47 protein-coding genes (2 of these 47 cut by a window edge) are annotated in these 57671 nt (G+C 44.8%); 15 read left to right on the forward strand and 32 right to left on the reverse strand.

Annotated features, from left to right (window positions below):
• The 13 genes from ACE1OE_RS16340 to pilM all read right to left on the reverse strand — a co-directional run.
• Nucleotides 1–714: the 5' end (the start) of an ExeM/NucH family extracellular endonuclease gene (locus ACE1OE_RS16340; protein ID WP_449211655.1), read on the reverse strand. 1899 nt of this gene lie to the left of the window's left edge; the window shows 714 of its 2613 coding nt (coding positions 1–714); it begins with the start codon at nt 712–714; the stop codon falls past the left edge of the window.
• Between the two features lie 272 nt (nt 715–986).
• The gene (trpS, locus tag ACE1OE_RS16345) at nt 987–2003 is read right to left on the reverse strand and encodes a tryptophan--tRNA ligase (protein WP_449211656.1); all 1017 of its coding nucleotides are present in this window, start codon (nt 2001–2003) and stop codon (nt 987–989) included.
• Nucleotides 2004–2168: 165 nt separating this feature from the next.
• Nucleotides 2169–2864: a phosphoglycolate phosphatase gene (locus tag ACE1OE_RS16350; protein WP_449211657.1), complete on the reverse strand. Its 696-nt coding sequence runs from the start codon at nt 2862–2864 to the stop codon at nt 2169–2171.
• Nucleotides 2865–2880: 16 nt separating this feature from the next.
• A complete protein-coding gene (rpe, locus tag ACE1OE_RS16355) occupies nt 2881–3555 on the reverse strand; it encodes a ribulose-phosphate 3-epimerase (RefSeq protein WP_102469721.1) in 675 nt (224 codons plus the stop codon).
• 70 nt (nt 3556–3625) lie between these two features.
• Entirely contained in the window at nt 3626–4486 is an 861-nt protein-coding gene (locus tag ACE1OE_RS16360; protein ID WP_102469720.1) for a Dam family site-specific DNA-(adenine-N6)-methyltransferase, read from the reverse strand.
• A gap of 99 nt (nt 4487–4585) precedes the next feature.
• Nucleotides 4586–6043, reverse strand: a complete 1458-nt coding sequence (locus tag ACE1OE_RS16365; RefSeq protein ID WP_449211658.1) for an AAA family ATPase — start codon at nt 6041–6043, stop codon at nt 4586–4588.
• Nucleotides 6044–6339: 296 nt separating this feature from the next.
• Nucleotides 6340–7425: a 3-dehydroquinate synthase gene (aroB, locus tag ACE1OE_RS16370; RefSeq protein WP_372059767.1), complete on the reverse strand. Its 1086-nt coding sequence runs from the start codon at nt 7423–7425 to the stop codon at nt 6340–6342.
• 29 nt (nt 7426–7454) lie between these two features.
• Nucleotides 7455–7973, reverse strand: coding sequence for a shikimate kinase AroK (gene aroK / locus ACE1OE_RS16375; protein WP_102469717.1), 519 nt, complete (start codon nt 7971–7973; stop codon nt 7455–7457).
• Nucleotides 7974–8167: 194 nt separating this feature from the next.
• On the reverse strand, nt 8168–9802 hold the full coding sequence (locus tag ACE1OE_RS16380) for a type IV pilus secretin PilQ (protein WP_449211727.1): 1635 nt from the start codon (nt 9800–9802) through the stop codon (nt 8168–8170).
• 76 nt (nt 9803–9878) lie between these two features.
• Complete coding sequence (locus tag ACE1OE_RS16385; protein WP_449211659.1) at nt 9879–10382, reverse strand: pilus assembly protein PilP; 504 nt, start codon at nt 10380–10382, stop codon at nt 9879–9881.
• The gene (locus ACE1OE_RS16390) at nt 10372–10989 is read right to left on the reverse strand and encodes a type 4a pilus biogenesis protein PilO (protein ID WP_449211660.1); all 618 of its coding nucleotides are present in this window, start codon (nt 10987–10989) and stop codon (nt 10372–10374) included. The genes ACE1OE_RS16385 and ACE1OE_RS16390 overlap by 11 nt, the downstream gene beginning before the upstream one ends.
• 1 nt (nt 10990) lies before the next feature.
• On the reverse strand, nt 10991–11584 hold the full coding sequence (locus ACE1OE_RS16395; RefSeq protein ID WP_449211661.1) for a PilN domain-containing protein: 594 nt from the start codon (nt 11582–11584) through the stop codon (nt 10991–10993).
• A complete protein-coding gene (pilM, locus tag ACE1OE_RS16400; RefSeq protein WP_449211662.1) occupies nt 11585–12565 on the reverse strand; it encodes a pilus assembly protein PilM in 981 nt (326 codons plus the stop codon).
• A 145-nt stretch (nt 12566–12710) separates the two neighbouring features.
• Here pilM and ACE1OE_RS16405 point away from each other — a divergent pair, with 145 nt between their 5' ends.
• Nucleotides 12711–15350 (forward strand): penicillin-binding protein 1A, encoded by a 2640-nt coding sequence (locus ACE1OE_RS16405; protein ID WP_372059761.1) that lies wholly within the window; start codon nt 12711–12713, stop codon nt 15348–15350.
• A 194-nt stretch (nt 15351–15544) separates the two neighbouring features.
• Here the strand turns inward: ACE1OE_RS16405 and oxyR are convergent, their stop codons facing one another.
• Nucleotides 15545–16432 (reverse strand): DNA-binding transcriptional regulator OxyR, encoded by an 888-nt coding sequence (oxyR, locus tag ACE1OE_RS16410; protein ID WP_372077410.1) that lies wholly within the window; start codon nt 16430–16432, stop codon nt 15545–15547.
• A gap of 161 nt (nt 16433–16593) precedes the next feature.
• On the opposite strand from oxyR, the gene ACE1OE_RS16415 reads away from it, so the two are divergent.
• Together ACE1OE_RS16415 and ACE1OE_RS16420 are read left to right on the forward strand one after the other, a co-directional pair.
• The gene (locus ACE1OE_RS16415) at nt 16594–17322 is read left to right on the forward strand and encodes a redoxin family protein (RefSeq protein ID WP_449211663.1); all 729 of its coding nucleotides are present in this window, start codon (nt 16594–16596) and stop codon (nt 17320–17322) included.
• 110 nt (nt 17323–17432) lie between these two features.
• Entirely contained in the window at nt 17433–18887 is a 1455-nt protein-coding gene (locus ACE1OE_RS16420; protein ID WP_449211664.1) for a dihydrolipoyl dehydrogenase, read from the forward strand.
• A 404-nt stretch (nt 18888–19291) separates the two neighbouring features.
• Here ACE1OE_RS16420 and argH read toward each other — a convergent pair whose 3' ends face one another.
• The 4 genes from argH to argC form a co-directional block, all read right to left on the reverse strand.
• On the reverse strand, nt 19292–21166 hold the full coding sequence (argH, locus tag ACE1OE_RS16425) for an argininosuccinate lyase (RefSeq protein ID WP_102469708.1): 1875 nt from the start codon (nt 21164–21166) through the stop codon (nt 19292–19294).
• Nucleotides 21167–21406: 240 nt separating this feature from the next.
• On the reverse strand, nt 21407–22627 hold the full coding sequence (locus ACE1OE_RS16430) for an argininosuccinate synthase (RefSeq protein WP_372059756.1): 1221 nt from the start codon (nt 22625–22627) through the stop codon (nt 21407–21409).
• A 123-nt stretch (nt 22628–22750) separates the two neighbouring features.
• On the reverse strand, nt 22751–23563 hold the full coding sequence (argB, locus tag ACE1OE_RS16435; RefSeq protein ID WP_372059755.1) for an acetylglutamate kinase: 813 nt from the start codon (nt 23561–23563) through the stop codon (nt 22751–22753).
• 14 nt (nt 23564–23577) lie between these two features.
• Complete coding sequence (argC, locus tag ACE1OE_RS16440) at nt 23578–24582, reverse strand: N-acetyl-gamma-glutamyl-phosphate reductase (protein ID WP_449211665.1); 1005 nt, start codon at nt 24580–24582, stop codon at nt 23578–23580.
• A 155-nt stretch (nt 24583–24737) separates the two neighbouring features.
• Here argC and argE point away from each other — a divergent pair, with 155 nt between their 5' ends.
• The 3 genes from argE (at nt 24738) to ACE1OE_RS16455 (ending at nt 29739) form a co-directional block, all read left to right on the forward strand.
• Entirely contained in the window at nt 24738–25877 is a 1140-nt protein-coding gene (argE, locus tag ACE1OE_RS16445) for an acetylornithine deacetylase (protein ID WP_449211666.1), read from the forward strand.
• A 303-nt stretch (nt 25878–26180) separates the two neighbouring features.
• Nucleotides 26181–28814, forward strand: coding sequence for a phosphoenolpyruvate carboxylase (gene ppc / locus ACE1OE_RS16450; RefSeq protein ID WP_449211667.1), 2634 nt, complete (start codon nt 26181–26183; stop codon nt 28812–28814).
• A gap of 385 nt (nt 28815–29199) precedes the next feature.
• The gene (locus ACE1OE_RS16455) at nt 29200–29739 is read left to right on the forward strand and encodes a PadR family transcriptional regulator (RefSeq protein WP_102469757.1); all 540 of its coding nucleotides are present in this window, start codon (nt 29200–29202) and stop codon (nt 29737–29739) included.
• Between the two features lie 208 nt (nt 29740–29947).
• Here ACE1OE_RS16455 and metF read toward each other — a convergent pair whose 3' ends face one another.
• The 3 genes from metF to ACE1OE_RS16470 form a co-directional block, all read right to left on the reverse strand.
• Nucleotides 29948–30832: a methylenetetrahydrofolate reductase gene (metF, locus tag ACE1OE_RS16460; protein WP_102469703.1), complete on the reverse strand. Its 885-nt coding sequence runs from the start codon at nt 30830–30832 to the stop codon at nt 29948–29950.
• A 449-nt stretch (nt 30833–31281) separates the two neighbouring features.
• The gene (locus ACE1OE_RS16465) at nt 31282–33708 is read right to left on the reverse strand and encodes a bifunctional aspartate kinase/homoserine dehydrogenase II (RefSeq protein ID WP_449211668.1); all 2427 of its coding nucleotides are present in this window, start codon (nt 33706–33708) and stop codon (nt 31282–31284) included.
• 8 nt (nt 33709–33716) lie between these two features.
• Nucleotides 33717–34886 carry an O-succinylhomoserine (thiol)-lyase gene (locus ACE1OE_RS16470; protein WP_449211669.1) on the reverse strand — a complete coding sequence of 390 codons (1170 nt, stop codon included), beginning with the start codon at nt 34884–34886 and terminating at the stop codon, nt 33717–33719.
• Between the two features lie 280 nt (nt 34887–35166).
• On the opposite strand from ACE1OE_RS16470, the gene metJ reads away from it, so the two are divergent.
• Entirely contained in the window at nt 35167–35487 is a 321-nt protein-coding gene (gene metJ / locus ACE1OE_RS16475) for a met regulon transcriptional regulator MetJ (protein ID WP_102469700.1), read from the forward strand.
• Between the two features lie 183 nt (nt 35488–35670).
• Here metJ and ACE1OE_RS16480 read toward each other — a convergent pair whose 3' ends face one another.
• Both ACE1OE_RS16480 and rpmE read right to left on the reverse strand, forming a co-directional pair.
• Nucleotides 35671–36930 (reverse strand): malic enzyme-like NAD(P)-binding protein, encoded by a 1260-nt coding sequence (locus tag ACE1OE_RS16480; RefSeq protein WP_449211670.1) that lies wholly within the window; start codon nt 36928–36930, stop codon nt 35671–35673.
• A gap of 491 nt (nt 36931–37421) precedes the next feature.
• Nucleotides 37422–37637: a 50S ribosomal protein L31 gene (gene rpmE / locus ACE1OE_RS16485; RefSeq protein ID WP_102469698.1), complete on the reverse strand. Its 216-nt coding sequence runs from the start codon at nt 37635–37637 to the stop codon at nt 37422–37424.
• 342 nt (nt 37638–37979) lie between these two features.
• Between rpmE and priA the strand changes: the two genes are divergently transcribed.
• The 5 genes from priA to hslU all read left to right on the forward strand — a co-directional run bounded on the left by priA (nt 37980) and on the right by hslU (nt 44445).
• The gene (gene priA / locus ACE1OE_RS16490; RefSeq protein WP_102469697.1) at nt 37980–40181 is read left to right on the forward strand and encodes a primosomal protein N'; all 2202 of its coding nucleotides are present in this window, start codon (nt 37980–37982) and stop codon (nt 40179–40181) included.
• Nucleotides 40182–40597: 416 nt separating this feature from the next.
• Nucleotides 40598–41605 carry a DNA-binding transcriptional regulator CytR gene (gene cytR / locus ACE1OE_RS16495; RefSeq protein WP_102532526.1) on the forward strand — a complete coding sequence of 336 codons (1008 nt, stop codon included), beginning with the start codon at nt 40598–40600 and terminating at the stop codon, nt 41603–41605.
• A gap of 83 nt (nt 41606–41688) precedes the next feature.
• Nucleotides 41689–42240, forward strand: coding sequence for an SPOR domain-containing protein (locus tag ACE1OE_RS16500; protein WP_449211671.1), 552 nt, complete (start codon nt 41689–41691; stop codon nt 42238–42240).
• Nucleotides 42241–42530: 290 nt separating this feature from the next.
• Nucleotides 42531–43064, forward strand: a complete 534-nt coding sequence (gene hslV, locus ACE1OE_RS16505; RefSeq protein WP_102469694.1) for an ATP-dependent protease subunit HslV — start codon at nt 42531–42533, stop codon at nt 43062–43064.
• A gap of 46 nt (nt 43065–43110) precedes the next feature.
• Nucleotides 43111–44445 (forward strand): HslU--HslV peptidase ATPase subunit, encoded by a 1335-nt coding sequence (gene hslU / locus ACE1OE_RS16510; RefSeq protein WP_102532525.1) that lies wholly within the window; start codon nt 43111–43113, stop codon nt 44443–44445.
• Between the two features lie 49 nt (nt 44446–44494).
• On the opposite strand, the gene ACE1OE_RS16515 is transcribed toward hslU, so the two are convergent.
• Both ACE1OE_RS16515 and ACE1OE_RS16520 read right to left on the reverse strand, forming a co-directional pair.
• Nucleotides 44495–44626 (reverse strand): hypothetical protein, encoded by a 132-nt coding sequence (locus ACE1OE_RS16515; RefSeq protein ID WP_449211672.1) that lies wholly within the window; start codon nt 44624–44626, stop codon nt 44495–44497.
• Nucleotides 44627–45379: 753 nt separating this feature from the next.
• Nucleotides 45380–45670 (reverse strand): GIY-YIG nuclease family protein, encoded by a 291-nt coding sequence (locus ACE1OE_RS16520; RefSeq protein WP_102467768.1) that lies wholly within the window; start codon nt 45668–45670, stop codon nt 45380–45382.
• A 194-nt stretch (nt 45671–45864) separates the two neighbouring features.
• On the opposite strand from ACE1OE_RS16520, the gene ACE1OE_RS16525 reads away from it, so the two are divergent.
• Both ACE1OE_RS16525 and rraA read left to right on the forward strand, forming a co-directional pair.
• Nucleotides 45865–46782 (forward strand): 1,4-dihydroxy-2-naphthoate polyprenyltransferase, encoded by a 918-nt coding sequence (locus ACE1OE_RS16525; RefSeq protein WP_449211673.1) that lies wholly within the window; start codon nt 45865–45867, stop codon nt 46780–46782.
• 78 nt (nt 46783–46860) lie between these two features.
• On the forward strand, nt 46861–47376 hold the full coding sequence (rraA, locus tag ACE1OE_RS16530) for a ribonuclease E activity regulator RraA (RefSeq protein ID WP_102467766.1): 516 nt from the start codon (nt 46861–46863) through the stop codon (nt 47374–47376).
• Nucleotides 47377–47613: 237 nt separating this feature from the next.
• On the opposite strand, the gene ACE1OE_RS16535 is transcribed toward rraA, so the two are convergent.
• A complete protein-coding gene (locus ACE1OE_RS16535) occupies nt 47614–48780 on the reverse strand; it encodes a nucleotide sugar dehydrogenase (protein ID WP_449211674.1) in 1167 nt (388 codons plus the stop codon).
• A gap of 130 nt (nt 48781–48910) precedes the next feature.
• On the opposite strand from ACE1OE_RS16535, the gene wecA reads away from it, so the two are divergent.
• Complete coding sequence (gene wecA / locus ACE1OE_RS16540) at nt 48911–49963, forward strand: UDP-N-acetylglucosamine--undecaprenyl-phosphate N-acetylglucosaminephosphotransferase (protein ID WP_449211675.1); 1053 nt, start codon at nt 48911–48913, stop codon at nt 49961–49963.
• Between the two features lie 457 nt (nt 49964–50420).
• Here the strand turns inward: wecA and ACE1OE_RS16545 are convergent, their stop codons facing one another.
• The 6 genes from ACE1OE_RS16545 to ACE1OE_RS16570 form a co-directional block, all read right to left on the reverse strand.
• Nucleotides 50421–51158: a class I SAM-dependent methyltransferase gene (locus tag ACE1OE_RS16545; RefSeq protein ID WP_449211676.1), complete on the reverse strand. Its 738-nt coding sequence runs from the start codon at nt 51156–51158 to the stop codon at nt 50421–50423.
• A gap of 130 nt (nt 51159–51288) precedes the next feature.
• A complete protein-coding gene (locus ACE1OE_RS16550) occupies nt 51289–52398 on the reverse strand; it encodes a glycosyltransferase family 4 protein (protein WP_449211677.1) in 1110 nt (369 codons plus the stop codon).
• A gap of 59 nt (nt 52399–52457) precedes the next feature.
• Nucleotides 52458–53567 (reverse strand): hypothetical protein, encoded by a 1110-nt coding sequence (locus tag ACE1OE_RS16555; RefSeq protein WP_449211678.1) that lies wholly within the window; start codon nt 53565–53567, stop codon nt 52458–52460.
• Nucleotides 53568–53598: 31 nt separating this feature from the next.
• A complete protein-coding gene (locus tag ACE1OE_RS16560; RefSeq protein WP_449211679.1) occupies nt 53599–54741 on the reverse strand; it encodes a hypothetical protein in 1143 nt (380 codons plus the stop codon).
• A 184-nt stretch (nt 54742–54925) separates the two neighbouring features.
• Nucleotides 54926–56422: an oligosaccharide flippase family protein gene (locus ACE1OE_RS16565; RefSeq protein ID WP_449211680.1), complete on the reverse strand. Its 1497-nt coding sequence runs from the start codon at nt 56420–56422 to the stop codon at nt 54926–54928.
• A protein-coding gene (locus ACE1OE_RS16570) for a BFO_1060 family glycosyltransferase (RefSeq protein ID WP_449211681.1) crosses the window boundary here: on the reverse strand, nt 56409–57671 show its 3' portion. It continues 99 nt past the right edge of the window; only the last 1263 of its 1362 coding nucleotides appear in the window; its start codon lies off the right edge, out of view; its stop codon occupies nt 56409–56411. Before ACE1OE_RS16570 ends, ACE1OE_RS16565 begins: the two co-directional genes overlap by 14 nt.

The following is a 57671-nucleotide window of genomic DNA, read 5'->3' on the forward strand; positions in this document are numbered from 1 at the left end:
ATAAAAGCCTTTACTGATACTGGTTGTCACCGCAGACACTACCCCTTCAACAAAGAAGCTTTCTGTGGTGATGTACGGATAACCGCTAATAAACGGAGAGTGCCCACCTTCACCCTGTATGGTTTGAATAGCGGTAAAGAGCGGAGGGTTTCCCTCCTCTAAACACTGAAAAGCCACCGGAGGTGTTACGGCTTCCAGCTGACCTAAACCGGTAATGTCATTGCTACCTAAGACTGCCCACTGCTCTGGCTGATAGCTCGAAGAAGGTTGGAAGTGATTCGCGTAACGTACCAAGGTCTTATTCTCACCAAAGGCACTCCCCATTTCGCCAATCACATCGACAATTTTCCCATCTTTAAACAGGGCAATCGGGTCATCACCATTGAAATTGACGACTTGATTTGCCGTGGCCAATGTCGATTTTTCTAGAATTTCCGGGCTGGCTTTTTCATTCGCAAACACCAACACTGAATTAGCGGGTATGGTGTAGCTGGATAGATCTAATGTATTCCAAGTGCCATTACCATTGGGTGATTTTGCCAACTGATAATTGCTAAGTGAAACCGCTACGTCACTGGAATTCGCCACCTCGATGGCTTTATTAAAACTGGTTCCTTCTACATATTGTGAAAGAAATACCTCAGCACTTGCGCCACCCGCTAATGCTGACGATACGAAAAGTACTAACCACTGCTTTTTGTTTGTGCTTGTCATTATTCACCTCGAATTTGATGGCAATGTATCCTTTGCCTGAACGCACATCGTTGTATATAAGTTGCTATTTTCGAGACGAGTGTTGTCATTTATCTTGCAATTGATAAACGATCACATGAATAACTGAGGTGAAGATCTCATTCGAATTATGAAGTATTGAAACAAGACCCAACTATCAACAAAAAAAGTTAGTCACATAAACACAAAAATCAGGCATAAAAAAAGCCCCTTGGGTAAACCAAGGGGCTTCAATATAAACACGAGGTTAATCGCTATGGGCGGGTAACAAAACCCACCGCTTTATACGCTTTTGCTAGCGTTACGGCTGCGCGCTCAGAGGCCTTAGCAGCGCCTTGACGCATTACGTCATCCATATAAGCTCGGTCCGCACGAATACGCTTATATTCGCTTTGGATTGGCTCTAGCATCGCCACCAAGGCTTCACCGACATCTTTCTTGAACGGGCCATACATCTCAACACCCGCGTACTGTGCTTCGATTTCTGCAAACGATTGACCCGTTGCTGCCGAGTACAAGCCCATCAGATTAGAGATACCGGCCTTATTTTCCCAGTCATTGGCAATGCGTGGCGGCGTTTCTGCATCGGTTTGTGCCTTGTTAATTTTCTTCAAAATCGATTTAGGCTCTTCTAGTAAGGTGATGACGTTCCTACGGTTATCATCCGACTTCGACATTTTTTTCGTTGCGTCTTGTAGGCTCATCACGCGTGCATTCACCGTTGGGATGTACGGTTCTGGCACAGTAAACAGCGGCGCTTCTGGTGTATAGATGTTATTAAAACGAGTCGCGATATCACGAGCAAGTTCAAGGTGCTGCTTTTGGTCGCTACCTACCGGCACTTGGTGTGCGCCATATAGCAAAATATCCGCGGCCATCAATACCGGGTAATCATATAGGCCGACATTCACATCATTGGCATAACGCTGAGACTTGTCTTTAAACTGAGTCATACGATTCAGCTCACCCATCTGGGTATAACAGTTAAGAAGCCAACCAAGCTGAGCATGTTCCGGTACGTGTGACTGGACAAATAACGTGCTCTTCTTAGGGTCAACACCAACTGCGAGACAGATTGCCAGAGCGTCTAATGTGGCCTCATGCAGGGCTTTCGGATCTTGACGAACCGTAATCGCATGAAGGTCAACTACGCAGTACTGACAATCGTAATCGTCTTGCATCTGTTGCCATTGACGTAGAGCACCCAAGTAGTTACCGATACTTAGTTCACCTGATGGTTGAACACCACTCAATACGATGGGCTTGCTCATAACTATGATTCCTTCGACTTCTTAACGAGATAATTAGGATAATGAAAAACCGCGTAATTTCTTACGCGGTTTTAGCAGTGTACTCATTGCAAAGTATTTTGCCATAGCCATGAAGACTTTTTTATCGCTATGCCCCGTATATTCATACCTTGTGGCATTTCAGCGCTAGTTTGTCGTGATTAATGCACCCTTTTCGACGGCATTCAGTACTTCAGCAACATCATCAGCGACAAAGTCGGGGTTTGCATTCGCGATTGGCTCACCATGGTTATAACCGTAGGTTAACCCAAATGCTAGGCAGCCGGCATTGCGGGCGGCAAGGATATCATTTTGAGAATCCCCAACCATCAAGACTTCATGTGGCAAGACACGCTCTTGTTCCATTAACCAATTGAGTGCAACGGGATCCGGTTTTTTATTGGGAAACGCGTCGCCACCTAGCACATGAGTGAAATACTTATCGAGTTGGTGTTGCTCAAGCAACTCAGGCACAAACTTAGATGGCTTATTGGTAAGCAGCGCAACGGTATAACCTTTTGCTACTAACGTATCTAACGTGCTGTGAACGTTCGCATAGAGGTGACTAAGTTTGTGACCACTAGCCGCATAAAAGTCATCAAACAGCACGCGGGCTTTATCACACAACTCAGGTGAGAGCTCAGGGTTCACCGTCACACTCTGACTCAATGAACGAGCAATAAGCACATCAGCACCATTGCCAACATAATCACGGACCTGTTCTTCAGTCACGCTTGGGTAACCCAGCGCTTGCACAGCTTGATCAGCAGCAAGGGCAAGATCGGGAACACTGTCAAGGAGCGTACCGTCGAGGTCGAAAACGACAAGTTTAATAGATGGCATTCATTAATTCTCTTGATTACTTCTGTACTTTCGCCAGCTCAGCACGCATTTCGTCGATCACTTCTTTGTAATCAGGACGATTGAAAATAGCAGAGCCTGCGACAAACATATCGGCGCCCGCTTCCGCGATTTCACGAATATTATCCACCTTAACACCACCATCGATTTCAAGACGAATATCACGGCCAGAGGCATCAATAAGGCGACGAACTTCACGCAGTTTATCAAGCGCAGAAGGGATGAAAGATTGACCACCGAAGCCTGGGTTAACTGACATCAGCAAGATCATGTCAACTTTATCAAGGATGTAATCAAGGCAAGTTAATGGTGTAGCTGGGTTAAGTACCACCCCAGCTTTACAACCATTTTCTTTGATCAGTTGTAGGGTGCGATCCACGTGGTCAGTTGCTTCAATGTGGAAGGTAATCATAGAAGCGCCCGCTTTCGCAAAGTCAGGAACCAGGCTATCTACAGGCTTTACCATCAAATGTACGTCAATTGGAGCCGTAATACCGTAATCACGAAGCGCTTTACAGATTGGCGCGCCAAAGCTCAGGTTAGGTACAAAATGGTTATCCATGACATCGAAATGGATAACATCAGCGCCAGCAGCTAGCACTTTTTCAACGTCTTCGCCAAGACGTGCAAAATCAGCGGATAAAATGGATGGCGCAATTAGAAAATCTGTCATACCTGACCTCAATAGAATGGATTAGCGAGCAACAATTGCGCGCAATTCTACCGAAGGCGGTCAAGAAAGCCTAGCGCTTATCCAGATCCGATATCACTTTTGCTTCAGGCTTGGCTTTAGCTTCAAATAACGCAAGTAACTCATCCACCTTATTACGCCCAGAGCCATTGCGACTAATGGTACGTTTCACCTTCACCACATTGAGCTGAGCGCCGTGATACAGGCGTCGTGTCAAGGTGGTATCGTGATTGGAAATCAGCACTGGAATCTGGCGGTCGAAGGCCGTATGTTCCGCGATATCCGCCAATGCGGCTTGGTCATCTAACGAGAAACCGTTGCCCGCGTATGAGGTAAAGTTTGCCGTATTCGAAAGCGGTGCATAAGGCGGATCGCAATACACAACGCACCCCTTGCGAGCGCGACTGAAGGTTTCTGGGTAACCCTCACAGACAAACGTTGCTTTTTTGGCTTTTTCTGCGAAAAAAATCAGCTCTTTTTCTGGAAAATAAGGCTTTTTATAAGAACCAAAAGGTACGTTAAAGCCGCCTTTTTTGTTGTAACGGCACAAGCCATTAAAACCGAATCGATTCATATATAGAAAGGCAACAGAACGAAACAACACATCATCGCTCTGATTAAAATCAGCACGCACCCCAAGGTACACCTCTTTGCGATTATGCTCAGGGGTAAAGAAGCGCTTGGCTTCTTCAATGTACCTATCTGGATCGTTTTTTAGCAGATTGTAGAGATTAATTAAATCCGGGTTTATATCGGCGAGTAAATACTGGTCATAATCGGTATTCAAAAAGACAGAACCAGCACCAACAAAGGGCTCCACCAATTTCCTAGCGTCTGGTAAATGCTTTTGAATATCTTCGACTAAGCCATACTTTCCACCAGCCCACTTTAGAAAGGCGCGTTGCTTTTTCATTGCTTGCTCTATTTACTGCCACCCAAAATTTAAGGGAGGGGAATATATCATAATTCAATCTGTTATGTTGACCTTTCTCGCATCAACACAGCCTTGAACTTACTGCGAAGACGACGCTTGCCCACGATCAATTTCCCGATGAACTTGACTCAATGATTTTGCCCAAGCCCCAAGCGAACGCAGCGCCTCAGGTAACGCCTCAGCCGCATCACGTGCTGCCTGAATACTCGAATACTGATCGTAAGTCACGATGTACCACTTCTCGTCATTACGAATAGTTGGGTATACGCGCACTGGCTTGTCAAACGTGTGTTCATTCAAAAAACGCTGCACGTCATCCATGCTCGTCATCGCTGACATTTGCAAGGTGTACGTGTTGGCTGCCATCGCTTTTAGCTCATCACGGGCAAAAGAGAAGGTAATCGGTGTTTGCAGCACCTCATCGCTCTCTACATCCACAACCGTGTTTTCCGGTAGCACTACCGCTTGGATCTCAGCGGCCTTCGCCACCGCAATCGCTGTATTATCTTCTAATAAGGCATCAACGACATCAGAGGTAATCACCACTCGCTCACCACTTTCTGATTCCCCCACGCTAGCGGTCTCAGAGGTCACCTGAGGAGGCAACGCCATAGAATCATCAATGGTAGATTCCACTGCCGGCATTTCTTGATTAGCATTGCTAATTTGCTCTGCAGAGGACGCATCAATATCAGAATCCGGTGTGGTGATCACGACGTCGTCACCACTATCGATAACCTCAACTTGGTCATTTGACGGTTGCAGTAATGAGCGGTAGCCTAAAAAAATAAGAATGATCAACACAATAACCAATGCAGCAATCTTAGCTGGCGAGCCAACCAGTGAACGAATAATCACTTTCTTTTCCATTGTTTGCTCTCCTAGTACCAAGATATCCCCAGGGATGGGTCTCGCCTTAGTAAACGCAGTTTTGATTCTTTTTTCAACACTTTCATCAGCGTAGCGTAACACTAATGTCTCAAAAAGCCGTTTGGCTTCCGATTTAGACAGCTCATCGACTTCCAACTCTATCGGTTTAATCTCTAAACCATGGCTAAGCCGAGCAACACGACCGTATGTGTGATTGCTGGCACTGAACAGCACCACACTCACCGTTTGGTGACCGACATTATGCGTAGCAAGAACAAGTAACCAAAGCTCAGCCAAGAGCGCTTGAGATAGGTGCTGGGCGTCATCAACAACGACCACCACATCGCAAGCCTCTCCTTCCAGAATTCGCTCAACGCTGTCGTGTAAGGTATCGGTCTCACTATACAAAGCCAATGGAAACAGCTGACGTAATATATTGCCACGAATTACCTGGTCATCTTGATTGGGAAAACTGGTGACCAACGACTGATTTTTGCCATGTGCCCATGATTCCAAGTAACGATGCGACAGCCATGTTTTTCCCATCCCAGCCTCTCCTTTCACCGCAACAAAGTTCGATGAAAACTGAGTCAGTAACTGCAGTCGTTCTAGAAGATGGGTCTGCGAGTCCAATTCCATCACTCGCATTTCATAAGACAAACTCATTGGCTCGTTACTCTTCGTGTCAAAATTCTTCGTGTCAAAAACCCCCCTCACACTTAAGGCTTAAGTTCAAAGGTGAGGTGTTTCAATTTAACGGCGAAACGCTAATGTTAAAAGGAAAAACGCTAAGATTAAGATGCGGAATGCTAATATTAGGAGGAGAAACACTAATATTAAGACACGAAACGCTCAAAACCACACGCAATTCGGGCCAGCAAAGAACCCTGAGATCTAAAAAAGGCCCCTATTAGGAGCCTTTTGTCGATGAATCAAATACCTACTAACTTATTGTTCAGCAGTTAGATACGGCACTTATCAATCGCTTTCTCAATCAACTCATTGGGTACATCAGAGACAACTTGAGCATCACCGATCGTCGTTGGCAATACCAAACGAAGCTGACCAGACAACACTTTTTTATCTCGCATCATATGACTCATGAAATCATCAAATGTCATTGATTCTGGTGTGTGAACAGGCAGTTTTGCGCGCGTTAAAATCGTGATAATTCGTTCAACTTGCGCTGCTGAAATATCACCAAGCAACTGCGCTGTATGCGCTGCCATCACCGTACCAGACGATACCGCTTCTCCATGTAGCCATTTACCATACCCTAGTTCAGTTTCAATGGCATGACCAAATGTATGACCTAGGTTCAATAATGCTCGAATACCGGATTCTTTCTCATCCAACGCCACCACTTCAGCCTTGATGGCACAACAACGCGCAATGGCGTAAGTCAATGCTACTTGATCCCGTTGATAAAGCTTATCAAGATTACTCTCCAGCCAATCAAAGAATTCCGCATCGTAGATGATCCCATACTTAATCACTTCGGCCATACCCGCAGCAAATTCTCGCTCCGGCAATGTGTTCAAGCAATTAATGTCGATAATCACCGATTGAGGTTGATAAAATGCACCAATCATATTTTTACCTAGACTATGATTAACTGCGGTTTTACCCCCTACCGAAGAGTCGACTTGGGAAAGTAGAGTTGTAGGGATTTGGATAAAATCAACACCGCGCTGAAAACACGCTGCCGAAAACCCAACAAGATCACCAATAACCCCCCCACCTAATGCCACCACTACAACATCACGGCCATAATTACCGGATAATAGGTGCGTCATAATTGTGTTGAAGGTCTCAAGTGTTTTGTATTGCTCACCATCAGGCAATTCTAGCAACGAGGTTTGACAACCTTTGCTATCCAATTGATTGAGGATGGCTTGAGAATAAAGAGGGGAAACCGTGGTATTGGTAATCAGTACCACCGATTTTCCATCTGGAATTTGAGAAAATTGCGCCGAGTCATTAAATAACCCGGCACCAATTGAAATAGGGTAGCTACGCTCACCAAGATTAACCGTAATCCGTTCCATGGTTTGCTCTCCGTTCAAGAAGGTTGTAATTAACCTTCTTCTAGCATTTTTACGATTTGGTTGGCTACCACTTTTGCACTTTGATCATCAGTACGCACAGTGTAGTCCGCCACATCTTTGTACAAGTTGTTGCGTTCATCCGCGAGCGATTCCAATACTTCACGCGGATCATCCGTTTGCAGTAATGGGCGCTTTTTGTCGCGGTTGGTGCGAGCAAGCTGCTTTTCAATTGTGGTTTCTAAATATACAACGATTCCGCGTGCAGATAGTCGATTACGGTTTTCTTTACTCTTAACCGAACCACCACCAGTCGCAAGGACAATGCCTTGCTCCTCAGTCAGATCATTAATCACCGACTCTTCACGAATGCGGAAGCCTTCTTCGCCCTCGACGTCAAACACCCAAGAGATGTCTGCACCAGTGCGTTCTTCAATAACGGTATCAGAATCAACAAACTCCATATGAAGTTGTTGAGCTAGGTGTCTACCGATAGTGCTTTTGCCGGCGCCCATAGGGCCAACAAGAAAAATATTACGTTTTTCAGCCATGTTTAGCAGTAATTTACAACGTTAATTCAATGACATCGCCACAAGAAAATACCGAAAAAAAGCATCGGAAAAAGGGCTTGTGACACCGATTCCTCACAGACAAGACGTGATAAGACCCGAAATTATCAAGGTAAGGTGACCGTAATGCAACTTTATTTTTCACTATTTTCAATAAAGTGAGCATTTACAATTAGTTACTGTACAATTATTTCTGGCGTTACAAAGATCAATAATTCGCTTTTCCCCACTTTTTCGTAAGTTCGCCTAAATAACGCCCCTAAACCAGGAATATCCCCTAACAATGGGACTTTATCGACGCTATTGGTAATACTGTGTTGAAAAATGCCGCCCAACACGACCGTCTCACCATTGTTGACGAGCACTTGTGTCCCGATCCGTTGCGTATCAATGGCAACAGCCTCCCCTTCCCCTGTTTTCACGACTTGGCTGGGTCTATCTTGAGTGACGTTGAGGTCTAAAATAAGTCGATTATCCGGCGTAATTTGCGGCGTAACCGTCAACGATAATACCGCTTTTTTAAATTCTACCGCTGTCGCGCCACTAGAAGCAGCTTTTAGATAAGGTATCTCCGTTCCTTGTTCAATATACGCGGACTTCTTATTGGTAGTAATCAACCTAGGACTCGATATAATTTCGGCTTTTGATTCTTGTTGAAGGGCAGACAATTCTAAATCCAGCAAGACATTAGACCCTAAACTGGCGACCTGGAACGCCAGTCTTGCCGCGCTATCTGATGTGGCTCCAAGATTGACATTCAAAAAATCATCCACAAAGTCATCGCCCGAATCATAGAGCCCAATGGTCGCTAAATTATTTTCAATTGAGCCCCCTATTGTGGTATCACCATTCACCTTAGTGACGCCCCAGCGAATACCCAGTTCATCCATATTGCCCTCATTAATCGTGACAATACGCGCCTCAATCTGGACCTGCTTTACCGGTATATCCAATGAGGCAATAATCTCTCGAATCACGGTAATGTTACTTGGCAACTCTCGAATTAACAGCGAGTTTGTGCGCTCATCAATGGCAATGGAGCCGCGCTCAGACAACATACTCACTTCACCTTCTCCCCCTATCATCACTGCGATCTCAGAGGCTTTGGCATAATTAATCTTAATAATCTCAGAGTTAAGCGTACCGATTTCCTCTTCGAGACGACCTTTCTCCAGCGCCAATTTTTCTTGCAAATCTAACTCTGCCTTCGGTGCAACCAAAACCACATTGCCATTCACCCGTTTATCAAGCCCCTTCACTCGCAGAATAATGTCTAGCACCTCAGTCCACGGCACGCCATCCAGCCTCAACGTTAGATTCCCTTGTACGGTGTCAGACACAACCAGATTAAAATCGTTATAATCCGCCAATAGCTGCAATACGCTTCTCACTGGGATATCCTGAAAATTAATCGATGTCAGTTTGCCTTTATTGGCGAGCAGAAATTGCTGTTCATCGGTTCTGGCTTTCGTCATAGGAACGATGGTCACTCGGAGTTGATTTTTTTGTATTTCATAGACGTAATCTACGTTAGTCTTGGTTTCAACCAATAAACGAACATCAGGAGCGTCATCAAAAAGTTCGAGCTGATTTACTGGGGTGGCAAAGTCTTTAACATCCAAAATCGACAGTTGCTCTGGCCGTATCTTGGTCTGCTTCAAGACCACACTGAGACCATTATTCATGCCTTCTACATCCACAACACTGCCGTGATTCAACAGATCGACAACGATAACACCCTGCTTTTTCGCATTGAGTTCAAACGACACATTTTTCAATGCATTGCTTGGGATGTTTGCCATACTGCACATTGACGTCAATAGGCATACAAGGCTTATAACACCACTGAGCAACTTTCTATTTATCCCTAGCACGACGACTTCTCCATCAATTCAACGTGAGCTTAACTTGCCTTTTAAACCAACAACCTAGACCATCCGATAAGGTTTCGTTGACAACCAAACCCTCCGCTGTCACCTGTTTAATTTGTCCGCTATTTTCTCCAACATACTGCCCCTTCCGGACCTTAACCAACTGACGATTTGGCAACAGCAACAACCCCGTAAGCGCTTCTCCTTTACTCATTATTCCCTTTAGATGTAGCTCATTAAGTCGGTATTGCTCTAACCGCCCCTTAACCCTAATCTTAGGTTGCCAACACACTTCGCTAAAAGCGGGTGTCTGTGCCTGCGCTAATTGAGGTAGCTCAAAGGGTGACCCTTCAGGATGAGATAAAAATGGCATGACATGAAAAGACTGAGTTGGCTTGAGCTTATCGACCTCAACCTCCAAATTAGCCTCGGTTTTCGCAACAAAATCTTCAAGCGAGTTATCGTTGGCCTGGCACCCAAAAAGCATGACAACAAATAGTATCCAACCTTTATTGCTCACGATTCCCTCGCTGGGTTTGAGGTATGTTTATCTGTGATTTCTCTCGAAACTGGTAGGTATAGGCCCTCACACGAAAGTGCAACGTACTGCTTTCTTGGCTAACTCGTTGCCATTCTGCATTTTCAAGTAAAACGATACGCGGCAACTGCGCGATTGCGTGGGCATACTCACCAATACTGTTGTAATGCCCGGTGAGCTCAATATCGAGTGGCAACTTTAGTAAAAAGTCTTGAGGAACCCGCTTACCCCAATCAATACGCGTAAAAGTCAGCCCGTTATTTAGCCCCTCCTCATTCACGGCGGCCAATAAGCTCGCCAGTTCTTTTTGCTCCGGCAGCTGCTCCAATAAAAAATCATAGTGTGTATTCAGCTCATCAAGCTGGGCTTGCATCAACGGTAGGAGAGCCGCTTTTTTCGCCATACGAGTGAGCTCTAATTTAAGTGTTAGTTCTTGGTGTTTGTGTGCACTCAACTCATCTAAATCGGGTTTAACTATAAAATAACCACCAGCGCACAGCAGTAATAGCGACAGTAAGATCGCGACAAAACATTGCGCCGCAAAAGGCCAATCTGCCATTTCGTCTAACTCGAGGGCCGGTATATTCATCTTAACGCGCTCCGACCACATGCGATGGTGATGGGACCCACTCACTTAAGCGCGCTGAGTTAAACTGAAAAGAAATATTGAACGACTGATAGCTCTGACCAAAACGCTGATTACCATGCACAATCGAGTGCATGTCGACATTGATTAACAACGTTGAGCGCTCAAAAAGATCCAACATCTGGGCCAAATTAGCGGTTCGACTACTAATACCACTCAATTTAAAACGCGTCCCTTCCATAACAATCTTATCGACATAGACACCTTTCGGTATGAGATCTGGGAGAGCGTTCATAACGGCAGTGGTTTTATTGCGCTGTCTTTGCAGGGTTTCGACATAATGCAAACGCTGCTCTAGTGTGTCATGCAATTTTACGATATCAGATAACAAGGCAATGTCTTTTTGATACGCGTCGATTTTCTTTTGAAGGTATTGTTGCCGCGCCTGTTGCACGTCAATCTGAGAAGACACATACCAGGCTGCTATTTGCACACCGATGATTGCGACTAACACCGATAGCATGACGGCGACCACAAAACGCTGACGATGATGATTACGTTTTCTTTCTCGCCAAGGCAGCAGGTTAACCATCTCCATTTAATGCGCCTCCATCCATTGGATTGCGTTGTAGGCAACCCCTAATGCCGTCGCAAAAGAACCATTCAATCGAGCACCGCCTTCACTCGCTACATCCACACAGGCATGTAAGTCTATTGTCTTTATCGGCATACCGGTGAGCCTTTCAATCAAACCGGCAATATTCGAGTCGTTAGCATGCCCGCCACATAACACTATGCCTTGTAACCCCTGTTCCCCTTGTATAGACCGATAAAGTTTCAGTTGCGCTAATATCTTACTGGCCAAATGTTCAATCATGACCTCGGCTGGCGACTTTGGCGCAATACTATTGAGTGAGTCACCTGCGCACTCATGATTTTCATAAGACCATTGCTTAGCCATATCTTGTGATAACGGTTGAGGCGGGCACAGGGCAACATGGTGATGCCCTAAGTCCAGAACTCCCCAGTTTTGTAGCCATGGTTGCTGTTGAACGAGCAACACCTGCAGTCCACGAAGTGCGTTAATATTCGTGTCCATATATTCTGGCCGGTAGCCAATTTTCTTTATGGGCTGGGTCCAGTTATCGACGATAGCGTGCTTAACAACATGAACACGATATGCCTCGGTATTGGCGCCCGACATTGAGGGTTCTTTGTAAAAATCTAAGGCCAGTTCTTCTAGTGGGTATGGCGTCTGATGAGCCATCGCCTGAAATACGGCAAAGACTTGCTCCTGACCATCAAGTCCATGCTCTAAGGTGATGACCTTATTAATTGACACACTATCCGGTAATGCAATGGCCGCCTTTTTTCTAAAAAAAGGGGCGGTTTTTCGTATTTTTTTGAGATTCTTTACAGTTTCTTGATGCTTTAACGTATGAGGATCGGAGAAAATAGAATCAGAACCCTTCAGTTCTAGATGGTTTACTATCGTAATATGAGCGCAATCAACCTTTACAACCACGGCTTTGACGCTGTAGCGCCCGATATCAATACCCGTAATCCATTTCTTAGTCATAAGAAATAACCTCAACAAATACAATAACCAAGTGAAAAGGTTGAGATTGACGCCCAAATAAGCGTTAATTAACCCTATAGGTAATTTTTGGTCTAGAGTACAAGTAATTACCTACCCATAACCTTAATCAATCAGGGAATCTCCGGTGAAGTTCATAAAGAGACTGTTGGTATTTGCATTTATTTGCATACTCTTTGGAGTGAGTACTATTATTGGGTTTTACTACTACGTAAAACCAGAACTGCCTGACGTTGCAACGCTTAAAGACGTCCAGCTCCAAACCCCTATGCAGGTGCTTAGCCAAGACGGGAAGCTGATCGCACAATTTGGCGAGAAACGACGCATCCCCCTTACTTATGATGAGATTCCCCAGGATTTGATTCATGCACTCATTGCCACAGAAGATAGTCGTTATTACGACCACTATGGCTTTGACCCAATAGGAATCACTCGTGCTGCTGTTGCCGTTATTGCATCAGGCAGTGCGTCTCAAGGTGCCAGTACTATCACTCAGCAGCTTGCTCGTAACTTTTTCTTATCCAATGAGAAAAAAGTCATGCGTAAGATAAAAGAGATCTTTATCGCCGTGCACATTGAGCAGCTGCTAAGCAAGCAAGAAATCATGGAGCTGTACGTCAATAAGATATTCCTTGGTTATCGCTCCTACGGTTTTGGTGCAGCAGCGCAAGCGTACTTTGGTCGAGATCTTAACCAGCTCACGCTGAGTGAGATAGCCGTTCTTGCTGGATTGCCAAAAGCACCTTCTACAATGAACCCAATTTACTCCATTGATCGTGCCACCCATCGCCGCAATGTCGTCTTGGCACGCATGCTCAGTGAAAAATACATCACTCAAGCCCAGTTCGATGAAGCGCGTTCAGAGCCGATCATTTCTCAATACCATGGGGCAGAAATCGAACTCCGAGCGCCTTATGTCGCTGAAATTGCACGCGCTTGGATGGTTAAACGCTACGGTGATGACGCTTACGAATCCGGCATGCGCGTGACCATGACTGTCGATTCTAAGTTGCAAAAAGCGGCGCATACCGCTGCGATCAATAACCTTTTGGCCTATGATGAGCGCCACGGTTACCGAGGTGCAGAGAAAGTCGTCTGGAAGGCAGATCAACCAGCCATGTCTACTGAAGACATGACTAAGTACCTACGCAAACAGCCGACTTATGGCGAACTACGCCCTGCACTGGTCACTAAAGTAAATGCGAAATCCATCACGGTTTGGGTTAAGGGTTATCAAGAACAGACCATTGAGTGGGACAACATGAAATGGGCTCGCAAATTTAGAACCGATGAGCGCCAAGGTGCGGCACCAAAGTCAGCAGGTGACGTGACGGCCGTTGGTGAACAAATCTGGGTACGAGCAAGTCAGATTGAAGCACTTGATGATACAAAAGAAACCGCTACCGCCACTGAAGACGAAGCGGAGATGCCAGCGAAAGTCATCACATGGCGATTGAGCCAAGTGCCTAATGCCAATACTGCTTTTGTTGCTATCGATCCTCAGAACGGCGCTGTACTGTCGCTTGTGGGTGGTTTTAACTTCGTGCACAGCAAGTTTAACCGAGCCACTCAATCGGTACGTCAGGTTGGTTCAAGCATCAAGCCATTTATCTACGCAGCCGCGCTCGATAAAGGCATGACACTAGCAAGCCTAGTCAATGACGCGCCTATCAATAAATGGGACAAGAGTGCGGGCACAGCATGGCGTCCTAAGAACTCACCACCGACCTATACCGGCCCGACTCGTCTTCGTATCGGCCTAGCGCAGTCTAAAAACGTCATGGCTGTACGCGTATTGCGAGAAGTGGGGTTAGACGATACTCGCGACTATTTAACCCGCTTTGGTTTTGATAAATCCAAGTTACCACGCTCTGAAACCATCGCTTTGGGGGCTGGCAGCCTAACACCAATCCAGATGGCACAAGGGTTCTCTGTCTTTGCTAACGGCGGCTATTACGTTGAGCCTTATTACATCAGTCGTGTCGAAGACCCATTTGGAAAAGTCGAGTTTGAAGCAAATCCTAAAGTGATTTGTCACACCGATTGTCCAAAGATGCCAACACCAGAAATGTTAGCCTCAAACAATAGCGACGATGCGCCAAGCATCGAAGAGGCGACCAATGCAAGTGCTCTTGAACCTGTTGAACTCACTGACTTTAATGAGGAAGACATGGATTCCAATGAGCCCAATTATGCACCACATGTGTTATCAGAACAGACCGCATTTCTGACTCGTGAGATGATGTATAGCAATATTTGGGGTGGAGGTAATTGGCGTGATGGAACGGGCTGGAATGGTACTGGCTGGCGTGCTCAAAAACTGGAACGCCGCGATATTGGCGGAAAAACAGGGACGACAAATGACTCAAAAGATGCGTGGTATAACGGTTATGGTCCTGGCATTGTCGCCACAGCTTGGGTCGGATTTGATGACCACCAAAGAAAGCTAGGTCGCACAACGACCAACAGTAATCTTGGTAAAGATCAAATCTCAGGCGCTGAAGCTGGTGCAAAAACAGCGCAACCTGCATGGGTTGATTTCATGCGTGTTGTGTTAGAAGACGAGCCACAAACCGCCAAAGCAATCCCAAATGGTATTACACGCGTTCGTATTGATCGTGAATCAGGACTGCTATCAAACAAAACAGATTCATCGTCTATGTTTGAGTACTTTGAGATTGGCACTGAACCGAAAGAATACGTTCAAGAAAGCTTTACTGACACTCTGTATTCCAGTGATGCCTCAGAAAGTGAAAGCTTGTTTTAGCCAGTTATTGGCGAGTAATATCAAACCAAACTTTTGATAGGTAAACAGAAAGCCCTCTAAGTAATTAGAGGGCTTTTTTATGCGTGTTTGTTTCATGCTAAATGTTTCAACATATTGGCATTAGAAGCCGCTCTAGTATTAACATAAAGATCAATACTAATACTAATACTAAAAGGTTGAATTAACTTAAGGCGTCAACGAGGCAAACAACCTGTGATCGCCTCGGCTATTTTCTCGAAACGCGCTCGCAGTGGTGAACCGGGACGATACGCTAACACTAAGCTTCTTGACGGCGTAGGATTGACGGCATTCACATAACACACCCCATCCTTTTGCTTTTCTTTCGGCAATGACAGCTCTGGCAACAAGGTGATCCCAGCGCCTGCTGCTACCATGTTGCGCAGCGTTTCTAAGCTTGTCGCTTTAAAACGTTCATCATCCTTCGCGCCTGCCGCAAAGCAGAAACCTAAGGCTTGATCTCGCAGACAATGGCCGTCCCCTAGCGCCAGTACTGTACGACCATTGAGTTCCAACATATCCAGCTCAGCTTTGCCTGCCCACTCATGATCACATGGCACAGCGATGCTTAGCGGCTCATTATAGACCTCGATCTCTTTGAATGGTGCCGTTTCTGCAACGGAGGCCAGCACAAGGCAATCCAATTTGCCTTCTTCTAACTGTCTAACTAGTTGATGAGTCTGTGCCTCATGAAGATACAATTCGAGTTCAGGAAACATCTCTTTGAGTTGGGGAACAATTTTCGGCAATAGGTATGGGCCTACCGTAGGGATAAAGCCAATGTGCATCGGCCCAGTCATCTCCCCGCTCTGCCCTGTCGCCATTTCCCGAAAGGTTTTGACTTCATTGAGTACGCGTCTCGCCTGTTCAACCAGCAATAAACCCGGCTCGGTAAACAGCACTCGTCGGCTGCTGCGCTCCAATAATGACGTACCAATCTCATCTTCGAGTTTACGAATCTGTCCGCTTAACGTTGGCTGACTAACAAAACACGCCTCCGCGGCCTTGCGAAAATGCTTGTGCTCAGCAAGCGCCACTAAGTATTCAAAGTCTCGAATATTCATTGCAACCTCAGATAGAAAATAACTATCAATACCATAACAATAAACGATTGGAACTATCAACGCGTTTTTTTGATAATGATCCCAACGAAACAGAGCAGCAACCGCTAAGCTCAATGTGAAAAATTCACGAATTCAAATTATTGTATTTAAAAGGACATCATATGTTTACATCAAAAGAAGGCCAGTCTGTTCCACAAGTCACCTTTCCTACTCGCCAAGGCGACGCTTGGGTTAACGTTACAACAGATGAGCTATTCAAAGATAAAACGGTCATCGTATTCAGCCTACCTGGTGCCTTCACTCCAACGTGTTCATCAAGCCACCTACCTCGCTACAACGAGCTATTCTCTGTCTTTAAAGACCACGGTGTTGATGAAGTTGTCTGTGTTTCAGTGAACGACACGTTTGTTATGAATGCATGGAAAGCGGATCAAGAAGCAGAAAACATTACATTCATCCCTGATGGCAATGGCGACTTTACCGACGGTATGGGCATGTTGGTAGACAAAAATGACATCGGCTTTGGCAAACGCTCATGGCGCTACAGCATGCTAGTGAAAAATGGCGTCGTAGAAAAAATGTTCATTGAACCAAATGAACCAGGCGACCCGTTCAAAGTTTCTGATGCTGATACCATGCTCAAGCATGTTGCACCAGACTACAAGACACAAAAGTCCATTACCGTTTTCACTAAGCCGAGCTGTCCTTTCTGTGCCAAAGCGAAACAAAACCTGATTGATCACGGTCTTCAGTATGAGGAAGTCGTATTAGGAAAAGACGCGACAACGGTCAGCCTACGCGCTATCAGCGGTCGCACAACGGTGCCACAAGTCTTCATCGGTGGTAAGCACATTGGCGGTAGCGAAGAGTTAGAAGCATACCTGGGCTAACCACTTCGTGACCTTCTCGTCCAAGTCACCTTGTACTTGGGCGAGAAACACGAGCGCACATTTCCTCTTCTTCTTTCCAATCCCTCAATTTCGCTTAAAGAGATACCGCTATGAAACAATTGAATGTAAATGTCGCCATTATTGGTGGTGGCACCGCCGGTCTGGGTGCCTATCGCGCCGCCAAAGCTCATACCGATAATGTGGTTATGGTAGAGGGTGGTCCTTACGGAACCACATGTGCTCGTGTGGGATGCATGCCTTCAAAGTTGCTCATAGCGGCAGCAGAAAGCGTACACCAAATTGAAAAAGCGCCAGGTTTTGGGATTTACCCGCAGGGTGAAACCATCATCAATGGTAAGGAAGTCATGGCTCGCATCAAAAGCGAACGCGATCGCTTTGTGGGTTTTGTTCTAGAAGGTGTCGAAGAGATCCCCGCAGAGGATAAGATCTCTGGCTATGCAACATTCCTTGATAACAATACGCTGCTGGTTGATGGACACACCACGATCACCGCAGAACGTATCGTTATCGCCACTGGATCACGTCCAGCCTACCCTGGCGTATGGAACGAGCTTGGTGACCGATTGATCGTCAACGACAACGTCTTTGATTGGGATGACTTGCCTGAATCCATCGCCGTCTTTGGCCCTGGCGTAATCGGTCTTGAATTAGGACAGGCCTTGCACCGTCTTGGGGTTAAAACCAAGGTCTTTGGACTGGGTGGGCAAGTAGGACCATTAACTGACCCTGACGTCATGAATTACGCCAACAATACCTTCCAAGAAGAGTTCTACCTTGACGCCGATGTCAAAGTAGAGAGCATGAAGCGTATCGAAGGCGATAAAGTCGAGATTCAATTCATCAACCTTGAGGGGAAACCTGAAACGTTTATTGTGGACTATGTGTTAGCGGCAACGGGACGTCGACCAAACGTTGACAAACTATCGCTTGAAAACACCACGGTTGAGCTTGATGAGCGTGGTGTCCCTACCGCCGATCACTACACGTTACAAACGTCGGCCAATAATATATTTATTGCCGGTGATGCCAGCAATCAACTTCCATTATTGCATGAAGCCGCCGATCAAGGCCGTATCGCAGGCGATAATGCTGGGCGATTTCCTGATATCCGAGCGGGTCTGCGAAGAAGTACCATTTCCGCAGTATTCTCCGATCCACAGATCGCTATGGTTGGTGAGTCGTTCAAGCAACTTGAGCAACGCCTTGGGGGTTGTGGTTGTTTTGCCACGGGCGAGGTGTCATTTGAAGGCCAAGGGCGATCTAGAGTCATGCTGCGCAATAAAGGTATTCTGCACGTCTATGGCGAACAAGGTACTGGTCGATTCTTGGGTGCAGAGATGATAGGTCCAAATGCGGAGCACTTAGCGCACCTACTCGCATGGGCACACCAGAATCAAATGACCATATCGAATATGCTCGACATGCCCTTTTATCACCCAGTGATCGAAGAGGGAGTTCGAACCGCGCTTCGAGACCTGAATGCCAAGCTTCATCTTGGTCCAGAAACCATCAAGCACTGCTTGGATTGTGGCCCTGGTTGTTAAAAAGTCGCGATCGATACTTCGTCTTTAGCATAGAGACCAGTCATCTAGAAGCAAGTCATACGCAGACAAGCCAATAAACGCTAAACCATAATAGGTTTGGCGTTTTTTTGTCGCTACGCTAAATCTTTTGTCTTTGGGCAAACAAATGTAGGTCAGGAAAGTAGAGCGAGAAGAGATAAAAGGCAGCGCATACGAAGAGGAATGGGTATACATGACAATGAGGTTACTTACCGCTAAAAAGAAAAAAGCCCCAGTGTCAAATCTGACCTGGGGCCTTCTTAGATTCTTCTAAGAAAAAGCAGTGGTACTTTAATAGACCGGGCTTTTTCTCATTGGTTCCCAAAAAAATGATCTTTTCTTGAATTATTTTCGATCATCAAATTATAACAATAAAATTCAATAGGTTAGGCAACATTCATTTTGGCAATAATTTGCTCTACAAGGTTAACTTCTAGTGCCACCTCATCACAAGCATGCTGTCTTGGGCACTGATCACAGTCTTTCAGTACTTTTTCTGGTAGCAAGGTCTTCGACGTTGGAATGAAGTCATGTCTCATAAAGAACTCAGGAGTACGAGTGAGCACAAAGACTTTCTTAATCGCCATTTTACGAGCCTTTTCGACCAAGTGCTGCACAATTGCCGTGCCTTGACCTTGTCCTTGCCAACCAGCTTCTACCCCAAGAGAACGAATCTCAGCAAGCCCCGAATCATAAACATACAACGATGCACATCCCGTCACCTCGCCGTGATGTTCCGCGACGGCAAAGGAGCCAATGTCTCGAACTAATTCGTTGCGATTTCTAGGTAAGTTCTCACCTTGGTTCGCCCAGTACGCAACCATACTTTCTAGTGCATCAATATCGGTTAGTCTTGCAGAACGCACCTTCACAGCGGAATTATCGCGAGAGCTCAAACGCTTCTCTGCTTGGTCAACCGCATAAGCGACTTGCTGTGGAGACACGCCACCCAATGCACTACGTTTTTCTAAACAACTGTCGATAGTAAGAATATCGTAGACATCGTTTTCAATGCTATCCGAGAATACTTTTAGTTCGGCAAGTGACAATTCTTCCAATGCACAGCCTTTATCAATCGCGCCAACCACGGCAACGCCAACAATATGGTGCGCCTCACGGAATGGAATGCCTTTCGCGACCAAATAATCCGCCAGCTCAGTTGCATTGGCATAGCCTTGTTTCGCGGCTTCTAGGGTACGCTCACCGTTAACCTTGATACCATCAAAGCACAATGCCGCCATTTCCATGCAGTCGTTCCAAGTATCAAGAGCGTCGAACAAGCCTTCTTTATCTTCTTGCATATCTTTGTTGTAAGCCAGCGGCAAGGCTTTAACTGTCATCATCATGCCAGCTAACGACCCATACACACGGCCGGTTTTACCACGGATCAGCTCAAGCGCATCCGGATTTTTTTTCTGTGGCATCAATGATGAGCCAGACGTAACGGTATCCGCTAACTCGATGAAATTGGATTCACCTGAGTTATAAAAAATCATATCTTCAGCAAGGCGAGAAAGGTGCAGCATTGAGATAGAAGCAATCGACATCAGCTCCATCACATGATCACGGTCAGAAACAGAATCCAAACTGTTACGGGTTGCACGACGAAATCCAAGGTTATGAGCCAGCTCTTCACGATCCATCGGGTAAGCGGTGCCCGCTAAAGCGCCTGAGCCTAATGGACAGGTATCAAGACGCTTTATCGCATCCTCAATCCGTGAATAGTCACGCTCAAACATTTCAACATACGCCATACACCAATGCGCAAACGTAACAGGTTGCGCACGCTGAAGGTGAGTATAACCTGGTAATACCGTTGCCTGATGCACTCTCGCCACACTGACCATTTGAGCTTGCAGTCTATCGAGCCCAATAAGCAGTTGTTGGCCCTGTTGACGGCACCAGAGTTTTAAATCCGTGGCGACTTGGTCGTTACGAGAACGCCCCGTGTGCAGCTTTTTGCCTAAATCCCCGACTTTGCCAATCAACTGCTGTTCAACCCAACTATGAATATCTTCAGCATCTGAACGTAGAATTTGCTCAGGATCTTCCATCACCTCAAGCTTCAGCTCGTTTAACGCCAGCTCCAGCTTTTGCTGCTCTTCTATCGTTAACACATCGACTGAAACCAGTGCCTTAGACCAAGCAATAGAACCAACAATGTCTTGCTCAGCCAATCGGTAATCAAAGCGTAATGAGTCATTAAAATCTTTGAATCTCGTGTCTGCTGCTTGGGTAAATCTTCCGCCCCATAATGCCATTGTTACTCTCCTAACTGCTCGGTATTCATTGCTTGCCCAACGATGGAATTTAATCAAAGTCAGTTTGTTTTTTTGATAGGTTAAACTTACGGCAAATCAAAAAGAAAATAAAGTAAAAATTCACTTATTTCACATAATTATTCATAAATATCTACCGTGTTATTTTTTAGTCTCTCTAAAACAAGAAACCCACTTGCACAGCAAGTGGGTTAACCTTAATTCAAATAGCAACCAATGGCATTATTTGTTTTTCTTCGCCTCGTTCAACGCTCTGATACGACTTGAAAGTGAATACAAACGGATGAAGCCTTCCGCATGGCTTTGGTCGTAGACCTCATCTTCACCAAAGGTAGCGAACTCTTCTGAGTACAAGCTATTGTCAGAACGCTTTTGCGTCACGGTAGCTTGGCCTTTGTAAAGCTTAATCACAACCTCACCATTGACGTCTTGCGCCAACTCTTCGCTTGCTGCAAGGATAGATTTGCACAGCGGGGTAAACCAACGACCGTCATAAACCAGGTGAGAAGCTTTCACGCCAAGCTCTTCACGGAACTCAAATGCCGTTTTATCCAACACCAATTGCTCAACTGCACGCAGCGCTTCCATCATGATGGTGCCACCTGGAGTTTCATAACAACCACGAGACTTCATGCCCACTAAACGGTTCTCAACGATGTCGATACGACCCACACCATGTTTAGCGCCCTTTTCATTCAGGTAAACCAGTGCGTTATACGGGGTCATCGTCTCGCCATCAACCGCAACCACTTCACCTTTCACCACTTGTACTGTCACAGATTCAGATTCATTAGGTGCTTGCTCTGGATCCACAGTCCAATCCCAGCAATCATCGTTAGGCGCATTCCATGTATCTTCTAACACGCCACCTTCTGTTGAGATGTGCCATGCATTTGCATCACGTGAGTAGATTTTCGTTAGCGATGCCGTACAAGGAATATTACGTTCCGCGAGGTAATCGAGACATTCTTCACGGCTCACTAAGTCCCATTCGCGCCAAGGGGCAATAACGTGTAAATCGGGTGCTAGCGCGGCAAATGCCCCTTCAAAACGTACTTGGTCGTTCCCCTTACCGGTACAACCGTGGCACAAAGCATCTGCCCCTACTTTACGTGCGACTTCAACCTGTGCTTTAGCAATGATTGGACGAGCCATTGACGTACCAAGTAGGTATTTACCCTCATAGTATGCACCCGTTTTAAGGGTTGGATAAATGTACTCTGACACCATTTCTTCTTTTAGGTCAGCGATGTAACACTCCGACGCGCCCGATGCTTTTGCTTTTTCTTCAATGCCAATGAGCTCTTGCTCACCTTGACCGACATCAGCCACAAATGCGACAACCTCACAATCGTAGTTTTCTTTTAGCCACGGAATGATAACGGAAGTATCAAGACCGCCAGAATAGGCTACAACAACTTTCTTTACTGCTTTCTTGCTCATGGTTTCTCTCCTAATGTCCGAGCCTGAATTGGCGGTCAGCGTCTCGGGTTTTAAATTTGGTTTTGTCTATTCATTTCACTGTGCCGCCTATCGCCACACAGTCTAGATTTGGTTATCGTCGGCTTAGTTTGGTACAAACTGAGTCCCGATGCTTTTGCCAGCAAACAGGTCAATTAATTTTTCAGGATAACGCCACGTTGCCACTTCAATCGGGCGGCCTAGCTCACTGGCAGCCTGCAGCGCAGCTTGAACCTTAACAATCATGCCATCGGTAATCACATGCCCCTTGATTAATGCATCCGCTTGCTCTTGAGTCAGCGTCGGTAGCAAGTGACCCTTGCCGTCCAGTACACCACTCACATCCGACAGCAGAACTAATTCAGCGTCCAAAGCACCAGCAACGGCAACCGCGGCTTGATCGGCATTAACATTCATCAGTTGGCCATTATTATCAAGACCGATTGAACTAATGATTGGCAGCGCGCCTGTTTTTAAAATGGCTTGTAACACGGCTGGATTTCCAGGTTGTGCATTACCAACAGCGCCAAGTTCAGGGTTCAACTCCGTCACCTCACACAATCCGCCGTCAGCAAGGCTCAAGCCCACAGCGTTCAACCCCGCTTTGATCGCATCACCTTGCAGGAGTTTATTCGCCGTGCCAGCTAAGGCACCGGCAATCAGTGGAATCTGATCATAAGGCGTGACACGTAAACCCTGCTTCTTTTCTGTTGGAAGGTTCAGCTTCTGCATCAGGTCATCCACAAGATAACCGCCACCGTGCACAATAACGATCTCACGCTCGGCTTGTTTCTGATAATTCGAAATCGCAACAAATAGTTGATTCAATGTCTGTGTGCACGATAACGCTGCGCCACCCAGCTTGATGACTAAAGGCATAGAAGATAACGATGTCGATTCTTGTTGTGTCAAACTCATAGTGCTCTCCTGCCCTATACCAGCGAAGTCAGCTGGGGAAATTGATTCTTAATATTCAAGCACTGCATCGCTTGGCTTGATGCGCCTTTCAATAAATTATCTATCGCGGAGACGACAATAATATGTTGCCCTTGTACCTTCCAACCGATATCACAAAACGGGGTGTACTCTACGTCTTGAATTCTTGGAATACTGTCCGCTTTGATGCGTACGCAAGGCTGGTCAGAATACGCGCCTTCAAAGGCCTGCTGTACCTGTTCAACACTCACTCCATCTGCCAGCTTCATGGTAATCGTGGCAAGAATACCGCGTTTGAAATTGCCAAGATGCGGATTAAAAATCACTTCACAACCTAGATGCGTGGTCATTTCTGGCTGATGCCTGTGAGTAAACAACCCATAAGGCTGCAAGCTCACCTCACAAAAGCTATTGCTTGTCGTTGCTTTACGACCCGCGCCCGTCACACCACTTGTTGCATTGATCACCGGCCAAACTTGCGTATCAATTAGGTTTGCTTCAACAAGCGGCTTAATGGCCAACTGTGAGGCTGTTGGATAACAACCCGCAACCGCAACGAGCTGCGCGGCTTGGATGTCGGCAGCGTTCCATTCCGCCAACCCATAAGCGGCTTTATCTAGCCATTGGGCGTGCTGATGTTCGAAGCCATAAAATGTTGTATAAAAATCATCGCCTTTTACCCGATACGCTCCAGATAAATCAAAGACCTGGCAGCCTTGATCTAAAAATACAGGGGCTAAATCATGGCTCACTTCATGGGCCGTCGCGAGAAAAACCACATCGCTCTCACTGGCCACTTTTTCAACATCAATCAAGGGTTGAACGCTGTCATCAACAATACCAGCCAGCTTACCGTGCAGTTGTGAAATCGGTTTACCCGCATCCACACTATTGGCGGACACGTATAAACCTGATAGCGTAAGCTCCGGGTGTTTGGTGACCATCAGAGCAAGTTCAGCTCCTGTATAACCGGTCGCGCCAATAATGGTGGTTTTCAACATCTATCTACATCCATTTTCGTCAGACTTAAACATATCAACTAATGACTATAAATCTAAAAAAATACGCATTAACTGATTTTTTATTCATTAATTATGATTTAATATGTGTTTTACCGTCTTAGAGTTAATCTGTCAACAGTAGAAGTGAAGATAATATGCAATTGCCAACATTCTTAGAGGTCTACAAAGGCCTAATCAGTACCCCTTCTATCAGTTCTACCGACCCAAGCTGGGACCATGGCAACGAAAAAGTCATCGAAAAACTGGCAACCTGGATGAAAGACCTTGGCTTTAGTGTCGAGGTCGAGGAAGTGGAGCCCAATAAATTCAACATGATTGCTAAGAAAGGCCAAGGCGAAGGTGGGCTTCTTCTTGCAGGTCACAGTGATACCGTTCCTTTTGATGAGGGACGCTGGAGTTTCAATCCTCACGATCTCACGGAAAAAGACAATCGCTTTTATGGGTTAGGCACGGCTGATATGAAAGGGTTCTTTGCCTTCATTTATGAAGCCGTCAAGAAAATAGACTGGAGTAAGCAAACCAAGCCCCTCTACGTCCTCGCAACCTGTGACGAAGAAACGACGATGCTCGGGGCAAGACACTTCACGGAAACCGCCCCCTTTAAGCCAGATTACTGCATCATCGGCGAACCGACTAACCTCGTGCCGATTCGCGGCCACAAAGGACACGTAGCAAACGCTATTCGCGTGACAGGGAAGTCCGGTCACTCGTCCGATCCAGCGCTTGGCGTCAATGCTATCGAGATCATGCATGAGGTCATGTTCGCGATGATGAAACTGCGTGACAAGCTCGTCAAAGAATACCACCACCCTGGTTTTGCTATCCCTAGCCCGACGTTAAACTTGGGCCACATTCACGGTGGTGACAGTGCCAACCGAATCTGTGGGTGCTGCGAGCTGCACTACGATGTTCGCCCACTGCCGGGAATCAGCCTTGATGGCTTGGATAATATGCTTAGAAATGCGTTGAAAGAAGTGGAAGAAAAATGGCCAGGACGCTTAACCATCACAGCATTGCATGAGCCAATTCCTGGTTATGAGTGCGATCACCAGCACCCATTTGTGGCTGGAATGGAAAGCCTGTGTGAGACCCCATCGGATACGGTAAATTACTGTACTGAAGCACCGTTCTTACAAGAGTTATGCCCCACATTGGTGCTAGGTCCGGGCTCAATCGACCAGGCCCATCAGCCGGATGAGTTTCTCAGCTTAGACTTTGTTGATCCCACCATTAACGTGCTGGCTAAGGCGATCAATCAGTATTGCTTTGATTAATCAGCAATATGTAATAAATTTTCAATATTATTGATTAAAAACGTGTTGCTGTACAATTATTCAGCAACATGTCTAAAGAATGAAACATCATTGAAATCAACAAAAATACACCCCTTATCGATATGAGCATTGTCAGTAAAAAAACACGGTGCGTTAGTAAGTTAACGACCAGTGTGCGTTTTTTATTCCAATACGATTATTGCAAACATGGATTACTTTATTTGACTACGACTAGCATTTTTCGCTAGATTGTTAACCTGAAACGGAATAATGGATGTAGTTAAATTACAAGGCAGGATGACTATGAACGAAAAATACGCCCCACTAAAAAGCAATGTTAGGATGCTTGGGCACTTGTTGGGAAACACCATCAAGGAAGCACACGGGGAAGCGATTTTAGAAAAAGTGGAGAAAATTCGCCAGCTTTCTAAATCCGTTGTACGTGCAGGCAATGAAGCCGATCGTGATATTCTAATCGAAGAGATTACCAGCCTGCCTAACGAGCAGCTCACCCCAGTCGCTCGTGCATTTAACCAATTCCTAAACCTCACCAATATCGCTGACCAATATCACACCATTTCAAGAGGTTGTGAAGCAGATGTCTGTGAACCAGACCCAATTGATTCACTCTTCTCTAAGCTTAGCCACGAGAACATCAGCAAGCTGGATACGGCGCAAGCGGTGCGCGATCTCAATATTGAACTTGTCCTCACTGCGCACCCAACGGAAATCACTCGTCGTACGATGATCAACAAGCTCGTGAAGATAAACGAATGTCTTTCCAAGCTTGAATTAAGCGAGTTGTCTGAAAAAGAACGGAAGAAAACAGAACGACGTTTAGAGCAATTGATCGCTCAAAGCTGGCATTCTGACGTTATTCGTCAGCAACGTCCGACCCCATTAGATGAAGCTAAGTGGGGATTTGCCGTTGTTGAAAACTCGTTGTGGGAAGCCATTCCAGAGTTCCTACGTGAAATGGATGACCGCCTGAAAAACTACCTAGGCGAAGGGCTCCCTATCGATGCTCGTCCGGTTCATATCTCTTCATGGATGGGCGGCGACCGAGACGGCAACCCGTTTGTCACGCACAAGATTACACGTGAGGTCATGCTACTTTCTCGCTGGAAAGCGGCTGAGCTTTACCTGCAAGACTTCCAAGAGCTCATCACTGAACTTTCAATGGTGAAATGTAACGACCATGTCAGAGAGTTGGCTGGCGAGCAGCATGAACCGTACCGTGCGATTTTGAAACCGGTACGCAAACTATTGGTGAATACGCTTGAGGTATTGGAAGCGCAAATCAACCACCACGATGTGCCAAACAAGCCGATTCTAGAAGACAGCGCTCAGTTATGGGAGCCGCTATTGGCGTGTTACCAGTCACTACGCGAAAGCGGCATGGCCATCATCGCTGACGGTTCACTGCTGGATACCATTCGCCGCGTGAAAGCCTTCGGTGTGCACCTTGTCCGCCTAGATATTCGTCAAGAAAGTACTCGCCATTCTGATGTAATTTCAGAACTGACGCGTCACTTAGGTCTGGGTGACTACGATCAATGGAGCGAGCAAGACAAGGTTTCTTTCCTTATCAATGAGCTGAGCTCTAAGCGCCCGTTGCTTCCTCGTGACTGGGAGCCTTCAGAGCCCGTCCAAGAAGTGTTAGACACATGCCGAATCATCGCTTCTCAATCTCGTGATGCGTTTGGTGCCTATGTCATTTCAATGGCACGTACTGCCTCTGACGTCCTAGCCGTTCACCTCATTTTGCAAGAGTGTGGCTGTAAGTTCCGCATGGACGTTTGTCCACTGTTCGAAACATTGGAAGATTTAAACAACTCTGAAGCCGTTATGAAGCAGTTGTTTGAGATCGACTGGTACCGTGGCTATATTCAAAATCATCAAATGGTCATGATTGGCTACTCTGATTCAGCGAAAGATGCCGGTGTCATGGCCGCAGGCTGGGCACAATACAGTGCTATGGAATCCTTGGTTGAAGTCAGTGAGAATGCTGGCATCGAGATTACCCTATTCCATGGTCGTGGCGGTTCTATTGGTCGTGGTGGTGCGCCTGCACACGCTGCGCTTCTATCACAGCCACCAAAAAGCTTAAAACGTGGTCTTCGTGTTACCGAGCAAGGCGAGATGATTCGTTTTAAACTCGGCTTACCTGAGATTGCAATCAACAGCTTCAATCTATACGCCAGTGCCATCCTTGAAGCCAACTTGTTGCCGCCACCGAAGCCAAAACAAGATTGGCGTGACCTTATGGAAGTGCTGTCACAAGTCTCTTGCGACGCTTACCGTCGTGTCGTGCGTGATGAGCCTGACTTTGTTCCTTATTTCCGCCAAGCCACACCGGAACTCGAACTCGGCAAATTGCCGCTCGGCTCTCGCCCGGCAAAACGTAACCCAAATGGCGGCGTAGAAAGCCTGCGAGCGATTCCATGGATTTTCTCTTGGAGTCAGAACCGTCTTGTGTTGCCAGCTTGGTTAGGCGCTGGTGAAGCCATTCAGTATTCGATTGATAAAGGCCATCAAGCCCTACTGGAAGAAATGTGTCGTGAATGGCCATTTTTCTCAACACGCCTTGGCATGCTTGAGATGGTTTACACCAAGTGTAATATCGAGATTTCTCGCTACTACGACCAACGCCTAGCGGATCCGACACTATTACCACTGGGTGATAAGCTGCGCGATCAATTGCAACAAGACATCAAAGCCGTCTTGAACGTAGAAAACAATGATCACCTGATGCAAAGTGACCCGTGGGGACAAGAGTCCATCCGTCTTCGTAACACCTATGTTGAGCCACTCAATATGTTACAAGCTGAGCTTTTGTATCGCACTCGTCAGAGTGAAGAGACGGAAAGTGAGCTAGAAGAAGCGCTTATGGTAACGATTGCTGGCATCGCAGCTGGCATGCGAAACACTGGATAAGCAGAATATAATTCTAAAACAAAGACAAAAGGTCGCACTTTGCGGCCTTTTATTTTACTTCAGATCCTTACTGAGTGTTTTGTTAGTCCTTTTCAACTGATATCACTCTCTATTCCACTTCATGCTTATACAATTAGATATAATCATTTCTCGTTGATCGATAAAAATAATAAACCAATATCGGCAACGACAGGTTGTGTGTTCATACAACCCTCTAGGTGACAAAGGCTTATATAAGGTTACTGCGTAAACCACGCAGGCCATGCTTCTTACACAAGACCCATTCTTTTGCTCTCAAAAGAGCGCTAGACGCGGCTATGTCACATCTTCGATGACAGTACTAAGCACCATAATTATTATTAAGTTATTGATTTGGATTTTTATCATGTCACTACCACACGTTATCCTTACTGTTTTAAGCACTCGCGATGCGACTGGCTACGATATCACTAAGGAATTTTCCGCAAGCATCGGATATTTTTGGAAAGCGAGCCACCAACAGGTTTATCGCGAATTAAATAAAATGGCAGACAAGGACCTTGTCACCTGTAAATTAGAGCCTCAAGACGGTAAGCCTGACCGCAAGGTTTACTCAATCACTGAATCAGGCCGCAGCACTTTGGCTGACTGGTTTGAGCAACCTACCGTTCACCCTACTGTGCGCGATGAGTTCTCAGCAAAGCTTGCCGCATGTGCGGTTCAACCATCAGCGGCATTCCGTATTCAACTTGAAGAGCTGATTGAAGATTCGAAAAAATTGGTCGCACATTATCGTGAGATTGAAGCGGCGTATTACGCGACACCAAGCACTCTAGACACGCCCGCTCGCTTAGAACGCCTAACATTGCGTCGCAACCTGCTTTCTCGCCAAGCTTGGCTTGACTGGGCAGAAGAGACCCTTGCCGAGCTTGAAGCGATCGCATAATCATTCATTAAGCGATAACAGCAACCTAACGATTCACGACACATCGATAGCGTTGACGATTTATCGCTACATGGCACCAATTAAAAAAGCGCTGAAGTATCACTTCAGCGCTTTTTTTATATCTGGAGAAGGCTTTCTAGGTTCACTAGTGGCCTATCACTTATGTGTGTTAATGGGTTAACCTAAATCCACAATATCTAAGTAAGGTCTAAGGTCTTACACCCAACGTATGACACAATGCATAGGTCATTTCTGAGCGGTTCAATGTGTAGAAGTGGAAATCTTTCACGCCTTCACGGCTCAAGGTTCGGACCATATCAATGGCCTGGCTCGCCCCAACAAGCTGGCGAGTGGTAGGGTCATCATCTAGACCTTCAAACTGCTTTTGCATCCAGCCTGGTACCTTCACCTTATTCATTCCAGCAAAACGAGAAGCTTGCTTGAAGTTAGACACTGGCAAGATGCCCGGTACGATTTCAGCATCGATACCCGCCGCCACACAACGGTCACGAAAACGCAGGTAGCTTTCTACATCAAAAAAGAATTGCGTAATCGCACGGTTAGCACCGGCATCAATCTTGCGCTTGAGGTTTATCAAATCAGACTGCGCGCTTTTTGCTTCCGGGTGTACCTCAGGAAAAGCCGCCACTGAGATATCAAAGTCATGGCGTGATTTAAGCAACTCAACCAAGTCAGACGCATACATATCGGGTTGACCACCACCTTCAGGGATATCACCACGTAGGGCCACAATGCTTTGGATACCGTTTGACCAGTAATCTTCAGCAATATCAATCAACTCATTACGAGATGCATCGATACACGTTAGGTGTGGCGCCGCAACTAAACCCGTCTCATTTTTAATGTCTTTAATAATAGAGTGGGTACGGTCACGCTCGCCTGAGTTAGCACCATAGGTCACTGATACAAATTTAGGCTTAAGCGTTTTTAAACGATGTACTGACTTCCAAAGTGTCTCTTCCATCGTTGGGGTGCTTGGCGGAAAGAATTCAAAAGAAACATTAATATTGTCCGAAAGTTCAGCAATATTTTGGTTTAAGGCATCGATATGCCCTGCATGCGTGTATCCCATAACTCTCTCCCTAAATGCCAAAGTTGGTTATCCCAGCCAACCTTAGACGAAAACCTGTCTGTCATTAAAAACAATGAAATGAATAAAAATTCTTTTTTTGACGTTTAGACGTCTATATGTCCATAGAATGAAATGAATAGCATTTAAAGTCAATAGCACAATAATGAATTTTTCTCATGATCAGAATTAATGAAATTGAAGAAGAAAAATAACGGGAGTAAGACGACGAATGAAGTGACGCTCAATGGCCTGAATTCGCAGCGACACACGCTGTGAGTGCATGGCGCTAAACTCACCCAGCATAGCTTAGGGAGACAGTATTCTGTTGAGACATTCAGATTATATTAATGAGCTCTAGGCCCAGAATAAGTAGATAAATAATAAACGGGTAACGGGTAACGGGTAAAACAATGATGACCTGTGAATGAATACACAGGTCATCATGTTGCTTAGAAGAAGCTTGATATCAGATTCAGATCCGACTGGATAGCACCTGCAGTCACCTCACGTCCAGCTCCTGGGCCTCGAATAACCAACGGATTATCTTTGTACCATTTACTTTCTATCGCAAAGATATTGTCGCATGGCAGTAAGTTCGCTAGCGCATGCTCTTTAGACAGCGCCTCTATACCCACACGCGCCTTACCAAAGCGATCAAGGCGAGCGACATAGCGCAATACCTTTTCTTCGCGCTGTGCCTTGTCAAGGCGCTCCTGAAGCAACTCACTCAACAACCCTGACTGCTCAAAAAAGCCATCCAATGTGAGGGCTTTAAGCTCTTCCGGTACCAACGATTCAACGACAACACTATCGGGTTCAATCTCAAGACCAGACTCACGCGCCAAGATAACCAGTTTGCGCATCACATCTGAGCCATCAAGATCAGAGCGAGGATCAGGTTCCGTTAGCCCCTGCTGCCATGCAAGGTCAACAAGCTCAGCAAACGGCACACTGCCATCAAACTGTTGAAATAGCCACGACAGCGTACCAGAGAAAATACCCGATAGCGCCATGATGTCATCGCCGCTTTCACGCAAATCTCGAACGGTATGGTTTATCGGTAACCCTGCGCCAACCGTCGCATTATAAAGCCAGTGACGGCTCGTTTTTGCAAAGGCTTCTTGTACGCGATGATAATCGGCGCTAGGGGCAGAACCGGCGACTTTATTTGCGGATATTAAGTGCACACCATGCTCAGCAATAGCGACATATTTCTGCGCTAACTCAGCGCTTGCCGTCACATCCAACACAACCGCTTCATCAAAGCCGTGCAACGCCGCAATTTGTTTTAGCCAGCGGTCACCTTCATGAGGTACCGCCTCGTCTTTATAAGATTCTAGGACCGTTTTTTCGTCGAGTCCGTTTTCGTCAAACCAATAATCTTGGCTGCCGATCACCGCGACCAAATCAAAACTCATGCCTCTGCGTTTTTCAAGCTCGCTTTTCTGTTGCTTAAACAGTTCAAGCCAACTCGAACCAATATTGCCTTTGCCACATAGTGCAACCGCCACGCGTTTTTGCGCCTGAAAAAGCTGAGTATGTACAGACTTAACAAGCGGCATGACATCCGATTTACGCAAGACCGCCGCTAGGCTCAAGCCAGAATCGGCTTCACAGAAAAATTCAACCGGTGCGTGTTTTAACTGCTGATAGAAACCAAAGCAATGATTCGCATTTTTCGTGACACCAGCGCCAACCGCGGCCAACATGGAGAAGCCTTCTTTTAGCTTAATCTCCGCCTCTATCGCAAGGTCTTGCAATTCATTGAGGGTGCCAGCGGCGATCTCAGGGGTATACGCCAAGCGTAATCGAGATTGGTCGGCTTGCGCTTCATAGGCCAGTGGCTCTAACTGCGCACGCTGTAAGCTATGAAGCACCTCTGCTTTTGCTCGCTCAAAATCATGCCCATTGCCAAAAGACAGCTCAATCAATAGTACCTCTTCTAGCGAGGTAATGATCTTTGCCCCGCGTCCAGAGGCTAATACGCGTTCAATACGCGTTGAGCCTGATTCTGGAGAGTAACTGCAGCGTAAATTTAACTCCATGGTACTCTGTGCAACAGGCTGTAACGTGCGGCTATGTAACACGGGCGCTGCGAGGCGAGCCAGTTCGCTGGCTTCATCCAAACGTAAAAGGGGCAATAAGCACGCATCAGAAACCACACGAGGATCCGCGCTGTAAACGCCTGCCACATCACTCCAGATGGTGACGTTTGCCACCTCAGCTAATGCACCGATGACGGTCGCTGAGTAATCCGAACCATTGCGACCAAGCAACACGGTATCACCGGTACTGTTCTGCGCCATGAAACCCGTAATCACCACACGGTGGTGCGCATGTTGCGCCAAGGCACTTTTAATCAAGGCGTAAGACTGGGCACGCTCAACCTCGGGTTGAGCACCAAACTCAGCACGCAAAAAGGCTCTTGCATCTTGGGCAACCGCAGGCAACTCACTTTGTCTTAGTAATGCTGCCAACAAGCGAGATGACCAAACCTCACCATGTCCCAAGATTGCGGCTTTCTGCGCCTCAGAAAGGGGCGCTATTTGCTCACCAAGCGTACTAAATTCGTCGCTCAACTGTGAACGAAGGGCTTCCGCTTCTTCGCCATCGAGCAATTCATCAATCAACTCAAATTGAAACTGTCGTAACGCTTGCAGGTGCTCATGAGCAACACGGCCATCCTTGTTTAACGCATCCAGAAACGCAATCAGTCGGTTGGTTGTCTTGCCTGCCGCTGATACCACAATCAGGTCTTCTGCGTGAGAGTAGTCTTTTAGAATCGATACCACACGACGGTAGCACCCAGGGTCAGCCAGGCTACTGCCACCAAATTTATGCAATTGCTTCGTCACTGGTACGTTAGTATTACTCATTGCCGTGCTTACCCTTCAAACGTTCGTGCTTTATCAAAAGCTTGTTGTAGATCTTCAATTAGGTCTTCTGCGTCTTCTAAGCCTACCGATAAGCGCAATAGCTGTTGAGAGACGCCCGCTTCAGCCAGCGCAGCCTCGCCCATCGCGCGGTGAGTCATCGATGCTGGGTGGCAGATCAAGCTCTCTACCCCACCTAAGGACTCTGCCAACGAGAAGAGATTCAGTTTGCCAACAAAATATTTCAACTGTTCAAAGCTACCAGCGAACTCAAAGCTCAGCATAGACCCAAAGCCCGACTGTTGCTTTTTGGCAATCTCATGACCTGGATGCTCAGGTAGACTCGGATGATAGATGACCTTAACCAATGATTCGCCCTTCAAATAATTGAGAATAATTTGTGAGCTTTCTTCATGGACACGCATACGCGCACTGAGTGTACGGATACCACGCAACGTCATGTAGCTATCAAACGGTGTGCCTGTTGCGCCAATACAGTTACCCCACCACGCCAGCTCTTCTGCATGCGCTTCTGTTTTGGTTATCACCACGCCACCAATAACGTCCGAGTGGCCGTTGATGTACTTCGTCGTGGAGTGAATAACAAAGTCCGCACCGAGGTCTAAAGGCTTTTGGTACACCGGTGTCAAAAAGGTATTATCGACCGCCACCAGCGCGCCAACCTGCTTTGCTTTTTCGCAGACATTCGCAATGTCCACAACGCGTACCAACGGGTTAGACGGGGTTTCTAACAAAATCAACTTTGGTTTTTTTGCGATGGCAGCACTTAACGCCGCGTCATCACTTTGGTCAACAAACTGAACCTTAAAATCACCTTTTTGTGCGCGAGTATTAAATAAGCGATAAGAGCCACCGTAGCAATCGTGTGGCGCGATGATCAAATCATCAGGGCCTAAAAAAGCCGATGCCCAAAGGTTCAATGCAGAGGTTCCACAGTTGGTCACCACAGCACCTTTACCGGACTCCAATTCAAATAAGGCCTGTTCAAGTAATCCACGATTGGGGTTACCAGAACGGGTATAATCATATTTTGGCACGTCGCCGAAAGCGGGAAAGCCATAATTGGTAGAAAGGTAAATAGGTGGTACGACAGCGTGGTGCTGAGTATCTGATTCGATACCCATACGAACCGCGATTGTCGCCGGCTTCCGATTGCTCATAGAAACATCCTTTATTAACACGCGCAAGGTGAAGGCTAACCACAACCTCTCGAGAAGGTTGGGTGATAAATAGTGTGATTAATCATGCTTGAACGGACAAGTAAAAGCACCCATCTTTGGAAAAATTAACCGTCCGCTCAACGAAACCCCACTTTACTGTCCATTTTGTGAGACGTCAACACTTCTAGACGTCTATATGTCTTTGCTTATGGCAGTAAATGCCGCTAAAATTGCGGCTTTCCTATAAAACAAATTTACGATCAATAGACGAAGGTGTGCAATGGCAGATTGGAATGGCGAATACATTAGCCCTTACGCGGAGCACGGCAAAAAAAGTGAGCAGGTTAAAAAGATCACGGTATCCATTCCGTTAAAAGTGCTAAAGGTATTGACCGACGAGAGAACTCGTCGCCAAATCAATAACCTACGCCATGCAACTAACAGCGAATTGTTGTGTGAAGCATTTCTGCACGCCTATACTGGTCAGCCGCTCCCGACCGATGAAGACTTAAGAAAAGACCGCCCAGATGATATCCCAACCGAAGTGAAAGCCATGATGACGGCGATGGGTATTGAGTTTGAAGCGTTCGATGAAGAATAAAAAGTAGGATTTAGAGGCTGGGTCCTGGGTCCTGGGTCCTGGGTCCTGGGTCCTGGGTCCTGGGTCCTGGGTCAAACAATAAAAAAACGCTGACCATCAAGGCCAGCGTTTTTTCAAAGCAAATTCAAGGCACCAGGCACGTTTTATCCCTAAAGCCCCAAATTTCTATTCAATCATGACTTTCTAAGCCATGTAGTTCTCAGGCATTTCAATTCGTGCGACGCCCGATTCGACTGCTGCTACTGCAACCGCTTTTGCAACGCGTGGTAGCAAGCGTGGGTCCATCGGTTTAGGAATAATGTAATCCTTACTAAATGACAACGCCTTAACACCCGCCGCATCAAGCACCTCTTGAGGTACGGGTTCTTTAGCAATTTGACGTATTGCCTCAACCGCCGCAAGCTTCATTTCATCGTTAATCTCACTGGCACGTACGTCCAATGCACCGCGGAAGATGAACGGGAAACACAGTACGTTATTTACCTGATTCGGATAATCTGAGCGACCGGTCCCCATGATCAAATCATCACGAACCTGATGCGCCAATTCTGGCTTAATCTCTGGATCAGGATTTGAACACGCAAACACGACTGGTTTCTCTGCCATGAGCTTCAACGCTTCAGCAGGAAGTAAATCTGGACCAGACACCCCTAAGAATAAATCCGCGCCTTCGATGACATCTTCAAGGGTACGTTTATCGGTATTGTTGGCAAACATCTGCTTGTATTCATTCAAGCCTTCACGACGCGTATGAATGACGCCTTTGCGATCCAACATGTAGATTTTTTCACGCATCGCACCACATTTAATCAACAGCTCCATACAGGCCGTCGCCGCAGCGCCCGCACCCAAACAAACAATGGTCGCTTCACTTAATTCTTTGCCTTGCAGCTCAATCGCATTCAACATACCCGCCGCCGTGACAATTGCCGTACCATGTTGGTCATCATGGAATACCGGAACATCACAACGCTCAATCAAGCGACGCTCAATCTCAAAACAATCCGGAGCCTTGATGTCTTCTAGGTTGATACCACCAAACGTGTCAGAAATATTCGCAACCGTATCAACAAACTCGTCAATCGTGCGGTGTTTGACTTCGATATCAATGGAGTCCAAACCAGCAAACCGCTTAAAGAGTAGCGCCTTACCTTCCATAACGGGTTTGGATGCCAGTGGGCCAAGATTACCAAGTCCTAGGATTGCTGTACCATTTGAGATGACCGCAACCATATTGCCTTTCGCTGTATATTTATAAACATTATCAGCATTTTGCGCGATCTCTCGAACAGGCTCGGCTACGCCAGGGCTGTAAGCGAGTGCAAGATCTTTGGCTGAATCAGCGGGTTTGGTTAACGCGATTTCAATTTTGCCTGGGGTTGGGTGGGCATGGTAATCGAGGGCCTGTTGGCGGAATTCGTCGATTTGATGATCATCGGACATGGTATGCGATCCTGCTTATTCGAGTATGAAAGACTGAGTGATTATTGTTATTTTTAGTATAACCCGCTTCGGAATGGTTTGATTTCCTCCATAAGGGGTACACAAAGTGCGCATACGCTATTGTCGTACGTCGCAACTTTAGGCGAATATACTACGCTAGTTAATCAAGATTTTGAATGGATGGTGTCACGATTCGAATGAGCTTAAGCCTTTATAGGTAAGCCAAGAGTTTAGGAAAAGGTAAGTCGAGTGTTTATAAAAATAGCCACCGAGAAGAATATAACGATCCAAAAACCGTCACAATACACACACCACCGACCGTGTGGCGTTGGAATCAACCATACTCCACACTGATGGTATGGGTTAGTTGGTACTGCTCAACACAATTCAAGCTCGGGACTCATTTTAGCCGCTGGTTGAATAAAATATAAAACGCCAGAAACAAAAAAGGACGCCGAGGCGTCCTTTTTACATCTAAGGAAGTAAAATAATTACTTGCTAGATAGAGCGCCGAAACGCTTGTTGAAGCGATCAACACGACCACCAGTATCAACGATACGTTGCTTACCAGTGTAGAATGGGTGACATTTGTCACATACGTCTAGGTGAATTGAATCTTTCGCTAGAGTAGAGTTGAACTCAAATGTATTGCCGCAAGAACAAGTTGCTGTTACAGCTTTGTATTCTGGGTGGATGCCAGCTTTCATGGGAAACCTCAAATTTAGGCCGTGTCGCCATCCGAGTCTATGCCGGACACCACACGTAGTTAATAAAATACCTGTGTTACCGCTTCCAAAATTCAACATCATTGAAGTGACGGCGATGTGATAAGCAAACGCTATCAACCACACGATTTCTTCAAATATGACGAATAGAAGCCATACCATCAAGGCGCAGTATAGTAATGAATAGTCGAGATAGAATCAAATAAAATTGCCACTTTTTTCACCACCTTTAGGTGGGTTGATTCACTTTCTCTAATTAACTGTTTATCGAACACAACATAGCTAGGTAGAATAGGCGTCTATTTTATCAATATCGACCTTACTATGCGCCCAAACGTTGCTCGTGTTGCACTGCCAGTGCCACTAGATAAACAGTTCGACTACATCGTACCTGCCCACTTGTTTCCCGTAGTTGGCGGTCGAGTCTCTGTGCCGTTTGGACGCCAAACCTTAGTCGGTATTGTGACTCAGTTTAGTCACCAATCAGATTTTCCCATTGACCAGCTGAAGCCGATTAAAGCCGCGCTCGATACTCGCCCGATCTGGTCCCCAGCGCTGTACGACTTAATCGTCTGGTGTAGCCAGTACTATCAACACCCACTGGGCGATACGCTGCACAATGCTTTGCCTGCCGCGTTACGAAAAGGCAAGCCTGCTGAGTTCGCCACCACGGTCGAATGGCAGCTCACCGAGTCGGGAAAGAACCAGTTAGTGCAAGGATTTGGTCGCGCGGTGAAACAAGCAAAGGCCATGCATTATTTAGAAAATGGCCCTTGTTCACACCAAGAACTGCTCGACAACGACATCAGCGGAACCCTTCTCAAAGCCCTCGATGAAAAAGGCTGGGTATCCTCTTATGAAAAGCAGGCCCCAAACATGCAGTGGCCAGCGGACTTCACCAATACCCCAAAAGATCTCAGACTCAACGAGGAGCAAGCCATCGCGATTGCTTCGGTCAACAGCCAGACTGAATTTGCTTGCTACCTATTAGAAGGGGTCACTGGCTCAGGGAAAACTGAGGTGTACCTCAACATGATCAAGCCTGTACTGGAGCAAGGGCGACAAGCTCTGGTATTAGTGCCTGAGATTGGACTGACGCCGCAAACCATCAACCGATTCCGTAAGCGTTTCAACGTACCAGTTGAGGTCATCCACTCAGGGCTTAATGATACCGAGCGATTAAATGCCTGGCTAAGTGCTAGAGACAAGGTGGCGGGTATTGTAATAGGCACGCGATCAGCGTTACTGACCCCCTTTGCTGATCTCGGCATTATTATTGTTGATGAGGAACACGACACCTCTTATAAACAACAAGATAGCCTGCGCTACCACGCTCGCGACGTCGCCGTCATGCGAGCAAACAAAGAAAAAATCCCGATTATTTTAGGGTCGGCCACTCCGGCCTTAGAGACGTTACAAAACGCATTAAGTGGTAAGTATCATCACCTTGTTCTGAGCCAGAGAGCGGGCCTTGCCGTCCCAACGACCAATAAGGTCATCGACGTTAAGGGCCAGTATCTAGACAGCGGCTTATCCGCGCCGCTCATCGCAGAACTGCGCCGACACCTCGACGCGGGCAATCAGGTGATGTTGTTTCTTAACCGTCGTGGGTTCAGCCCTGCTCTGATGTGTCACGAATGTGGCTGGATCGCTGAGTGCAAGCGCTGCGACGCTTACTACACCTATCATCAGGCGAGCAATGAGATCCGTTGCCATCACTGTGGCTCGCAACACCCTATCATCCATCAGTGCCAAGGCTGTGGTTCGCACCAACTGGTGACCGTCGGTGTCGGTACTGAGCAGTTAGAATCTCAGCTTGGTCAGTTGTTTCCCGAATACAAAACCATCCGAATCGATAGAGACAGCACACGTCGAAAGGGCAGCCTTGAAGCCGCTTTAGATTCGATCAAGAAAAACGAATACCAAATCCTCATTGGCACGCAAATGCTGGCCAAGGGTCATCACTTCCCCAACGTAACGCTAGTGGCGTTACTGGACGTTGATGGTTCGTTGTACAGCAGCGATTTCCGCGCTTCTGAGCGCCTGGCACAGTTGTTTATCCAAGTGGCAGGGCGAGCAGGACGAGCGAGCAAGCCTGGCGAGGTATTACTGCAGACACATCATCCGGATCATCCATTACTGCAATCATTGCTTAATAAAGACTATCGACACTTTGCCGACACCGTCTTGCAAGAGAGAAAACAAGCACAGCTGCCGCCGTTTAGCTTCCTTACCTTGATTCGAAGTGAAGCAAATAACCCCGCCGATGTTGAAACCTTCTTACGTCAGGTTCGCTACTCTATTGAGGCGCACCCGTTGTTTGATAACAGCTGCCTTATCCTAGGCCCAACCCCTGCACCAATTGCGAAGCGTGCCGGTAAAGCGCGTTGGCAGCTTATTTTGCAAGTGCCGTCACGCAGTGTGATGCAAAGAATCATTTCGAGTGCCAAACCTGTCATTGCGCAGCTGCCGCTGGCGAAAAAAGTTCGTTGGTCAATGGACATCGAGCCACAAGACCTAAGTTAACCATAAGCGCTTAATTAGCTGGTAATTGATGTTGGATTAGAGCATTTAACCCAATCTGATTACGTTCTTCGTCAGATCCCAATTGGGTCATCGCAAACGATTACTTTTAGAATTATAACAAGTTTTAGTTGTGATACACTTCACATATGCGATGTAATTTCTGTTAATTAGACCGTAACTTTTTGTTTAGAAATGAATAAAATCTATTAATGCGTCATGATTATCAAGACCCATTCATTCGCTTTTCTTATCCCAGCCATTTGCACTGTAGTGATTAAACAGTCAGTAAGAATGCATAACAAAAAACATAAAACGGATACAAACTGAAGTGAACACACGGAACGACTCCACGTGTCGCTTTTATAAAGCAGAATAGGTATTTCATTGAATAGGAAAAAAGAAGAGGACACTATTGTATGGCGACAATGAAGGATGTTGCCCAGCTTGCAGGGGTTTCTACCGCTACAGTTTCACGCGCACTGATGAACCCAGAAAAGGTTTCATCAAGCACTAGAAAACGAGTAGAAGACGCGGTATTAGAAGCTGGATATTCACCGAACTCCCTAGCTCGAAACCTGCGTCGTAACGAATCAAAAACCATTGTCACTATCGTGCCTGATATCTGTGACCCGTACTTTTCCGAGATCATCCGAGGAATTGAAGACGCGGCGATGGAGCATGGGTACTTGGTTCTACTGGGTGACAGTGGGCAATCTAAAAAACGCGAACATTCTTTCGTCAACTTAGTATTTACTAAGCAAGCGGATGGAATGCTGCTATTGGGAACGGATCTACCGTTTGATATCAGCAAGCCTGAGCAAAAGAACCTCCCGCCAATTGTCATGGCCTGTGAGTTTGCTCCCGAGCTTGAACTGCCTACCGTTCACATTGATAACCTCACCTCTGCGTTTGAAGCGGTGAATTACCTCTCTCAGCTCGGTCATAAACGTATTGCTCAGATTGCGGGCCCAGATACGGCTTTCTTATGTCGTTTTCGGCACCAAGGTTATCAGCAAGCACTGCGTCGTGCTGGCGTCGCAATGAACCCGGCTTACACCGTCAAAGGCGACTTTACCTTTGAGGCAGGCGCAAAATCTGTGCGCACTCTGCTGTCACTGGCAGAGCCACCGACCGCTATTTTCTGTCATAACGACATTATGGCGATTGGTGCAATGCAAGAAGCGAAAAAGCTGGGGCTGCGTGTTCCACAAGATCTTTCATTTGTTGGTTTTGATGATATTCAATTCGCCCAATATTGCGATCCCCCGCTGACCACCATTTCACAACCCCGTTATGAAATTGGCCGCCAAGCGATGTACACCATGTTGGAGGTACTGCAAGGTGTTGATGTTCGAGCCGGTTCCCGCTTATTGGATACCGAACTTGTGATACGCGACAGTGCGGCGCCTCCAAGAATCATCTAGTCAACCGTTTGCTGACTTGCAAGTTGACCTTGTGGTATTTACCATGAGGTCAGTTATTTACTTCAACATTAGAAGTGTCATCAGTGGCAAACCGAGATTATGTGAAACGAGGCAGAGGCGCGAGCACTGCCCGTCGTCCAACCAAAAAGAAACCTTCGGGTAAAAAACCATGGCGTAGCGGTCTGCTTGCCATTATTTTGCTGTGTGCATTTGGTTATGGCTTGTATTCGTTAAGCCAAGACCCAGAGCCCGCGAAGCCAACCCCACCCGCCAAAGCGGTCAGTAAGCCGAAACCTAAGGCGACGAAAGCGATTCCTCCTCCTCCAGAGGAAAAGTGGGACTACGTTGAAAGCCTGCCAAAACGAGAGGTAGAAGTGAAGGCGAAGGAACAAGTCGTCTCCGCCATTCCTTACGTGATGCAGTGTGGCGCCTACAAAAATATGGCACAAGCCGAAGCTCGGAAGCTGGATATCGCCTTCCAAGGCCTATCAAGCACCGTTAGGAAAACAGAAAACAGCAGCTGGTATCGCGTGGTTTTAGGGCCATACAAGCTGAAGCGAGAAGCGGAGCGTGATAAGCATAAACTGCAACGCGCCAAGATCGAGCCTTGTGCGATTTGGAAAGATACGCAATAACGTGATGTGTTGACGTGTTGGTATATTGAAGTCAGCCCTTTGGTGAAAACCAAAGGGCTGTTTTTTATTGAGGCGCACGCGACATAGAAACGCATGCTCACCTAGACTGGAATAACAACATGCTGGATTGAACGGTGCAAAAAAGCACAACTTTTATAGTGATTTACTCCGCTCACCCACTCTATCCCTTGAAATCCTTTTCTTTCGTCCGCATATCCATTTCATAGTCGAAATGAAATCAGCATTTCAAATAGATATCCAATTCCAATAAAACTTATGAGGCATACGCCGTGACTACTATTGTATCTGTACGTCGAAATAACAAAGTCGTGATTGCCGGAGATGGACAAGTATCCCTTGGCAACACTGTAATGAAAGGCAATGCTCGTAAAGTTCGCCGTCTCTACAACGACAAGGTCATTGCTGGTTTTGCTGGCAGCACCGCCGACGCTTTCACGCTGTTCGAGCGTTTTGAAAGCAAATTGCAAATGCACCAGGGGCATCTTACTAAGGCAGCGGTTGAGCTTGCTAAAGACTGGCGTAGCGACCGTGCACTGCGTAAATTAGAAGCCCTACTTGCCGTTGCTGATGAAACGGCGTCTCTAATCATTACCGGTAACGGTGACGTGGTTCAGCCAGAACATGACCTTATTGCGATTGGTTCAGGCGGTAACTTCGCGCAAGCATCCGCGATGGCGCTGCTTGAAAACACCGATCTTGATGCTCGTGAGATTGCAGAGAAATCGCTAAAAATCGCTGGCGACATCTGTGTATTTACCAACCACCACCACACTATTGAAGAACTAGAAAGCGACGAAAAATAATCGTCATAAAAACAAAAATAGTGCCCAAAATTTGTAAGGATTAATTATGTCTGAAATGACCCCTCGTGAAATAGTTCATGAACTGAACCGCCATATCATTGGCCAAGATAATGCTAAACGCTCTGTCGCAATTGCGCTGCGTAACCGCTGGCGTCGTATGCAGCTTGAAGAAAGCCTGCGCGCAGAAGTCTCCCCGAAAAATATTCTGATGATTGGCCCAACGGGTGTCGGTAAAACTGAAATTGCCCGCCGCTTAGCCAAGCTTGCAAACGCACCTTTCATTAAGGTAGAAGCCACCAAATTCACCGAAGTGGGTTACGTAGGCAAAGAAGTCGAGACCATCATCCGCGATCTCACCGATGTCGCGATTAAGATGACGCATCAGCAAGCGATGGAGAAAGTCACCTTCCGCGCTGAAGAACAAGCCGAAGAACGTATTCTAGATGCCTTATTACCACCAGCGCGCGACGCTTGGGGGCAAAACGAGCAAAAAGATGACACCTCATCAAATACTCGCCAAACCTTCCGTAAAAAGCTGCGTGAAGGCAAGCTCGATGATAAAGAGATTGAGATCGATGTTGCTGCTTCACAAATGGGCGTTGAGATCATGGCGCCTCCTGGTATGGAAGAAATGACCAACCAGTTACAAGGCATGTTCCAAAACCTAGGCGGTGATACCACTAAAAAACGCAAACTAAAGATCAAAGATGCCTTTAAAACACTGACGGAAGAAGAAGCCGCGAAACTCGTCAACCAAGAAGAGCTTAAAGAGCAGTCTATCTATAACGTTGAAAACAACGGTATTGTGTTCATTGATGAGATCGACAAAATCTGTAAGCGTGGCGAAGCCTCTGGCCCTGACGTTTCAAGAGAAGGCGTTCAGCGTGATCTGTTGCCGTTGATTGAGGGCAGCACGGTGTCAACTAAACACGGCATGGTAAAAACCGACCACATCCTGTTTATCACCTCTGGTGCATTCCAGGTTGCTAAGCCATCGGATCTCATTCCAGAACTGCAAGGCCGCCTACCAATCCGAGTCGAACTCGAAGCATTGAGTAGCCACGACTTCAAACGCATCCTAACCGAGCCTAAGGCCTCACTCACCGAGCAATACATCGCACTCATGAAAACCGAAAACGTGGATATTTCATTCACTGAAGACGGCATTCAACAGATTGCTGATGCCGCTTGGAAAGTGAATGAGAGCACCGAAAACATCGGCGCTCGCCGTCTGCACACCGTGATGGAGCGCCTGATGGACGAGATTTCGTTCGACGCCACAGAAAAAGCAGGCTCGAACCTAGTGATTGATTCTGGGTACGTGAACTCTAAACTCGGTGAGTTTATTGACGACGAAGACCTAAGTCGCTTTATTCTTTAGTTAGCGGATACCCAGTAAAAGAAAAACGGCCCTAATAAGGGCCGTTTTTTTATGGCAATGATTGCGATACCGTAGATTTGCCACCACCTCCTCTTTCTGTCATTTCCCATCCACCGTCATCTCCTTGAAAAAGGAGATCTTCCACCGCGAGTAACTCACCTGCCGTGAACACCACACTCATCGCACGTTTTCATGCGCGTTTATAATGGCGACCAATTAAGCGAGTCATTTGTGGAAGAAGATCTTCACTTTCGTGAAGATGACGGTGGGAAGGAGGGGATATTCTGCCGCGAGCAACTCCTCTACAGTGAACTCTGCACTCATCGCACGTTTTCATACGCGTTTATAATTGCGACCAATTGAGCGAGTCACTTGTGGAAGAAGATCTTCACTTTCGTGAAGATGGCGGTGGGTGGCGATCTTCTGTCGCGAGTAACTCCCCTACAGTGAACTCTGCACTCATCGCATTTTTTAATGCGCGTTTATAATGGCGATCAATTGAGCGAGTTACTTGTGGAAGAAGATCTTCACTTTCGTGAAGATGACGGTGGGAGGAAGCGATATACCCTTATACCCCGCCGCCATCTCCCATCCACCGTCATCTCCTTGAAAAAGGAGATCTTCCACCGCGAATAACTCCCCTACAGTGAACTCTGCACTCATCGCATTTTTTAATGCGCGTTTATAATGGCGATCAATTGAGCGAGTCACTTGTGGAAGAAGATCTTCACTTTCGTGAAGATGACGGAGGAAGGAGGCGATATACCCCTATACCCCGCCGCCATCTCCCATCCACCGTCATCTCCTTGAAAAAGGAGATGACGGTGGATGGGAGATGTAACCATGGACTATGAACTATGAACTATGAACTATGAACTATGAACTATGAACTATGAACTATGATATGTGAGACTGCTTAAGCCTCACAACACCATCACTCCAAGTTCTGACTCAAATCCCTCCAATCAGGGTTATTGCTGGTTACGAGTTGGTTCTTCCAGGCTCTCTCCCAGTTTTTTAGCTGTTTTTCTCTAGAAATCGCCTCTTCCATATTCTCAAAGAGCTCATAATGGACCAACAGATTCACGTTGTATTTTTTAACAAAACCGCCGGTGATTCCCTGTTTGTGCTTCCAGATTCGTTGTGGCAAATTGGATGTGACACCAATATAAATTACGCTGTGTGCTTTTGACGTTGTAATGTACACGCATGGTTTTATAGTCATTTTTATTCTCTTATTTCACTGACATCGTTGACTCAACACCATGCTAACCACATTCAAATCGCAAAATCTCGGGGCACTTCACGTCACTGTTAAAACCATACTATTTTCATACTTATAACCTTAGCTTTTATGCGTATTTAGGTGCGAGGGTTTTTCCCCTATACTAAGTCAAACTGTTAATCTATAAGTCGCTCATGAATCATTCCATCCGCATCTGGCTTGATGCCGCCAGACCGAAAACCTTGCCGCTGGCACTTGTCTCTATTGTCACAGGGAGTGCGCTCGCCTTTTCAAAAGGGGCGATGTCATGGAGTGTCGCGTTGCTCGCGCTCATCACGGCTACGTTGCTGCAAATCTTATCAAACTTAGCGAACGACTATGGTGATGCGATAAAAGGCACAGACAATGACAACCGCCTAGGTCCAATGCGCGCGATTCAGTCAGGTGAGGTGTCGCAAGCTGAAATGAAAAAAGCGATCGGTTTTAATATTATCCTGACGGTACTGGCAGGGTTAGGATTGATCTTCCACGCGTTAGACTCACTACAGAACATCCTTGCCTTTATTGGGCTTGGCGTGCTCGCCATCGTTGCTGCGATTGCCTACACCGTCGGTAAAAAACCTTATGGCTATGTCGGCCTAGGGGACATCTCTGTGTTCATCTTTTTTGGCTTATTAGGTGTTTCAGGTACCTACTTTCTGCATACTGGGCACATCGACTCACTGTTAGCATTACCAGCAATAGGATGTGGCTTACTAGCCGTGGCCGTACTCAACGTCAACAACATGCGAGACATTGATAACGACAGTGCCTGCGGTAAACGCACGGTCGTCGTTCGGTTGGGAGCACAGCGAGCCAAAACCTATCACACCCTGCTACTGGTTACCGCCGTAGCTTGTTTTGCCATTTACCTCGCCGCTCAGTCCGCCCCACTTTGGCTGAGCTTGCCATTTGTTTTAAGCTTGATCGTAATATGGCGTCACGCCTCTGCCGTATGGCATACCACCGCAGCGGCACAAATTGCACCAATGATGCCGATAGTCGTGAAGTGCTCACTCGTTACTAATATCTTGTTTTCTGGGGTGGTTATAGCTCAAACTCTGATGACTTAATTGAGCCTTGTCATTGCATTGACTTAGTCAACCGATATACTCGAAACATACCTTTGCTAACTGAACAGAAGAATCGCCATGGAATACAGTACTTCAGCACTATGTGATATCTACCTAGACCAAGTCGACGTGGTCGAGCCGATGTTCAGCAACTTTGGCGGGCGCGCCTCCTTTGCTGGCCAAGTAACCTCAGTGAAATGTTTTGAGGACAATGGCGTCATTAGAGACATTCTCGAGCAAGATGGCATGGGTCGAATTCTACTCATCGATGGTGGTGGTTCGCTGCGTAAAGCACTCATTGATGCAGAAATTGCGGCGCTGGCTGAAGATAATGAATGGGAAGGCATCATCGTGTACGGCTGCGTACGTGAGGTGGATGAACTAGAAGAAATGAATATTGGCATCCAAGCCTTGGCTTCTATACCTGTCGGAGCAGCACAGAGCGAAATTGGCGAAGTGGATGTGCCGGTCAACTTTGGCGGGGTCACCTTCCTACCCGAAGATTATGTGTATGCCGATAACACGGGTATTATCCTGTCTCAAGAACCGCTTGATGTGAATTTAGAGATAGACGAAAAAGACGTGGAAGAGTAAACCACTAACTGACAGCGCTAATTATTACGAACAAATTTATCGCTCTCCTCTTCCGGTTGTAACGGCTTTGATTCGTTGCTTGCTTTGAGTTGCCACTAGCTTTAATTCGTCATTCCTGCGCAGGGATGACGAACAACGCAATAATACGGATAGCGGATATAAACTAGCGTAAAATTGATATCAAAAAAAACGAGAGCATATTGCTCTCGTTTTTTATATCAGCCGACACTGAGACGGCTAATCGTTACCGAATAAGTCACGCGTGTAAACTTTCTCAGCAACATCTTCAAGCTCAGGAAGCATACGGTTTGAGATAATCACATCCGCTTCCTGTTTAAAGGCATCTACATCGCGAATCACACGTGAGTGGAAGAAATGCTCTTCTTCTAGCACAGGCTCATAAACAATCACTTCAATGCCTTTCGCTTTTAGGCGCTTCATGATGCCTTGAATACTGGACGCTCGGAAGTTATCAGAGCCTGACTTCATAATTAAGCGGTAGACACCAACGACTTTCGGGTTGCGTTTCATGATCGATTCAGCGACAAAATCCTTACGAGTACGGTTAGCGTCTACGATGGCACCAATAATATTGTTTGGCACTTCTTGGTAGTTTGCCAACAATTGCTTAGTGTCTTTTGGAAGACAATAACCACCATAACCAAACGATGGGTTGCAATAGTGACCACCAATACGAGGGTCTAACGCAACACCTTCGATAATTTGACGCGTATCCAAGCCCGCCGCTTCAGCGTAAGAATCCAGCTCGTTAAAGTACGCCACACGCATCGCAAGGTAAGTATTTGAAAACAGCTTCACCGCTTCGGCTTCGGTTGAATCGGTAAACAATACATCGATATTTTCTTTTTGTGCGCCTTCAACAAGCAAGTCTGCAAACACCTTTGCTCGCTCACTGCGTTCGCCAATAATGATACGAGAAGGGTTTAGGTTATCAAACAGCGCGCTGCCTTCACGCAAAAACTCTGGTGAGAAAAAAATGTTTTCAGAGCCCAACTCTTCACGCACGCGAACGGTATAGCCAACCGGCACCGTTGATTTAATCACAATGACGGCACTTGAATTAACAGCAAGCACATCTTTAATGACGGCTTCCACAGAGTTAGTGTTGAAGTAGTTGGTTTGCGGATCGTAATCGGTGGGTGTCGCGACAATGACATAATCCGCGTTGGTATACGCTAGTTGCTTATCCAATGTGGCGGTAAAATCCAGATCATCTCGCTTAAGAAACGCTTCAATTTCTGTGTCTACAATAGGCGATTGCCCGTCACAAAGCATGGCCACTTTTTCTTCATTGATGTCGACCGCAACTACCTCATGGTTTTGAGACAGAAGCATCGCATTTGATAGGCCGACATAACCCGTTCCTGCTACCGCAATTTTCATTTGAATTCTCTAATTTTAGTCCGATTTCGAAATTCTATAGATTGCGACTCATCCTCGCAACCAAACAAGCTTTAATCAATATCAATTCATGTGTAATATGTACGCAGTTTGATTTATTTAGAAGAACAAGATGCTGATTGACTTACTCTACGTTAGCTTTGTATCGCTAACTGCCTTATTTGTCCTCCGAAAGTGGGCACGAAAAGTCGGTCTCGTCGACATCAGCACCGCGCGAAAACAGCACTCAGGAAAAATCCCTCTTGTCGGTGGTATAGCAATATACTTTGCAGTATCGCAATATTTATATTTTAAACCAGACCTCATACCTAACGGATATTTATTGCTAATACTGCTTGGCGCTCTTGTAGTTCTTGGGGCCTTCGATGATAAATATGACGTTAGTTTCAAACTACGCCTACTGATACAAGCTAGCTTAGCGCTTTGTATGATTTATTTCTCAGATCTTCAACTTAGAACATTAGGTGACTTACTTTCATTTGGGGATGTAGATCTTGGCTCTTTTCTAGGGGTAACTGTCACTGTTTTTGCCGTAATCGGTGCTATCAATGCATTTAATATGGTCGATGGTATTGATGGACTTCTTGGTGGATTATCCATTGTTACTTTCTCGGGTTTGGCTATTTTAATGTATGCGGATGGACAAAACGGGTTTGCAGATCTGTCTCTTGTATTCATTGCAGCATTAATCCCTTATGTGGCGCTCAATTTAGGTGTTTTTGAAAGAAAGCGGAAAATCTTTATGGGTGATGCTGGAAGCATGATGATAGGGTTTTCGGTTGTTTGGTTGCTGCTCGCGGCAAGTCAAAGCGAGCCAAACACATTCATGCAACCCGTGACTGCATTGTGGCTTATCGCCATCCCATTAATGGACATGACAACGGTAATGATTAGGCGAACAAAAAGGGGAAACTCACCTTTCAAGCCTGACCGTGAACACTTGCATCATATATTTCAACGACATGGATATTCGTCAACTCAGACATTAATGTATATATGCCTTTGTGCCAGCATTTTTGCCAGTATAGGCATTGCTGGTGAGTGGCTAAGAGTTCCTGAGTTTGTTATGTTTGTATTGTTCATCGCTTGCTTTGTCCTGTACTTTGTCGCTTTAAATAAGTTAGACAAACAAAGCACCAGCACCAGCACCAGCACCAAAGATTAACGCTGCTGATGCTCCTAGTTGTAAGAGTATGATAAAATCATGAGCACACCTCAATGAGGGTGGAACCTCGTCGCGCAACGTTTTGGTTCTTTCGGGCTTATGTAATAACCCTGCTTTGTCACAACAACCGACTCTTGAAGAATTGAAGCCAAGTTCCCCAAAGATTTTAACTCAGAGCATCCATGCCAAATATCACCTAAAACTGTAAATCGTAATTTATCGAAGCCACACAGAGTCGTTGAATTATCCATCTATTGTTGCTCAAGATAATATGTCTGCCGATGGTGTATCGAATTAAATTTCATTTTCTTCACCAACTAGTATCGAAGTACACAACGTATGCCTTAACCTAGTTACTCTTGAGTCTAATTTACATTTTAAGCAATAGTTCACACCAGAAGCAGCTCATAAATCGAAAGCTAATGAGCATAAACATTACAAATAAATATCAGTAGAATTAAGCATTATTACTAATAAATACATCTCTTTTCTTCTTAAGCAAAAAGAACATTGTATAAGACATATTCGTCTTAAGAAATGGGATTCTGTATAAGTATTTACCTATAAAAGGAATCTTTAACAATTGATTAAAAACAGGAGTACCTTCGGTAGGCAAATAATCTACCACTTCAAAACCGCATGATGCAACAAGTGTCGTAAAGTGCCCCATATCCCACATGTTAATATGATCGTGTGCTTTATCATAATGAGCTAACATTTTTTGGGAATGTTTAATTAGTCGGGACTTAGTCATAAACACCTGGTTTAGAAAAATATTAACATTACAACCATTAGGCAGACCAATCAAAAGATAGCTATCATCCTTTAACATATTAGATATATTATTCAAATAATTACCAGGATTGTGTACATGTTCAATAACTTGAGAACTAAATATTAAATCATATTTCTTAATAGGAAAGTCAAAGTTTTCTAAATGAATGAAATTAATATTATCTGAATGAAATATGTTCTTGGCTAACTCTAAATCTTCTTTACTAATATCTACCGCATCAACGTTCGCATTGTACTTCTTTACAAACAAATCACTAATACCACCCCACCCGCAACCATAATCCAATATATTGCCTTTATCAGCGAGAGTATCAGGAAAAAGCTTTTGCATCTGGTTGTGACGATCAGAGCCGTTACTAAAAACCTTTTTGTAATATTCTAAAACTTCACGTTCATTCATTAAGTACAATCTCAAAAAAATAACACACATAGTATTTACTACATGTATTATTGTCAATTACAAGATAGCAACCCTTTATCAACGCTTGGATAGGAAGCGCAAAATAGCAGCTGGAATTTACTAAGGGCACTCACAACAACTCACTTTTATATAACTCAGAAACAATACGCACTCGATTATTTATGTCGAAGTTCCTTTGTACTTTCTCTCTAGCAAGACGCCCCATACGTTCTATCAAGCTTTTATCATCTAACAGTTGGTTAAGTTTGCCAGCCAGATCAACAGGGTCTTGCTTCGAAAACAACAATCCATCCACGCCATCAGTCACCAAATGTCGATTTCCGGGAATATCACTAACAACACAAGGTAGTTGACTTGACTGAGCCTCTAGAATCGCTAGAGGCATCCCTTCCCATAAGGATGGAAGTACAAATACATCAAATACATTAAGGACTTCATTGACGTTTGTTTTCCAGCCAAGTAGTTTTATTTGGTCCTCTGCGCCGTAATGGGCTATCAATTCACGAATAGGTTTTTCGAGCTCTCCTCCACCAACTAGGTGAAACTCAACGTCACTACGTGATTCCAAAATAATCAACGCCGCCTTAACGAAAGTCACAGGATCTTTTTGGGACCAGAGACGGCCAACCATACCGACTACCATCTTTTGTCTCGAAATGTTCAGCGATACGCTTGGACAAAAGTGTTTCATATCAACACCATTAGGAATAACTTTAAGCTTAGTCGACGGCACACCAAGCTTTACTGATGCAATATTCTTATCATCTTCATGCAAACATATAATTACATCGGAACAATATCCGCCAACAACTTCCATGGCGTAATAAATCATTTTTGATATTGGACCTTTCGCAACAGGAAATGAAAAACCATGTACCGTGTGAATAATAAGAGGGACACCTGCCAATTTTGCAGCCACACGTCCCAAAATACCTGTTTTAGAAGAGTGAGTATGGACAATATCGAACTTATGCTTACGGAATAGCTTAAAAAGCTCGAAAAAAGCTTTTACATCCTTAAGTGGATTAATTTCTCTTACCAAACTAGGAACATATAAACTATTCACACCTAGTTTTTTTGCCTCCTCAGTCAAGGCACCAGCCTCTTTACAGATAATGTAGGATTCAAACTCAGCAGTAGGAAGTCGCTTAACCTCTTCTAAAGTAACTCGCTGTACACCAGTTAGCAGTGGTAATAGTTGAATGTGAGCTATTTTCATTAAATTTTAATTCCGGCGTCTGTAAGGTTAAATTATATGATAATACTGATTCACTCGACTTAATCAGATAGAAAATGACTTCTAAGGTTTTTAAATACCACTCTCCATGAGAGGACATTAAAAACGATAGTTCGATACTTATCGTCAATATGATCGAAGTCTAAGTTATCATACCAACGTATAACATCACAAAAATCAACATTACTGTCATCGTGACCAGCGTAGTAAATGTATTCGTTGATAGAATTTAAAGATGTATCCGGGCATGATCTAATCATAGGCATACAGTTAAGCACATAATCTCGAGATTTCAGTGTCGATGAGTTTGAAAATCCAATACGATGTAAGCCAAGACTATCGATTGCTGCCGAAGCTTGTGAAATTATATTTTCCATTTCACTTCTGGAAATACGACCATGATAATTTATTCTAATATAAGGGTTATCAATACTCTGGATAAGCTTGGTGTACGAATCAGCTTGGCCGATAACATCAAGAACAATGTGACGAGTTCCCGAATAGGCTTTTAATGATGTTAATAATCGGTCAAGCGCATGCCAATCTGCATAGATACCAGCAACGACAACAAGCTTAAATTCCGAGTTTTTCAAATTATTCAATAAAGGAGAAAATCGGTTGTGGTTAACTCCATTTGGCAATAAATGCTCCGAAACAGTCTTAGGATAATGTCGTTGCCGTTGATAGCTCAATATATCGTCAGTAACACCGACTATGCCGAGAACATAATCCGAAGTTTTCTTAAGAAACCAATATTCGTTGAAAATTTGCCCGTATTTAAATAAAAATGGAAGATTACGATTTCTTAACTCTTCTGTTTCCTTAGTATGATGCTCTAATACTATTTTTTGAGGATAAGTCTCGACAAGCTTAAGAAGAGAGGAGTCAGACCCAACATATCTCAAAACCACAAGAGGGTATTTTAAAAAGTCAACCTCCTTTAAGATACATGAATATTTAAACACTTTACTCATAATGTTAGATGACTTTATCAATCTATACTTAATATTTCCACAATCTGTTTCTTTATTAAAATTAAATATATAAAAATCACAATCATTGACACTTGAAGCCATATCATGAATCTTTTCAATAACTCCAGTCATATTGTCAAAGTTAAAAACAATACTAACATGCGCAATTCTAACCATTGATTACATCCATAATTATAACGAGACCCATTTATATACTATTCATTTCATTGATAAGAGGAAGAATAAGTTGTTCCATTGACCATTTGTGTCTAGATTTCAATAATGAGCTATTGATTTCATTTAATTGGTCTTGATCATTAAGCCACATATCCATTTTCTTTGACAAATCTCTGTTGGCATTCGGTAATGCAGCATAACCAAAGTTGTTGTCATTAATAATATCTCGAGCTTCTCCTTTTGGTAAAAAACCAATTATTGGCATCGCCATATTTATATATTCGTACACTTTTGATGGTACACATGCACCAAAATAATCGTAAGCTAAAGATACTACTCCACAATCATATTGACCTACTGTTTTTTTCAAAAACTGTTCTCGAGGCATAGATTCATAGACGTGTACACTTTTGCTATTTGACAGATTAGAACCAGAATGCCCGTAAACGTCTAAAGACGCACCTTCATAACCATTAAAAAACCCCTCAACCATACGCGCTCCTTGATATTTCCCTAAAACACCACCGTAGAATGTTTGAAATATCTTAGTTGGCTTCCTATTAGAGAAGTCACATGTACTTTCACTGGGTAGTATGTAACCAAAATGACTATTTATGACCCTAATTTTCAGCTTGGATTCTAAATACGACTTATAACTATTACAGCTTGTGACAATAAGATCTGCATTAGAAATCACCTTATTGAAAATACGTTCTCGGCTGATATGAGTATATTTATCCAACCTGTTATTATGGTAATAAGTATATGAGACTGGATCATGGAAATTCGCCACGAACTTTGCTTGACATTGGATTTTAAGTGCATGACCAACCATAAGTGAAGCAAGATCGCCTCCGGTTGCACAAAAAATAATATCCTTTTCGGTTACTTTTTTTGAAAGAAATGAAACTACGTTTTCTGACCAAGATTGAAGGTAGTCATCAATAACCCCAATTCTTTGCTTTATAAGCCTTAATTTTTGTAACTGTCCATTGTGGGATAGTGCTACAAAGTTAGGCTGAAATACTTCTTCCTGTTTAGAACGCGCTACAGTCACGACGACTACATCTAAACCACTTCTTTTAAGAAGTTCAACGGAAGCTTCTCTTATGATGGCGCCACCTGAAAAAGTACTGTCTGTGTATGTTCTTGTCACGTAATATAAAGTTCTCATTTTCTCATCCAAACTTGAAAATTCGATTTAGCTTACAATAGACTCTCTATTCTCCAGTAATTAGAAATCCATCGTATACTTATTTCAGCCAAAAGCAGTTACAGCACAACAACGTGCGGTGTATTGGTAACTTCATAAAGTCTACTTCATGGCCCTCTAAAAACTATAAATATAGAGTCAATTTTCAACATTTCCTTCTTAGTCGGCAGAAGTAATCATTAACCTTACATCGAAACTGTTCGTTAGATTTTAAACACAATATCATTATTAACATAAGAATAAACAAGATCAACTTCAATACAAAAACAATAATTCCAACGTCGTAGTTATAATTTAACCAAACTCCTAATAAAGAGAATAATATTAGGAGACAAAATATCTTAGAAAGCTCACCATAATTCACTTCTATATAATCAATTTTCTGTGAGAAATAGAAAATAAATAATGTATAAAAAATAAGACTAGTTACTGAACTAACCGCCGCACCATACATTCCAAAGATAGGGATAAACAAAAAATTCAGTATAATGTTGACTATCGCTTGAACAAAAGCAGCAGCACTAATGACCCAAGTAGCATTATGATAAGAGATAACAATAGAAAAAACCCGATAAAAACCACTAAAAAGATATACTAAAGATATTATAGGGATAATGAATAATGCACCATGAAATCCAGGGTCAGTAAAGAAGTGCAAAAGCTCTTTACTGAAAGATATCAAGAAAAAATATGCTAATGACATTAATGAAAAATACGCCAGAATAAACTGAGCTATTTTCCTCTTTGCACGTTCATGGTCTGTTGTTAACCCAGACATTGCGACAGAGCCTTGTATTTTAGTCATAGCATCATTTATGATATACATTAATGTAGCAATCTGAGCAGCAATTGAGTACAGTCCGACTTCTTCTATTCTATCAAAATGAGCCAGAATAATTCTATCCGAAAACATTGTTATCCAGCCGGCGGCTATATTGGGTATTAAAGGGACTGAAAAACGTAAGCTTCTTTTTAAGACAACATAATCGAACTCTAACTTCAACCAAGAATTTCGACAGGCAATGTAAATAAGGAAAACAACTTGAATTAGAGCCACAATGCCAAGAGAATAAATCCTAGATTCCCAACCATCACCCTCAACGACAAGAAAATATACTGTTAGCAACAATGCTAAAAATGACATGGTCATTTGTAAGACTGCTAGTTTTTTAGCTAATAAGTTAGCAGTCCATATCATAGTAACCATAATTGCCAACTGATTTAGAAGCTGGGTAAAAACAAGGACAATGATTGGTAATATCGAAACACTTATTATATCAGATATTAAAAATGGTGACATGACAATAGATATAATACAAATACCTACGCCCCAAGGAAGTAAAAACCAAAAGTGAGTACTAAATAGTGTTGTAACCTTCTTCTCTGATAATTCTCTTTCTTGGTAATAGTAACGACTAAAAGCAGCATCTAGATATAATGACAAAAATATTGGTATAACTCTTCCGAATGACTCTAACGTCGATAGAGTTCCATACTCTTCTGCTGAAAGGTAATGAGTAAAGAGAGGCAAAAGGAAAAAGCCCATTCCTTTAGTCATCAAACTACTTAATAAATACCACGGGGTGTTTGTTAAGTATTTATTTAAATGCCCACCTTTGTGAATTGGCTTATCTGATGTCATTTATAACTTCTTCTGAGGCGTTTACTTTAGATAATTCATCTAGGCTATAGCCTTTTTTGGTGTAATATTTTTCTTGCTGTTTAAGCCTGATTTTTGCAAAAGACTCTAGCTGTGATTGATTCCACTCAGTCCTTCTTTTATATTCAGGTAATAGTTTCGGGAATAGTTGTTGAATCTTAGGGTAGATATGCCATTTAATTTTCAGAGCACAAATACTTGCCATGAATGAAACTTTATTTCTAGATATTTTAACTTTGGTTTTTGGCATTTTAATTTGCTTCAAAATTGCATTTGCAATACGAACATGATTAAAACCATCCTGCCAACCGATAATTTCATCTATTAGCTTATTTCTTGTATTTTCAAACTTGTCAAATAATACCAATTCCCCTGATTCACTCAAACCTTTTATGGCCTCACATAGTAAGCTAGATGTTGGAAAGTTTGGTTGTCCAAGGTGAAAGCCTTCTCTCATAACAAAGTCAACACCTGATGGATTTATTAAAGCTGTCGGTTTTTTACATAGCCAGGCTTCTAATGCTGTTGTCGATTCGTAAGAGAGCACCAAATCAGATTGTGCAATCAACTCAGATATACCAACTTCGTTTTGTATTATTTTAACATTGGGATAGTGCTGGCATCCTTCAATGCCGGAATAATACAATCCGCCTTGACACCCTGGATGCATTTTAAGTACAAATTCAATATTGGGTAAATTGATTATCGTTTCTTTTAGAACTGAATTGAACTTTATCAAATCTGCTTTAAAAAAACTGACATTTTCACTTGTAAGATCCTTGCCATTAAACTTTTCAAATGCAGGAGATGATGGATTTAAGAAGTCAAAATTCCAACAGCTAAGCAAAACTTGCAAACATTTACTTTGCTTTAAGGGTGTTGTCTCTTCTAACTTATATCTATCAAAACCAATTCCACCACAAATTGAGACGCGACCTTTCAATTGAGGAAAAGCAGCTAAGCTATAATCCAATGCATTTTTGTTCCACAAGAAAGTTAAATCCTCGTAAAGAACCTGCTCCGTATTATGACCCCATAAGAACTGATTAATAGACTCCTCTTTAAAATTCCCTTCAGAAGATGCCGTTATGCAATGAATCCTCTTAGATTTAGCATATCTAACAATATCTCGATTAATGGTTGCGCCTATAGAGTTAGTAATAAATACTAAGTCTGGTTTTAAAGTATCTATTAAGTGGAACCCATTAAATATGGCACCTTCGTGAACACT

Source organism: Vibrio sp. E150_011 (assembly GCF_053544015.1).

Bases quoted from the DNA above. Each gene is read 5' to 3' on its own strand.
- trpS (WP_449211656.1), bottom strand. From the start codon at position 2,003: ATGAGCAAGCCCATCGTATTGAGTGGTGTTCAACCATCAGGTGAACTA.
- ACE1OE_RS16350 (WP_449211657.1), bottom strand. From the start codon at position 2,864: ATGCCATCTATTAAACTTGTCGTTTTCGACCTCGACGGTACGCTCCTT.
- rpe (WP_102469721.1), bottom strand. From the start codon at position 3,555: ATGACAGATTTTCTAATTGCGCCATCCATTTTATCCGCTGATTTTGCA.
- ACE1OE_RS16360 (WP_102469720.1), bottom strand. From the start codon at position 4,486: ATGAAAAAGCAACGCGCCTTTCTAAAGTGGGCTGGTGGAAAGTATGGC.
- ACE1OE_RS16365 (WP_449211658.1), bottom strand. From the start codon at position 6,043: ATGAGTTTGTCTTATGAAATGCGAGTGATGGAATTGGACTCGCAGACC.
- aroB (WP_372059767.1), bottom strand. From the start codon at position 7,425: ATGGAACGGATTACGGTTAATCTTGGTGAGCGTAGCTACCCTATTTCA.
- aroK (WP_102469717.1), bottom strand. From the start codon at position 7,973: ATGGCTGAAAAACGTAATATTTTTCTTGTTGGCCCTATGGGCGCCGGC.
- ACE1OE_RS16380 (WP_449211727.1), bottom strand. From the start codon at position 9,802: ATGTGCAGTATGGCAAACATCCCAAGCAATGCATTGAAAAATGTGTCG.
- ACE1OE_RS16390 (WP_449211660.1), bottom strand. From the start codon at position 10,989: ATGAATATACCGGCCCTCGAGTTAGACGAAATGGCAGATTGGCCTTTT.
- ACE1OE_RS16395 (WP_449211661.1), bottom strand. From the start codon at position 11,584: ATGGAGATGGTTAACCTGCTGCCTTGGCGAGAAAGAAAACGTAATCAT.
- pilM (WP_449211662.1), bottom strand. From the start codon at position 12,565: ATGACTAAGAAATGGATTACGGGTATTGATATCGGGCGCTACAGCGTC.
- oxyR (WP_372077410.1), bottom strand. From the start codon at position 16,432: ATGAATATTCGAGACTTTGAATACTTAGTGGCGCTTGCTGAGCACAAG.
- ACE1OE_RS16415 (WP_449211663.1), top strand. From the start codon at position 16,594: ATGTTTACATCAAAAGAAGGCCAGTCTGTTCCACAAGTCACCTTTCCT.
- ACE1OE_RS16420 (WP_449211664.1), top strand. From the start codon at position 17,433: ATGAAACAATTGAATGTAAATGTCGCCATTATTGGTGGTGGCACCGCC.
- argH (WP_102469708.1), bottom strand. From the start codon at position 21,166: ATGGCATTATGGGGCGGAAGATTTACCCAAGCAGCAGACACGAGATTC.
- ACE1OE_RS16430 (WP_372059756.1), bottom strand. From the start codon at position 22,627: ATGAGCAAGAAAGCAGTAAAGAAAGTTGTTGTAGCCTATTCTGGCGGT.
- argB (WP_372059755.1), bottom strand. From the start codon at position 23,563: ATGAGTTTGACACAACAAGAATCGACATCGTTATCTTCTATGCCTTTA.
- argC (WP_449211665.1), bottom strand. From the start codon at position 24,582: ATGTTGAAAACCACCATTATTGGCGCGACCGGTTATACAGGAGCTGAA.
- argE (WP_449211666.1), top strand. From the start codon at position 24,738: ATGCAATTGCCAACATTCTTAGAGGTCTACAAAGGCCTAATCAGTACC.
- ppc (WP_449211667.1), top strand. From the start codon at position 26,181: ATGAACGAAAAATACGCCCCACTAAAAAGCAATGTTAGGATGCTTGGG.
- ACE1OE_RS16455 (WP_102469757.1), top strand. From the start codon at position 29,200: ATGTCACTACCACACGTTATCCTTACTGTTTTAAGCACTCGCGATGCG.
- metF (WP_102469703.1), bottom strand. From the start codon at position 30,832: ATGGGATACACGCATGCAGGGCATATCGATGCCTTAAACCAAAATATT.
- ACE1OE_RS16465 (WP_449211668.1), bottom strand. From the start codon at position 33,708: ATGAGTAATACTAACGTACCAGTGACGAAGCAATTGCATAAATTTGGT.
- ACE1OE_RS16470 (WP_449211669.1), bottom strand. From the start codon at position 34,886: ATGAGCAATCGGAAGCCGGCGACAATCGCGGTTCGTATGGGTATCGAA.
- metJ (WP_102469700.1), top strand. From the start codon at position 35,167: ATGGCAGATTGGAATGGCGAATACATTAGCCCTTACGCGGAGCACGGC.
- ACE1OE_RS16480 (WP_449211670.1), bottom strand. From the start codon at position 36,930: ATGTCCGATGATCATCAAATCGACGAATTCCGCCAACAGGCCCTCGAT.
- rpmE (WP_102469698.1), bottom strand. From the start codon at position 37,637: ATGAAAGCTGGCATCCACCCAGAATACAAAGCTGTAACAGCAACTTGT.
- priA (WP_102469697.1), top strand. From the start codon at position 37,980: ATGCGCCCAAACGTTGCTCGTGTTGCACTGCCAGTGCCACTAGATAAA.
- cytR (WP_102532526.1), top strand. From the start codon at position 40,598: ATGGCGACAATGAAGGATGTTGCCCAGCTTGCAGGGGTTTCTACCGCT.
- hslU (WP_102532525.1), top strand. From the start codon at position 43,111: ATGTCTGAAATGACCCCTCGTGAAATAGTTCATGAACTGAACCGCCAT.
- ACE1OE_RS16515 (WP_449211672.1), bottom strand. From the start codon at position 44,626: ATGAGTGTGGTGTTCACGGCAGGTGAGTTACTCGCGGTGGAAGATCTC.
- ACE1OE_RS16520 (WP_102467768.1), bottom strand. From the start codon at position 45,670: ATGACTATAAAACCATGCGTGTACATTACAACGTCAAAAGCACACAGC.
- ACE1OE_RS16525 (WP_449211673.1), top strand. From the start codon at position 45,865: ATGAATCATTCCATCCGCATCTGGCTTGATGCCGCCAGACCGAAAACC.
- rraA (WP_102467766.1), top strand. From the start codon at position 46,861: ATGGAATACAGTACTTCAGCACTATGTGATATCTACCTAGACCAAGTC.
- ACE1OE_RS16535 (WP_449211674.1), bottom strand. From the start codon at position 48,780: ATGAAAATTGCGGTAGCAGGAACGGGTTATGTCGGCCTATCAAATGCG.
- wecA (WP_449211675.1), top strand. From the start codon at position 48,911: ATGCTGATTGACTTACTCTACGTTAGCTTTGTATCGCTAACTGCCTTA.
- ACE1OE_RS16545 (WP_449211676.1), bottom strand. From the start codon at position 51,158: ATGAATGAACGTGAAGTTTTAGAATATTACAAAAAGGTTTTTAGTAAC.
- ACE1OE_RS16550 (WP_449211677.1), bottom strand. From the start codon at position 52,398: ATGAAAATAGCTCACATTCAACTATTACCACTGCTAACTGGTGTACAG.
- ACE1OE_RS16555 (WP_449211678.1), bottom strand. From the start codon at position 53,567: ATGGTTAGAATTGCGCATGTTAGTATTGTTTTTAACTTTGACAATATG.
- ACE1OE_RS16560 (WP_449211679.1), bottom strand. From the start codon at position 54,741: ATGAGAACTTTATATTACGTGACAAGAACATACACAGACAGTACTTTT.
- ACE1OE_RS16565 (WP_449211680.1), bottom strand. From the start codon at position 56,422: ATGACATCAGATAAGCCAATTCACAAAGGTGGGCATTTAAATAAATAC.